The sequence below is a fragment of the Limnohabitans sp. 103DPR2 genome, assembly GCF_001412575.1.
Taxonomy (GTDB): Bacteria; Pseudomonadota; Gammaproteobacteria; order Burkholderiales; family Burkholderiaceae_C; genus Limnohabitans_A.
The window spans coordinates 510,095-567,765 of the sequence record NZ_CP011834.1 but is presented as its reverse complement, the minus strand read 5'-3'; the positions used below and the strand labels follow the sequence as shown (position 1 = coordinate 567,765).

Genomic DNA, 57,671 nt, shown 5'->3' with positions numbered 1-57,671 from the left:
TGCTCTATCAAAACATTCGCCAAGCGGGCGGCCAAACAGGTGCCACCACACAGGCACCGACCGGCTTGATGTTGGGTACGGGTGTGCGTGTGGTTGCCACTGAAAAGCAAAATGCGCAAGGCAACATGGTGAACACGCAAAACCCATTGGACGTGGCCATTACCGGCGAAGGTTTTTTCCAAATTTCACAGCCCGATGGCACCATTGCTTACACCCGCGACGGTAACTTCAAACTGTCCAACACGGGTCAAATTGTCACGGCCTCTGGCGCTTTGTTGCAGCCAGCCATCACCATTCCCAACACCGCCTCCACCGTGACCTTTGGTCGTGACGGTACGGTGTCGGTTGAATTGGCAGCTGGTGGTTCTCAAGTGATTGGCCAAATTCAATTGGCGCGCTTTGTGAATCCAAGTGGCTTGGAAGCCAAGGGTCAAAACTTGATGAAGGAAACCCCTGCATCAGGTGCACCTCAAGTATTGCAACCTGGCGTTACTGGCGCTGGTACTTTGATGCAAGGCACGCTAGAAGCGTCCAACGTGAACGTGGTGGAAGAAATGGTCAACATGATCGAAACCCAACGCGCTTACGAAATCAACTCCAAAGCCATCTCTGCTGTAGACGGCATGCTGAAGTTCATCAACAACAACCTCTAAGGTAAATCCTCATGAACTTGCTTGCAACTTCTGCTCAGTCTCTTTGCCACGCCTACGGCCGCCGCGCCGCTGTCTTGGGCAGTGTGTTGTTGGCTGGGGCCCTCACAGCTTGCACCAGTGTTATGCCACCTCAGGCCATGACGCATTCGCCTCAGTTCGAACCGGTTTATCCCGTTCAAAGCGCTCGCGAAACCATGGCAACTGGCGCCATTTATGTGGGCCGCCAAAGCGACAGCTGGTTTGGCAAAGGTCGTAACTTCCAAGTGGGTGATGTCATCACTGTTTTGTTGAACGAGTCCACCCAAGCAGCTCGCACCCAAAACGGCACCATCACACGTGACTCTTCCAATACCTTGGTGCCCACAGGTTTGCAAAACTATGGCGCAGGTTTGGGTGGCTTTATGAAGGGCATCAATCTGACAGGCGGCTCTGTGTCCAACAAAGGCACCGGCGCAGCAGATCAACAAGCCAGCTTAAGTGGCTCGGTGGCTGTGGCTGTGGTGGAAGTAATGCCCAACGGCAACTTGGTGTTGCGCGGCGAAAAACAATTGGCATTGACCGAAGGCTCTGAAGTGATTCAAGTGGCCGGCATCATCCGACCAGAAGACGTTGCGCCCAACAACACGGTTCAATCTCGTCGCTTGGCCAACGCACAAATTGCATACCGCGGCACAGGCGACTTGGCAAATGCCACTCGCGCTGGCTGGGGCACCAGTGCCCTGCTGAAACTCTGGCCTTTCTAAACACAGGCACTTTGAAACATTGAGCACCCTATGAAAAAAATTGCCCGCCTCTGGACTGCCCCATGGACTGCACTTGCATTGGTGCTATCGCTCAGTTGCACCAGCGCTTTTGCAGACCGCATCAAAGATCTGACCAGCGTGGCCGCCATGCGCTCTAACCAATTGATTGGTTACGGTTTGGTGGTGGGCTTGCAGGGCACGGGTGACGGCGCAGATGTGTCGTTCACCGCACAAAGCATGAAAACCTTGCTCAACCGTTTGGGTGTGAGCTTGGAAGGTCCTTTGTCCGACTTTGAAACCGCCACCAGCGGCGGCAAAGTTGACATTAAAAACGTGGCCGCTGTGATGGTGACTGCCGAGCTGCCAGGCTTTGCAAAGCCTGGTCAAAAAATTGATGTTAACGTGTCAGCCATCGGCAAAGCCAGCAACCTTCGCGGTGGCACCTTGCTGCTGAGCAGCTTGCGCGGCGTGGATGGCGAAATCTATGCTTTAGCCCAAGGCTCACTCACAGCCACCGGCATTGACGCCGCTGCTGCAGGCTCCAAGGTCACCATTGGCGTTCCCACTGCGGCGCGCATTCCTTCTGGTGCCACCGTAGAGCGCGTGGTTGACAACCCATTCGACAAAGCCGATCGCATTGTGTTGAACGTGCGCGAAAGCGACTTCACCACCACCAACGCCATTGTGAATGCCATCAACGGCCGCTTTGGCAACGATGTGGCACGCGCCTTGGACGGTGTGTCCATTACCTTGCAAGCGCCTCAAGATTTAACGCAACGCGTGGCCTTCATGAGCATGATTGAAAACATGGACGTGATGCCAGGCGAGCCCACAGCCCGCGTGGTGGTCAATGCCAAAACGGGCACGGTGGTCATCAGCCGCAATGTTCGCGTGACTGCAGCTGCAGTTACCCACGGCTCCATCTCTGTCTCGATCGCAGCCACCAATGAAGTGTCTCAACCTGGTGCCTTCAGTCAAGGTCAAACCGCTGCCGTACAAAACGCAGACGTGACCGTGACGGAAGCGAACAAACCCATGTTCTTGTTCCAACCCGGTGTGGACCTGCGACAAATTGTGGACGCTGTGAACCAAGTCGGCGCCTCGCCATCCTCGTTGATTGCCATTTTAGAAGCGCTCAAAAGTTCTGGCAGCTTGCGCGCCGAATTGATCGTGATTTAAAGCACATGCACACCGGCAATAGAACGACACCCACACTGGCACAAGATTTGCTGATCTAGATCATTCATTGACCTTTACAGCACTTCACAAAGCACATCATGGACGCCATCAGCACTCCCGCCCCCAACTCCTACCTCGACTTTGACGGTCTAGGTCAGTTGAAGGGACAGGCACGTACCGATGCCAAGAGTGCCATCAAGGAAACCGCGCAACAGTTTGAAGCCTTGTTTCTGCAGATGATGATGAAGTCCATGCGCGACTCCATTGAGAAGAGCGAGCTGTCTGAGTCGAGCACCATGGACACCTTCCAGGGCATGTTTGACAAAGAAGTCTCGGTGCAGCTGGCCAAAAAGAACAGCATGGGCCTGGCCGACATGCTGGTGAAGAACTTAGAACAACAGCAAGCCAACATTGCCACTACGGCCGATATTTTGAAACAGCGGCAAGATCCTGCCGCTTTCAATGCCGTTGCCAAAGGCATGGCCCTCAATCCCAAGTCCATGGGCATGTCCATGGACAAGCTGAGCGACAAACCTGGTGGTATCCCCTTGCCTAAAGCGCAATTTTTGCCTTTGAATTTGCCACCCAAACCCATTAACGGGGGTGGCACATGACCGACTTAGTCAGCGTCGCCTCCAATGCGGTCCAGTCGTACCAACGTGCGCTGGGCACCGTGTCCAACAACATTGCCAACGTTTCGACGGACGGCTACTCACGCCAAGAAGTGGTCATGGCGGCCAACCCTGTGGCCAAAGTGGGTACGGTGTATTTGGGTACGGGTGTCACGGTAGACACCGTCAAGCGGCAATACGACACCTTTGCAGAAGCCAACCTGCGCAACAGCAACAGTGAATTGAGCAGCCAAGAACCCATGGTGAACTATGCCAATCGTGTGATTGACATCATGGGCAGCAACTCGATGGGCCTCAGTGGCGCCCTCGACCAATTCTTCAATGCAGCCCGCGACCTCTCGTCCGACCCCGCCTCCACCGTGATGCGTGGCAGCTTCTTGCGCGACTCGTCTAACTTGGCCGCGCGCTTTGGCGAACTTTCTTCCCAGCTTGACCTGATTCAAAACGAAACGGACGAGGCTGTGAAAAGCTACGCCAATTCGATGAACACCATCTTCAAGCAATTGGCCGAGGTCAACACACAGTTGACCAAGCAAAAATCTGCCAGCTTGCAACCCGCCGACCTGCTCGATCAGCGCGATGTGCTGCTGAAAGATCTGTCTAGCTACGCCCACATCAACACCTTCTTTGCAGAAAACGGTTCTGTCACCGTGAGCCTTGGCCCCTCGCTGTCGCGCGATGTGGTGGTGGATGGTATCAAGTCTTACATGTTGGGCACCGACTTTAATTCGGCTGCCCCAGAAAAAGTCAGCCTGGTCCTAGACCCCTATGGCGCAGCCACACCCCTGACCGGTTTGAGCGGCGGCAAGTTGGCCGGCATCATGAGCTTCCGTGAACAAGTGTTAGGGAGCAGCCGAAGCTCACTTGACACATTGGCCAGCAACTTTGTGAAAGAAGTGAACGCTATTCACACCGCCGGCATTGATGCTTATGGCAACAAAGGCACGGCACTGTTCACCATCGACAAAGCAGGCGTTGGCGCTGCAGGCACCGTCAACGTCGCCTTTGATGATGCTTTGAAAGTTGCAGCAGCTGCACAATTTCGCGTCATTGAAGCGCCCAACAACACGGGCAGTGCGGATGCAGGCATTTTGTATGTGCCGCCCAACTATGCTGGCCCCAAGCAGATCAGCGACGTGTTGGTGAACAACCCCAGCGAAGCCGCCGGCGTGTTAACTCGCACCATTGCCAGCAAGCCTTTTACTGCGGTGGCCACCATTCCCAATGGCATGCAAAACGTTGCAGTGTTCATGGGTGAGGCCGATCTAGGTCAACAGCTTCAGGTCTTCACGCGCGATGGTCGACAAATCATTGGCGCAGCCATCGACAGCACCTTGCAAGGCCAGGTGATGACCACCGCCAATGGCTTTGAAGCCAATGCAGGTTACAGCAGTGCTTACCTGAATGTGAACGGCACCGAAAGCTACAAAGATTTGAGCGTGTTTTATGGCGCCCGTGCAGACTTGCGCAAGCAGATGCAATGGGACATGACCCAAACCGATCCAGAGAAGCATCCACCTTTGGCGAGTACCAACTTGCCAGCCTTGCTAGAAGGCGGTCGCATTCAAACGGGATTGACGCGCATCGACGGTGCACTGTTCAACATCAATGGTGTTGAATTAGGACCCTTGACAGCGGCTTCAGGCACCTTGCAAGCCTCCGACATGGCCACTTGGATTCAAGCCGCAGGCGCATCTGGCATTACGGCCACAGCCAACAACCAAGTGCGAGTGCCAGCCAGCCAACTGCGACTTGATTTGCCTTTGTCGCTCAAGAGTGGCAATGCTGCAGGCTTTACAGCCATTACCACTGTGCCCACTGGCATCACCAGTCCTGCAGCTTTGGTGGCCGCCATCAATGCGCAAAGCCTCAACACCCAAATCCGTGCTTATATGGCCGACAACGGTGAATTGGTACTGACCAACACCACAGGCAATGAAGGCAAAGACATTGTGATTGACAGTGCCGCCACACCCAATGCACTGGGCATGAAAGCAGGTGCCTATGGCGGCAGCGTGAGCATTTCACGCAGCTTGGTTGAGGGCGTTGACACCCCCATCGAGCTGGGCTTTGCCAAGGGTACACCCGCTGACCTGGGCAAACTGGGTTTTAGAACTGGCGCCTACATCAAAGGCTCGCCCAACGAAGATTTGCTGGTGTTTGTAACCGGCACAGGCGAATCCAGAATTGCCGCCACATACAGCGGCAAGCCTGTTGATCCTAAAGAAGCTTTGCGCAGCAAACCTCTGCAGGTTAAGTTTGAGACCAACACACAGTTTACGATCACAGACGAAAGCACTGGTACCGTGGTGGCCAGACGCACATTTGATCCCAACGTATTAGAGCCAGCCTTCTCGTACCAAGGTGTGCAAATTTCATTTTCCAGCCCACCCAAGGCTGGCGACGTTTTTACCATTGACGGCAACAAAGACGGCACTGGCAACAACGAAAACATGTTGCAGCTGATCGACTTGGAATCCAAACCAGCGATGGGTGGCGGCAAAACATTTGCAGCGTCGTACATCGACAACGTGAACGACTTGGGCAACATTGCCCGCCAAGCCACCATCTCGCAATCGGCCCTGAAAGTGGTGTACGACCAAGCTGTCACAGCGCGCGACCAAGTGTCGGGTGTGAGCCTGGACGAAGAAGCCGCCGACCTGGTGCGCTATCAACAAGCCTACCAAGCCGCCGCCAAAATTTTGCAAGTGGCCAGCCAGCTGTTTGACAGCGTGCTACAAGTTCGTTGAAGTGCGTGAAAGCTAAAACATCATGAAAATTTCAACCCACCTTTTGTTTGACCGCGGCTCATCGCAAATGAGCAACGTGCAATCACAGCTGACCCAATCGCAAGCGCAATTGGCGCAGGGCAAACAAATCATCAACGCCAGCGACGCGCCCAACCAGGCCGCCACCATTCAGCGTTTGAAATCTATTTTGAACAAACAAGACAGCTACCAAAGCTCCTTGAACACCATCAAAGCACGCTTGCAAGGCGAAGACAGCACCCTGCAAAGCGTGAGTGATTTGCTTGTACGTGCCAAAGAAATAGCAGTTCAAGGCGCCAACGACACCTTGAACGCAGGTGATCGCAAAGCTTTGGCCACAGAAATGCAGGCCCTGCGCGACCAAATACTGAGCTTGGCCAACACCAAAGACAGCAATGGCAATTATTTGTTTGCTGGCAGTCGTGTGAAGCAACCCGCTTTTGTTGAAACTCCCAACGGCAGCCCTGAATACCGAGGCGACCAAACTCGTATGAACGTCCGTGTGGGCGATCAGCGCAGCATTCCCGTGAACCGAACTGGCACCGATGCATTTGTGCCGGTAGCGCGTACCGATGCCGATGGCAAAACCAGCGGGATTGGCTTCTTTCAAGTGATGGACAACCTGATTACCGGATTGAACACGAGTAAAGGCCCCGATATTCGGAGAGGTGTGGGTGAGCTGGACGATTTGATGCAAGGTGTTAGTTTGGCACGTGCCAACATTGGCACCAACTTGAATGTAGTGGACCAACAAAGCTCGGTGATTGAAGACACCACCTTAAACTTGAAAACCACTTTATCGTCCATTGAAGACTTGGACTACGCCAGCGCTATTACCAAAATGAACCAACAGATGATGAGCTTGGAAGCGGCGCAAGCCAGCTTTGCCAAGGTGAGTCAGTTGAACTTGTTCAACTACATCAAATAAAAGTAGCGGCATAAACCATGGTAACGGCTACGACCTCTAGCACGACGGCTGCAACATCGGCAACAAGCAGTGGCACCCCCACTGGCAATGCTGCGGCCAAATCGGCCGCCGCAAAACTGGTCAGCTCTTTGGGCTCGGGCTCGGGGGTTGATGTCAACTCTTTGGCCAACAGTTTGGTAGAGGCAGAAAAAGCACCTCGCCAGGCAGAAATCAATACCAAAGTCACCAAAGCAGAAGGCAGTATTTCTGGTTATGCCGCCATCAAATTTGTGCTGGGCGATTTGCAAACTGCATTCAGCAACCTGAAGAACCAAAGTTCCTTCAACACCTTGGTGCCGCAAAATAGCCAACCTTCGGCCGTCAACGTGACTACCACAGCCACGGCCACAACAGGCAGTCACACCATTGCCGTCACGCAGCTGGCGCAACAACAAAGAAGCATCTCGGCAGACAACGTGCCGGGTTTTGCTACACCTCTGTCCCAGGTGAATGGAGGCGCAGCTTTCAGCCTGGTTCTAAAAAACAGCATTGATCCAACGCCTACCAAAGTTTTCAGCTTGGGCAACAATGCGCTGTCAACGTCCACCATCACCTTCAAAGCCATGAACAAAGGCGATACGGTAACGGTGAATGGTTTGACCCTGACTGCCAACAAGTCTTTGAGCGCATCTGAAGTGGGTGAGTTGTACGACCAACTGGACACTACCACTGTCGCCGCAGTGGCTGCAGGCGGTGTAACAGCAGCATCCATCAACAGCGATGCCTTGGCCACCTACGGCACATTTTCAGGAAAATTTGCTACGGGCTACTCTTCTGGTGTGAACAACAACGGGGTGCTGACCCTCACTTCCACAGCCAACAACGCAGCCGATATTGCAACACCCACCGGCTCGCAATTTGCCAACAACATTGCCATTGCGGCCGATGCAACCACGCCAGCAGGCATTGTGGCCGCCATCAATTCGGCCAATTTAGGCGTTACCGCTCAGCTGATCAACACAGGCAACATTGCCACGCCCTACCGCATCATGGTGACTGGCTCAACAGGCGCCAGCAATGCATTCTCTTTGACCAGCCTCAAAGCTGGCGTTGGCGGAGGCGAAGTGTCTGGCATCAGCTTTGGCAAAACACTGCAGACAGCCCAGGATGCAAGCTTCAATGTAGACGGCATGGCCATGACGTCTAGCAAAAATACGATCACAGACGCCATTGCTGGCACCACCTTGAATTTAACGGCAACCACCACCGCTGGTGTGCCGGCCAATTTGGTGTTCTCCAGAGACACATCCTCTGTGAGCAGTAAATTGGATGCATTGGTCACCGCCTACAACGATGCCAACACCATGCTGGGCGTGGTGTCCGATCCAAAGTCCACGGTAGACACCTACGGCGCCACTTTGGTGGGCAACTCCATTGTGAGCACAGTACGCAGCCAAATTCGGCAAATGATCACCAGCAATTCCACCACGCCCGCTGGTGGTTTAACGGCTTTAAGAGACATCGGCTTTAGCATTGACCAAAAGGGCGTTTTGTCGATCGACAAGACCAAACTCGACAGCGCATTGCAAACAAATTACGACAATGTGGTCACATTGGTCACTGGCAACCGAGAAAACCAAAGCAAATATTCCGTACTACCCTCTGGTACCGCGGGCGAAGCCGTCAAAAAACTGACTGCAATGCTGGACCCAACGGCGGCGTTGACCACCCAAAGTACCAACCTGACCACCAAAATCTCGGACTACAAAAAGCAACTGGCCGACTTGGACACCCGCATGACGGCCCTTTTGGCCCGATACAACAAACAATTTGCCAATATGGACTCGTTGGTGGGCCAATCGAAGAGCCTCCAAACCAGCCTGAAGAGCACCTTTGACGGCATGATGGCCACTTACACCAATCAATAATTAGCCCTCTTTCTCCTCTGGGAGAGCCTTTTTTTCAAAAAAACTTGAAATCCGTCCTCAAGTTTGGCTTAGGCCTGCCGATTCACCAACCACTGAACTTCTCTTGACACTTTCTAGGTGCAGGAGACCGGTGGTATTCGGCATGTTCAGCATGCTTATGAAGAAAAGGACGGACAACTATGGTTTCCGAAATCAGCAATATTGCTAGAGGGGGTGCAGGCGTTGCAGTAGCCATGCCCAGTGCCCCTGCGCCTGCAAGTTCACAAGCACCTGGCAGTTCGGCCATTCAACTTCCTGAAACACCCAAAGTTCAAGCCCCTAAACCAGTGGCCATTAAGTTTGATGCTTCAGAAGTAAGGCAGAACCTGCAAGAAGCTGTGAGCATGCTCAATCAACAAATGGCATCCACAAAGCGTGGTCTGGGTTTCCAGATTGACGAGGCCGTCGGCGGCCCCGTGGTCACTGTGCGCAGCGCAGAGACCGGTGAAGTGGTTCGGCAAATTCCCAATGAAGTGGTGGTGCGTGTTGCGCACAACATTGAGAAGGTCAAAGGCCTGTTACTGAATGCAAGAGCTTGATGTGATAACAAAAAGACTTTGCATTATTTCTATTAACACACTCAAGTAATTTCTACAGATACCGAATCAGCAAGTAACAAGATTTCAAATTGGATTTCTTGTAACTTCGTTTTAAACCCCTGAAGGAGAAAATCCATGTCAACATCTATTAACACAAACATCAGTGCATTGGCCGCTCAAAGTTCCTTGCGTAAAACTGGCTTGACCCAAGATACCGCAATGGAGCGCTTGTCTACCGGCATCCGCATCAACAACGCCAAAGACGACGCTGCTGGCCTGGCCATCAGCACACGTATGACTGCCAACATCCGCGGCATTTCCGCAGCTATTCGCAATGCGAACGATGGCATCTCATTAACGCAAACGGCTGAGGGCAGCTTGACTGCAATTGGTGACAATCTTCAACGCATTCGTGAACTAGCAGTTCAATCTGCAAATACTGGTAACAACAACTCCGATCGCGGTGCGCTCAATGCCGAAGCCCAACAACTGATTAAAGAAATTGATCGTGTCGCAAATAACTCAGCCTTTAACGGTATTAAATTGCTTGACGGCAGCTTTCAAAATCAATCTCTCCAAGTTGGCGCGGGTAATGATGCTAATGATCGCATTTCAATTTCAATTGGAAATGCTAAAGCAAGTGCACTTGGTGTTTCTTCCACAGCAACCGTATCAGGCTCAGCTATATCCACTCAACTTACAAATGGCTTAATGTCAATTAATGGCATCAACGTAGGCGCTGCACTTTCGGACGGAGTTTCTGACACACAATCGTCTATTAGTGGGATTGCAGTTGCAAATGCCATCAACGCAGTTAGTTCACAGACTAAAGTAACTGCAACGGTAGCTGCTACAAAATTAGCCGGCACTACTGTCGATGCTGCTGGTTATGCTACTGCAATTGTAGATGGTACTGTAAAGATTAATGGCGTATCAATTGGCGCACTCGATGCAGCAACATCGATCGCTTCACGCGGATCCCAAGTTGCAGGTGCAGTAAATGCAATTTCAGATCAAACTGGTGTTACAGCAACTTTTGATACGACTACTGGTGCTGTGGCACTGACTGCAAATGACGGAAGAAATATTTCCATTATTGGGTCTGCTGCAGTGGCTGCCAACGTAACAGGCCTTGGCGTAGCTACTGCGACTACTGTTTCTGTTACGCGATCTAAAGTTACCTTGTCTACTTCAGATACTGCGGGTATTACTGTTGGAGGGAAAGCGGCCGATGTATTGACGGCGGCAGGTTTGGCAACTGGCACCACTGCTGCTACAGTTTCAGTAGGTGGCGTTGCATCTCTTAACTTGAACACAGCAGCAAGCTCACAAATTGCACTTTCAGCTCTAGACACTGCCATCAATACAATCACTGACGCTCGTGCCTCTATGGGTGCATATCAAAATCGTTTGACTGCCTCTATTGCAAACCTCGAAACAACGTCAATGAACTTGCAAGCTTCACGTAGCCGCATCTTGGACACTGACTACGCTAAGGAAACAACCAACTTGGCCAAGTCACAGATCATTACCCAAGCTGCTACAGCGATGTTGGCTCAAGCTAACCAGTCAGCTCAGTCTGTCTTGGCTTTGCTCAAGTAAGCTAACCCCTAAAGGATCGCTTGGTTTAACTAACCAAGCCCCTCTAAAAGCCACTGGCATCACAGCCAGTGGCTTTTTTTTGCCACTTTTTCAGCCGAAACGGCAACGCACTGCCACTTCCCGTCAGGCTTTTGACGCAAAGTGGCAAAGAAAAGCTGGCACACCTCTTGCTCCATACCCTGCATTCGCATCAGCAGCGTTGATTTCATTCAATTTGCTGGTGTTCATTCACTACAGGAGCTAGACATGCACATTGAATTACAACAGGCCATGCAACACTTGGTCGCAGAACAATCTTTGAACCTCAAAGAAGTTTCACGCTTTACACCAGTGGATTTCCGCCTGGGCATTCAATACCTTGTTGCGCAAGACCAACCCGACTTGGCACAAGCCTTGGCAGAAGCTGGTTTGGCTTTGTATCCCTTAAGTGAAGACATTCTGGCAATTTCTGGCCTCTTGGCCATTACCCGTGAAGACTGGCCTCTTGCTGTAGAAATTTTGCAAGACTTGGTCTCTATTCAAAACAACCGTGTTCAGCCTATGACGTACCAAATGTTGGCACGTGCATTGGCATGCAATCTGGATGTGGCCGAAGCACACCAAGTGCTGGAGACGGCTCTCCAAAAGTGGCCCAACGATGCCACCTTGATTCAAGAACGCAATGCAATGGCCGCAGTTCAGGATGCCATGCCTGCATCCACCTTAACCAACTAATTTATTAGTAATTGAACTAACGGCAATCAAAGCGGCAACGTGTTGCCACACAGCAATTCATCGCAATACCTTGCCACTCGCCCCATTAGGAGATACTCATGACCGTCATTAACACCAACGTCAAAGCCTTGTACACACAAGCGGCGCTGAAAGTGTCCAATCGCGACAGCCAAGTTGCCATGCAACAGCTGTCCACCGGCAAACGCATCAATTCATCCAAGGATGATGCCGCCGGCTTGGCCATTGCAGCCCGGATGACTCAAAACATCCAAGGTTTGAAACAAGCGGTTCGCAATGCAGGTGATGCGATCTCCATGATTCAAACGGCTGAGGGCGCCACACAAGAAATTACAGTCATGCTGCAACGCATGTCTGAATTGGCGGTGCAAGCTTCTAACTCGACCTACTCAGATGAGCAGCGCGGTTACCTTGACCAAGAGTTCCAGCAACTCAAGCAAGAGATTGTGCGGATTTCCAATACGCATGAATGGAATGGATTTCCTATTTTGAATGGTAAGGCAGGTACACCTGTTGGCGCACCCAAAATTGAAACGTTGAGACGCGATGGTGTGACATCTACCAACATTGGCAAAGCGCTGAATGCAGGAGATCTTGAAATTCAAACAGCGAATGGTTCATTTGCTATACCTGCTTCTTTATCATCTAGCGACCCCAAGAGCAGCGCCTTGGCTTTTTCAAGTAACAAAGCAGGTAGTGCTATAGCGATTGCAGCAGCCATCAATTCGCAAATTGGCGTAACAGGTGTCAATGCAACTGTAAACGGCGCAGTCGTTTCTGCCAATAAAACTACCGTAGGTACGACGTCCATTCAAACTGACTTGTATGTCAATGGCGTTAAGGTTTCCTTGAGTTTGTCAGCGGGTCAAACTGAAAGCGAACGTCGTCAATATGTGATGGAAAGTATTAATGCTGGTACTGAAGTTCACGGTGTTTCTGCTGGTGACGGCGGTGGCGGTGGATTGACCTTGAAAACAATCGACGGACGTAACTTGTCCGTTTGGTATGACTCAACTTCTGTACAAGGTTCTGACTTTGGTTTGGGCATGAATACAGCGACACCGTCTAACCCTGTTGGTGTGACGGGCATTAGCGGCTCCGCAGCTGTGACAGCCGGTAGCTTTGAAACCTCAGCAATCACATTCAAGGATTTAACAGCAGGTCAAAAAGTGACGTTGAATGGACTTACATTCACGTCAACAGGCGCCACAACCGCGGCACAAGTGGCCGCCGCTTTCTCTTCATTAACATCGGGTATGACTGGCGTAGCAGCAACAGCATCACACCCCGTCAGTGCAGCGCTCGGCACCTATTCTGGTACTTTCTATGAAGGTTTTACAACAGGCACGACAACAACGGCAGCTTTAACTGCAACAGCAACTGGCAAAGGTAATGTCGGTAATATTGCCAGTTCCGGACCTGTCCTGACGATTTCTCAAGGTGGAACTACAGCTGAAACTGCCACCGTCACCTTCAATGATTTAGCAGCTGGCGAAAAAGTTTCGTTTGGCGGAATTGAATTCACCTCAACAGGTGTAACTACTGGCGCACAAATTGCCACGCTTTATTCTTCTTTGGCTGCCGGTGGGGTTCCCACATCTGCTTTGGGTACTTTTACTGGTACTCTGGCTGCAGGCTTCTCAACAGGCGCAGCGTTTGGCTCTTCAGTCACTGCAACATCTGCTACAACGGCAAACGTCGCAGACCTTACTGTATCTGCTTCATATGCACCTGCAGTCATTGTTAGCAATGGTGCAACTGTGGCTGCATCGACTGCTTACGGCACGGTCACATTGACTTCAAATAATCCATTCACCATTAAGCCTGGTGCCAATGCTTACGCTCAAGGATCAACACCTGCTGTTGATCCAACATACTCAAACTTTTCTGCATTGGGATTCGAAGCAAAAACAATTAATCCTAAAAACATTGGTCGCTTAAGCTTCCAAGTGGGTCCTGCAGAAAACCAGTTGATCAACATCGACATGGCAGACTTTGGCCCTAATGGCGACATCACTGGTCCTATTACCAGCGACAAAGCACCCACCAACATTCGCACTGTTCAATCGTCTAACGACGTGATCATGAATGTGAACAAATCCCTGGACCGCATTGCCGAAGTGCGCGCCACCATGGGTGCGGTGATGAATCGTTTGGAACACGTGATGGATAACTTGACCAATGTGGTCATGAACTCCGAAGCATCACGCAGCCAAATTGAAGACGCAGATTACGCACAGGCCTCTACCGAGTTGGCCCGTACGCAAATCATGCAGCAAGCTGCTACTGCGGTGTTGGCACAAGCCAATACATCGCAGCAGACCGTACTCAAGTTGTTGCAAGGCTAAGACCTTTCTTCCTACTAGCGGAGACGCTGGCGTCTGAAACCCTGAGTTTCATGCGCCGGCGGTTTCACGCCAACTTGCTCGCAGACCCAGTCTTGCGTGCTTTGGTGTGTGGATTGGCTTTGTCCATAACCCTGATTTACTGTCGGTAAATTGACGAAAAGCCTTGTTTTTATACGTCATAAGTATTCAATTTAACATGGCACGGCCATTGCTACTACTCATGCATTCCTATGCACATGAGGCACCAGAAAGCAATGAGCTCTTTACATACCGCGCAACAAGTTCTGTGGCTGGACCCCGTCCAGCCTCTCGACGCGCCTGAGCACGCCCAGTTAACCGACGCGGGTTTGGCAATCCGCTGCATTAACACGCTTGACGAACTTCAATCGGCTTTGAGCCATGGCCAAACATTGGCCTTGGTCATTCGGCACGACAACACCATGGACTTGCTCAAAAGCTGCCAGACGCTGATGTTGCGTGCTGGCATTTCTGTGCCCATGGTCTGCCGTGTTGATCGACGCAACCTAGAACTGGCCGTTCAAGCCATGCGCCAAGGTGCTGCCCATGTGTTGGCAACCGACGACTGGTCTGCAGGCTCTTGGCAAACTGCACATCAAGCCATTCAAGCTTTGCGTTTGTCTTCTTCTGCCGCTTCGATGGTTGCGCGCATGGCGCCGCCTACAGAAGTGGTTGCAGCGGCTACTCCCCAAAAGAGTGTGGTGTACGTCGACCCCGTTAGCCGTCATTTGTTGGCACTTGCCCAACGCGTGGCACAAGCCAATGTAACCGCCCTCATCGAAGGCCCTACGGGTGCCGGTAAAGAAATTTTGGCACGTGTGTTGCACGAGTCATCAAAACGTGCACGTGGCCCCTTCGTTGGTTTGAACTGCGCAGCCTTGCCAGAGCAACTGATTGACGACATGTTGTTCGGCCATGAAAAAGGCGCGTTCACTGGCGCACAAAAAGAATTCAAGGGTTTGTTTGAACAAGCCCAAGGCGGCACTTTGTTCTTGGACGAAATTGGCGAGATGCCTTTGCACTTGCAAGCCAAGCTGCTGCGCGTATTGCAAGAGCGTTTGTTGACACGTTTGGGTTCTGAACGCCAAGTGGCTTTGGATGTGCGTGTGATTGCCGCAACCAACAAAGACCTGCGCGTGGCCATTGCCGAGCGCCAGTTCCGCGAAGATTTGTATTTCCGCATCAGCACGTTCAAACTGCGCGTGCCGCCCCTGCGTGAACGCCGTGGCGACATCTTGCCATTGGTGGCCAGCTTGTTGTTACGCCACTCGCCCAATGCACAAGAGTTCACTTTGAGTGATGAAGCTCAAGCACAACTCTTGGCTTACCCATGGCCAGGCAATGTGCGCGAATTGGAAAACGTGGTGCAGCGCGCTGTGGTGTTGTGTTCTGACCAGCACATTGAAGCGCATCACTTGATGTTTGACGATGCGGCCGACATGCAATTGCATATGGCACAAGAGCTGGTGAATACACCAGTTGCTTCTACAGCCCCAACATTGACAGCACCTGCCACGCATGTGGCGAGCTTCAACATGCCCACCGAAGCATTGCGCTATCCCGACACCAGCGCAGCCGAAGACAACGCAGTCATTGCCTCAAATTTGCAAGAGGCAGTAAAGAGCAGCGAGCACCAAATGATTTTGGCGGCCATTCAAACCACCGAGAGCCGCATGGAAGCGGCTGCCAAGTTGGGCATCAGCCCACGCACCTTGCGCTACAAGTTGGCCAAGCTGAAGGCTGAAAACGGCTCAATGACTTGGGCCGCTTAAGGGGAACACACATGATCGACAAAATCAATTCACAAAGCAATATTCAATCGATGTTGCAAACCCTTCGCTCTTACCAGTCCCAAGCCGCTGGCGGCATGGACGAGGATGGCAACAAAGTGGGCGGCCTCAATGGATTGAGCGGTTCACAAGGTCCACAGGGCCCGGCTGGATTTGGCGACTTGATGCGTCAAACCGTTGACAAAGTGAACGAGAACCAAATGAACGCTTCCAAAATCGCGGCCTCTTACGAGCGCGGTGAAGGCGTGCCACTCACCGATGTGGTGTTGAGCATGCAGAAATCGTCCTTGAGTTTTGAAGCCACATTACAGGTGCGCAACAAAGTGCTGAAGGCATACGAAGACATTTTGAACATGCCGGTTTAAGCCGCATTGAACTGAACACAGATTTAGTTTTGTCAATTTAAAGATACGACAGAGAGATTCTCACCATGGCCACTACAGTAGCTCCCTTTCAGCCCGGACTAGCCTCCGCTGGTTCGAGCAACACCGCACTCACCACCACCGGTGGTGGCAACGCCAACGCGGGCGGTGCATTGGCAACGTTCACGCCTGGCATAGATGTTCAAAACAATCCAGGTTATAGCAATGGCGGCGGCGCTGCCTCTGGCCCTTTGGCGTCTGTGCAGCAAATGATGCAGCAACCTGGCGTCAAAAAAGCCATGCCCCTCATCTTGATGGGCTTGGCTGTTTTGTTGTTTGCCATTCTGTACGTGTGGATCAACATGCCCAGCTATCGCCCTCTCATGGTCAACATGAGCGAGGCCGATCAGCAAACGGCCATGGAAGCTTTGAAGGCCAGTGAGTTCAAGCCTGTGATGGACCCAGCTTCCGGTCAAATTACTGTGCCTTCCAACAAGTACCACGAAGCCCGAATTTTCTTGGCTTCTAAAGGCATTCCAAAAACTGGCAACTTGGGCATGGAGTCTTTGAAAGACCAATCGGCCATGACCACCAGCCAGTTCATGGAACAAGTGCGCTACACCTCGGCCATGGAGCAAGAGTTGGCACGCACCATCATGCAAATTGACACCATTCAACAAGCCCGTGTGCACTTGGCCATGCCCAAGCAATCGGTGTTTGTGCGTGACCGTACGCCCCCCAAAGCTTCTGTGGTGATCACGCCTTATGCAGGTCGTTCAGTGTCACCCAACCAGGTTCAGGCCTTGGTGCATTTGGTGGCGTCTAGTGTGCCCTTGATGACACCTGAAAACGTGGCTGTTGTTGACAACCAAGGTAAGCTGATCACTGATTCCAGTACAGCTGCTGCGCTGGGTTTGACCTCGGCACAAAGCACGCACAAACAAAAATTGGAAGATGTGTATCGCCAGCGCGTGATGCAAATCTTGGCGCCCATTGTGGGCGACAACAATGTTCGCTCACAAGTGAACATGGCCATGGACTTCACACAAACCGAAGTCACAACAGAAGACTTTGACACCCGTGAAAAGGGTCCCAAGACGCGATCTGAAGCACTCAGCGAAGACAAGAACTCCGCCATGGAAGCCTCTGGTGTACCTGGCACTTTGTCCAACACACCGCCACCCGCACCTTCAGCCACAACCAACTCTTCGGCTGCCACAACAGCTGGCGCAGGTGGCGGCTCGAACAGTACCACAGCGCGTAGCACACGTAACTACGAACTCGACCGTTCTGTTCGTCACGTTAAAAATGCCACAGGCATTGTGGAGCGCTTGAGTGTGGCCGTGCTGATCAACGAGCGCGCACCCACTGTGACGAAAAACGAAAAAGGTGAAGTCACCGACTCCAAGCCCAACCCCTACACTGAGGAAGAAATTACCCGCATGCAAGACCTGGTGCGCGGCGTGGTGGGATTTGACGAGAAACGTGGCGATGTGGTCACTGTGGTGCAAGCCAAATTTGAACCCGAAGCCGTTTACGACTTGAGCATTCCTTGGTACAAAGACGAGTCCATGCAAACCTACATCAAGAGTGGTTTGCTGGGTGTGGTGTTCTTGGCCTTCCTCATGATGGTGATCCGTCCTGCTATGCTGCGCATGTTGGGCTTGCTCAAAACGCCAGCCGAGTTGGAAGCCGAAGCTGCTGCTGCCGAAGCTGCTGCCGCTGCCGCGAAGGTTGCGCTGGGCGATGGCGAGTTGTCACCCGAAGACATGAACGCCATCCAGTTGGGCGAAGGCGAAACCTTGGAAGACATCAAGGCCAAGCTCAAGCCGAAGAAATCAAGCATCTCCATGGAGATGTTGGACACGGCCAACACGTACGACGACAAGGTGGCTTTGGTTCGCATGATTGTGGCGGAAGACACATCGCGTGTGGCCAGCGTGCTCAAGAAGATGATCAAAGTAGCCTAAGGAATTACCATGGCAGAAAAAGAAATTCAACTCTCGGCTGCAGAAGCCGAAGCCGCAGAAAAACTGCGCATCGAGATGTCCAACATCAGTGGTGCACAACGCGCTGCCGTCTTGATGTTGTTGCTCGGTGAACAACAAGCCTCCGAAATCATCAAGTTTTTGAATCCAACCGAAGTGCAAGCATTGGGCGGTGCCATGGTGGCCGTGTCCGATGTGTCGCAAGAAGCCGTGAACGAAATCTTGGACGACTTTGTGGCCACCATCAAGAAACAATCGAGCTTGGGCTTGGGCACCACCGACTATGTGGAAAAAGTTTTCAAGCGCGCCTTGGGCGACGACAAAGCCGCATCCGTTTTGGGCCGCATCATGCCGGGCCAAAGCACCAAGGGCTTGGAAATCTTGCAGTGGATGGACGCACGCGCCATTGCCGACATGATCAAAACCGAGCATCCACAAGTGACGGCCATTATCTTGTCCGTGCTAGACCACCAAGTGGCCGCCGATGTCTTGAACTTCTTGCCCGACGAAACCCGCCCTGAAATCATTCAGCGTGTGGCCAGCTTGGAAACCGTTCAGCCTTCTGCCATGCAAGAACTTGAGGCCATCATGAAGCTGCAGTTCTCCAACAACACCAGCTCGAAGTCTTCCAGCTTCGGTGGTATCAAAGCGGCTGCGCAGATCATGAACTCGACGAAGACTGCTTTGGAAGCCTCCATCATGAAGGGTCTGGAGAAGATCGACGCCGACTTGATGATGCGCATTCAAGACAACATGTTCACTTTCGAGAACCTGAGCGCTGTGGACAACAAAGGCATTCAGGTGCTGATGCGTGCGGTGGACAACAACCAGTTGATGATTGCCATGAAAGGCGCCAGCGAGGAAGTCAAAGCACGCTTCTTCGACAACATGTCCGAACGTGCCCGCGGCATGTTCAAAGACGAGATGGATGCCAAAGGCCTCATGCGCTTGTCCGATGTGGAAGAAGCGCAGAAACAAATCATGCGTTCTGCCCGTAAGTTGTCTGACTCTGGTGAGTTGGTCTTAGGCGGAGGCGACTTTGTATAACCCACTTCCACCCGGCAAGTTGGCCAACAGTGGTGCTGCCAGAGGCGCACCACAGTGGCAACCCTTGCAGCCACTCAAACCCATTGAGTTGCAAAACGCTGGCTTTGTGCAAGAGAATTACTTGCGCAAAAAAGCCAACACCTTTGCCTTGTGGACGGTTGAAGAACAACACGCGGCCAACAAACTGGCCGAGGAAGCATTAGCCGAAGAGGCTGGCGTGACTGATGTCACGGCTAAAGCTGACGACAATTCGACAGTGGCACAAGCTGCATCATCTGAAACACCGGCTTTGTCGGGTTTGGATGCAGAAGCCATTGAGAAGATCAAGCATGAAGCCTACGAGCGCGGCTTGGTTGATGGCCAACAAATGCAACGCGAAACAGATCTGGCCAATGCAGAAAAAGAACAAGCCGAAAGCTTGTCGTCATTGGCTGAAAAAGCCAATCAAATCTTGGTCAACATTGAGCAAGGCGTCATCGCTCTGCAAGAAAACCCTGCTGCCTGGAACGAACCGCTCAAGCGCTTGGCTTTGCATTTGGCAGAGCAACTGACCCTGACCGAACTCAGCATTTCTTCAGCCGGCATTCAAAACATGATTGACCGCTGCATTGAAACCCTGGATGTGCAAACTGCCTCCAGCGTGGTGGTTGAGCTGAATCCCAATGACATGGCTTTGCTACAAAACCACAAAGCTGTGCCTGGTGAAAAAATGCCCACATGGCGAATGGTGGCCGACACCCATTTGCTGCCTGGCAGTGTGCGTGTGCGTGCTGACGATGCGGTGGTGAGCGACCTCATTGAACATCGCCTCGAAACATTGGCGCGTGCTTTATTGGAAGACACCAAACCCTGGCAAGCCCAAACTGCTTTCCAGCCTGAACGTTTGTCTGCACGTCGCGGCAAAGCTGAAACAGTTGAAGACGCGCTCCCGCGTGAAGCCAGCCCAGAGCCTTTGAATTTATCGGCTTTGGACTTGCCAGATCTAGAGTTAAGCGACGATCAACCTGCACAAGACGACCCTGCAGAGGATGCCTCTCATGAGTAACTTTGCAGCCGAAGTGGCACGCTCGATGTCTTTAGCGCGCGCCTCTAGCCCTGAGCGCTGCGGCACCTTGGTCCGCTTGGTGGGCCTGCGCATGGAAGCGCGCGGCATCATGGCCCCTGTGGGTTCTAGCTGCGAAGTGATTGGCCAAGACGGCCACAAAATTGAAGCCGAAGTGGTGGGCTTCAACGACAAGACTTTGTACCTGATGCCGCTCACAGAACCTGTGGGCATTGGCCCTGGTGCCTCTGTGCGCATTGCGAACGACTTGGGCACTGCATGCTTGGGTCCTGAACTGCTGGGCCGTGTGATCGATGGTCGCGGTGAACCTTTAGACGGCAAACCCAAGCCTGCTTGCAAAGCACGTTTGAGTTTGCTGGGCTTGCCCATCAACCCGATGGAGCGCGGCCCCATCGACAGCGTACTGGACGTGGGCGTCAAAGCCATCAATGGTTTATTGACCTTGGGCCGCGGACAACGCGTTGGCTTGGTGGCCGGCTCTGGTGTTGGCAAGAGCGTGCTCTTGGGCATGATGACCCGCTTTACCAAAGCCGATGTGGTGGTGATTGGTTTGGTGGGCGAACGTGGCCGCGAGGTGCAAGCCTTCATTCAAGAATCTTTGGGCGAAGAAGGCCTGGCCAAATCGGTGGTCGTTGCGGCCCCTGCCAACGTGTCGCCTGTGCTGCGCTTGAAAGCTGCTCACATGACGCATGTGATTGCCGAATACTTTCGTGACCAAGGCTTGAACGTCTTGATGTTGGTCGACAGCTTAACGCGCGTGGCCCATGCCCAGCGCGAAATTGGCTTGGCCATTGGCGAGCCGCCTACTGCCAAAGGCTACCCTCCTTCTGTATTTGCTTTGTTGCCCAATTTGATTGAGCGTGCCGGCGTAGGCCGTCATGGTCATGGTTCGATTACGGCCATTTACACCGTACTGGCCGAAGGCGATGACGCCAACGACCCCATCGTCGACATTGCCCGCGCCTCTTTGGACGGCCAAGTGATGTTGTCCCGCAAATTGGCCGATGCTGCGCATTACCCCGCCATCGATTTGAACGGCTCTATTTCTCGAGTGATGCAAAGCTTGCTGTCACCCGAGGATTTGAAAATGGCCAACAAGTTCAGACGCCTCTGGTCTTTGTACCAACAAAACATGGATTTGATTCAAGTGGGCGCCTACGAGATGGGCAGCAACCCCACCTTGGACGAAGCCATTCGATTGCGCGAATCGATGGAGCAGTACTTGCGTCAAGACATGCACGAAGGCAAAGACGAAGCCAGCACTCGTGAAGACATTCGCAACATGATGGCGGTACCCGCATGAACGACACCGTGGTTGCCCGCCCCTGCTGGACCGTCTTGACCAAAAAGGCCGAAGACAAAATTGCACTGATTCAAAATGAGTTGGTTCAAGCGCGTTCGCGCTTGGAAAGTTTACGGACCAGTGAGCAACGTGTCCAAAAAATGTACGACGAATACCGTGAAGGTCTTATACGTGGCGATGCCCAAAGTTTGGGAATGCGCGAAACCATGAACCAGCGCCAATTCATGTCGCAATTGCTGACGCTGATGCAACGCATTAAAACCGACATCATGTACACTGAAAACGCCATCATTGGTATCAAGGAGCGCTTGATGCTGGCCGAACGCGAACGCATCAAAATGCAAACCTTGGCCGATCAAAACGCCCAAGCTGTGCAGCGCGAAGAAAACAAAAAAGACCAACGCCGCATGGACGCTTTGGGTGTGATGCAATTTAACCTCAAACCACAAGCATGAACCTCACTGGCGGCTTCACTTGGCATTGGTTGGCGTGGCGCTCGCAAGCGCGCTGGGCCCCCACGTCACACGCCATTGAAAACTGGTTGATGCAGCAAGCCCAAGCTTTCAAACCAGAAGCTGTTGCCGGCCAACCCAGTTTGCTCTTGATTGGCGCCAGCGCCGGCTGGATGATGTCGAGCCGCTGGTTAGGTCAGTTTGCACGCGTTGATACATTTGACATTGACCCCTTTGCGGGCACGCTGTTCAAGTGGCGCCATGGTGCGGCACTGAAAGAACAAGGCACCGAATTGCATTGCCACACCCAAGATGCCATGCAGAATTTGCCCGCCTTGTTGTCAAAGCATCCGAAGGCCTGTGTATTTTTTGACAACGTGCTGGGGCAATTGCGCTTTCAACACCCCGCCAACGATTGGCAAGTGGTTGAGAAAAAACTGCAGCAACTCAAAGTGACTTTGAAAGGTCGTGAGTGGGGCAGCGTGCACGACCGCATGTCGGGTCCTACGCTTGAAACCATCGCCGAGGGTTCAGCGCTGCCTGTACGTCACCCCGATTGGCATGACCAACATTGGCTTACTCAGTTGAACGCGCAAAGCCCTTGGCTGGACCATTTAACGCACAGCGTTTTTCCGACGGGTGTGTCGGTGCAAGATTTTGCGTGGAACTTTTCGCCGCGCTACAGACATTGGCTTCAAGCCGCATGGGTGCGACCATGAAAGCCATGCAGCATTTATTTACCGCAAACGAAGCGGAACAAATTGACCAAGGGTGTGTCGGGTGGAATGGTTTGCCATTCGCGCATCACACCTTGCGAATCGATGATTTCGCCGGTGAGCATAGGACCACTGTGCATAGAGAATTGCAAAATGTGCACCATCTCTTTGCGGCAGTCCATTTCCATGTGCGTGCGCGTAGAAACATAAAAAGCACCGCGCTGCGCTTTTTGGGGACTCCTGTAGTCGAACAAACTCCAGAAGGACCTGATGGGGCCTGTGCGTTTGATGGTGGCATCGTCCACGTAAATGATGCCCGAGTCGGTGGTGGTGACCTTTTGCCATTCGGCATGCGCAGCATGCGGTGCCAACATGACCAGCGCGGTGGCTGCAGTGGCCACGGCTTGTTTCAAAAAGTTCGCAAATCTGCTGTGGCAGGCTTGTGCAGTCGGGGTGATTTGAATGAAAGTCATACGCCCTACTATAAAGTAGTGCTTCGTTCTTGAAAAGAGTATCACCATGTTCCATCGTCTTCTGATCAAGTCCACTGTGTTCATGTCTGCCATCTTGCTGTCTGCATGTGGCGGCGGTGGCAGCACTAATGTGGCCGCGGCAGACCCGCCCGCACCGCCCATCACCACACCTCTCACAGTGCCTGGCGCCTATGTGGCCAGCCTGAATGGCAAAGATTGGGTGGGCATTTTGTTGCGCACCACAGGCGGCTCTGGCGCCGTTACCAATTTTTACAGCCTGCATTACAACGCCACCGATCCAGATCTTTACAGCGGTTCGGGTTTGATTACAGGCACCACCAGTGCCCTGCTCACCCGCGTGTTTTACTACCCCAATATTTCGGGCGCCGTAAGAACCGGTACGGGCACCATCAGCAATTTGGGCAATGGCACCATCCGCGCTGCACTGAGTTTTCCTGCCACGGGCATCGAACAAGGCAAGGATGTGACGGTGGCTGCCAGCCAACCCAGCACTTACCAATACAACTTACCCGCCAACTTGAGCAGCATTCAAGGTGCGTGGCAAGGTCGTTGGTCTTATGGCCTTGGCTTTGTAGACAACTTCAACTTGAACATTTCGGGCCAAGGCGAGGTCACCACCTCGTTGGCATTTCAGCAAGATTGCTTGTTGACTCAAAGTTTATTGACCCCCAACTTTGACGGCACCAACTTGTTCACCTTCACCTTGACCATCCCCAATGCCACGCAATGCTCACTCAAAAGCCAAACCTTGAACGGTGCAGCCTTTGTGACCAACAGCCCTGTGGCTGGCAAAACCCAGCGCCTGTACATCGTAGGCGTGACCACCGACGGCCGAGGCATCAGCTTCAAAGCCGACCGATAAATTCAAGTTTTCAAGCCTAGTGCCGAATCTGCCTAAGCACGGAAATTAAATTCTGGAAAAGACCATGTTCAAAATCATTGCCATCATTTTGCTAGCCATCTCGACTGCGGGTGCGGGCTACTTTGGCTGGACGCAGAAGAAGTCCGTCGCGGCGGTCTCTGCCCAAGTTGAGGAGCTGACCCAAAAAGTGGAAGAGGCCGACAAAAAAGCCGAAGCCTCTGAGGAAGAACTGGCTGCCAGCAAAGAAATGCTGCCGCCTTTGATGACCAAAGCGCAAGAGTTGGAAGCCGTCAAAGCCGCCTTCTCTACAGGCACCGTGCTCAAAGACCTTGAGGCCGCATACGCCAAAGAGAAAAAAGGCTTGTCCCCCGAACGTCAGTTGGGATTGGCCGGTGTGCGTTTGCTCACCAATGGCACCAAAGATCCCGCCACCGTCGAGGCCTTCCAAAAAGCCTTGGAAATGACCGACTGGAAAGCACAGCAAAAAGTGATTTGCGCTGCGCAAAACGCATTGGCAGCTGCTGGCGAAAAAGTCAAAGTGATGTCGGAGTGTGCGCCTGAAGCACCTGCTGGCAAAGCTGATGCACATGGCGCATCTGCCGCCAAAGATGCTCACGCAGCCCCAGCGGCCAAAGACGCGCATGGCAAAGACGATAAAAAAGGCGACAAAAAAGACGCCCACGGCCCAGCTGATACACACGCCGTCCACTGGGATTACGAAGGTGCGATGGGCCCAGAAAACTGGGGCAAAGAATTCCCAACTTGCGGCAAAGGCAAGTCACAAGCTCCTTTGAACATCAAGGGTCCGTTTGAAAAAGTTCGCTTCAGCGTTGCACCTGATTACAAGCAAGGTCAATTGAAGATCGTGAACAACGGCCACACCATTCAAGTGAATGTGCCTGCCGGCTCCAAAATTCGCATCGATGGCAAGCCCTATGACTTGTTGCAGTTCCACTTCCATCGCCCCAGCGAAGAACACATTGATGGCAAACCTTCTGCCATGGTGGTTCACTTTGTGCATAAAAACACAGAAGGCGAATTGGCGGTGCTGGCTGTGATGTTGCGCGAAGGCAATGAAAACCCAGGCATCAAAACTTTGTGGACGCATGCCCCCAAAAAAGAAGGTCCCGAAGTGGTGCCAGATGGCGTGATGTTCAACCCCGCCAATTTGTTGCCCAAAGAAATGGACTTCTTCCACTACGACGGTTCTTTGACAACACCGCCATGTACCGAAAAAGTGAAGTTCTTTATTTTGAAGACGCAAGTCAACATTGCCAAAGAGCAAGTGAGCGACTTCCCCTTCAAGATGAATGCGCGCCCTGTGCAACCCGCCAACGGCCGCCCCATCTACACCAACTGATTTCGTTTGAGAGTGCCATTAAGGCGTAACTCTAAGGAGTTACGCCTTTTTTTTGATCTGCGTTCGCCACAACAAAAACACGGCAATGCTCAAGTTCAAAGCATTCCAAAGTACGCCGTTGATAAATGCCGCGTGATACGAGCCGGTTAAGTCAAACACCTTGCCCGACATCCACCCGCCTAGCGCCATGCCAATCATGGTGGCCATGATGACGGCCCCCACCAACACGCCCACCTTTTGCGCAGGAAAATACTCGCGCACGATGATGGCGTAAGAAGGCACGATGCCGCCTTGAAACAAACCAAACAAGGCAGAAATCACATACAGCGACACCATGCCATCAAATGGCAAGAACATCAGCAGCGCCACGCCTTGCAGCACCGAGCCCAACACCAAAGTGCGCAGCCCGCCAATGCGATCGCAAATGACACCTGAGACCAAGCGGCTCACAATGCCACAGGCCAACATCAGCGACAACATTTCGGAGCCACGCGCCGCACCAAAGCCGAGGTCGGTGCAATACGCCACGATGTGAACCTGCGGCATGGCCATGGCCACACAACAAGCCACACCTGCAACACACAACAAGGCATGCGCTGTGTTGATCGACAAGCCAAACGGTTTTTCTGAAGCCAACTGCTGCACACTGCCAGGTGCGGAGGTGGCCATGAGAGGCGGGCGTTGCCGCATGAAAAAAGACAAGGCCAACATGCCCAAGCCGCACACCACCCCAATCCACACATAGGTTTCGCGCCAGCCCAAAGCTTCCACACCTTGTTGCGCCAAGGCTGGCCAAATGCTCCCGGCTACATAGTTGCCACTGGCACACACCGCCACTGCAATGCCGCGCCGCTTGTCCCACCACATGGAGGTATCGGCCAACAATGGGGCAAAAGTCGACGAGCTGCCGAACACCCCCATCAGCACACCATGCGCTAAAGCAAACAGCCAAATGTTGGGCGACAAACCGGCCAACACAAAACCACTGCCCACCCCCACAGCGCCAATCCAAAGCGCCACATGCACACCCCACTTGTCGGCCAACTTGCCCATGGCCAAACCGCCTGCACCAAAGCCCAACATCATCAAGGTGTAGGGCAAAGACGCATCGGCGCGCGAAATGCCAAACTCTTTTTGGACTTCAGGCAGTACCACCGACACCACGTACATGCTGCTACCCCCCAGGGTCATGAGCAGCAAAGTGATGAAGAGGCGGCGGGCGGCGTAGGACGAATCGATCAGATCCGCATGGGCTGGATGGGTTGAAATGATATTCACCGTCTGACCTTATCACCACCCGCCTGTGGGGGTGCCCCCTAATTTCCCCTAAAAAGCCTCATTTTCTGATGCTATAATCCCGCTTCTGTGAGGCCCGGTAGCTCAGTTGGTAGAGCAGCGGATTGAAAATCCGCGTGTCGATGGTTCGATTCCGTCCCAGGCCACCAATCCAAACCCCAGCAATAGAAATGTTGCTGGGGTTTTCTGTTTTCTGACGGTTTGTTCAAGCGCGTGGTGCAACTGCACGCAGCCACATTTTTTCAACTTGATCACTCATGTTGACTGGCGTCAGTTCTACTTGTGGATGTTCATTTGCGTAGACGCGAAACAATTCATCTGCAAAAGCTTGTCCAATTTCATTCACACTTTTAAAGTCAAGAATAACTTTCTTAAATCGATCAAATCTAGCAATCAATCTTTTTGCTTGTGAACGAGAAATAAGTTGCTCATCTCCTAAACGCGCCAACTTCATGGGGACGATAGTTTTGGAAAAGTCAAAGTCCTCGGGTGCATTCATAAACTGATTAAAGACATCGCTTGTAGTGCGCTTGCTGTCCAAGCCGATACGCATGAACACCACAGTCCCATTTACAAAGGGTCTAAGCTCTTCCATCAGAAAGTCATGTTTTTCATCATGACTAAACTGCAGACCATTTGCCTCAATTTCAAAATTGTCAAACATTCGCGACGTAAAAAAGACGCCCTCGCCGCTGTGCTTACTTGGATCAGTCGTGAACTTTCCTTTTGAAAGTTCGAAAAGTGCTTGTCGCTTATCTGCCAAATTCAATGCAGTTGAAATTTTTTCAAAAATCCCAATGCCATCGTCAGCTACCACCATCGTGATTGATTGTTCTGTTTGAGAAGCTGCAACAAATACCGACGATCCAGAAGAATGGTCGATTGCATTGTTGACCATTTCCGTAAAACCATGTGCAGCGATGTTGGTGACGTTAGCTTTCAGATTGAAGTAGGGTCTGAAATCGCGTGTCCAAATCACATCCTCTTCAAGATCTTTCAGCGCATAAAGTTGTGAAACGCGTCGTTTGTAGCCAGGACTAAAAATAGGTCGCGTAGCGGATCCACTTCTAGCGATCCAACCTTCTCGCTCCAACTGAAGTACGTATCGCGCCGCGGCCGCACGTGTAATGTTCTCGGTTTCTGAGTAAAACTTCGTTAGATCCTTGGGGTGAGCGAGCACATCACGGGTGACATTTTGGGTGAGGTGATTGAATCTCGAGGGCTTTGCCATAGCGTTCACCTGATACTTAAAATAATCTACTGTATATTTAAATTCCTTGGCTGTATACTTAAATCAAATAATGGGCAAGCTCAAATGCCAAACAGATTGTTCCTAGCGCCCACCAAAGGCGTTAGCGCTAGGCATGAGGATCATTCAAATGCTCGACTGATTGAACCTAAACCACAACCAAAACGCGACCCGATATCAAGGTTCCCAATTGCGCGGCTTTGGCCACCACATTTTGGAACGCTGTCGACATGGCATTCTCATCCAACTCTTTGCCGAGCACCTGCAAAGAGTCCATGTAGTAATTGATGGCCAGCCTGTCCATTTCCGGCGCAAAAACAGGAACAACAGCAGTCATACCCGTACCTGCACTGAATGCGGCCTTGGCATCAGGCAGCATGGCAATGGCGGCTTGCAAATTGGCCCGTGAAATTTGATATTGACGTTGAACCAAAACGGGCTGCGCTGTAGGCTCACCAAACACTGTTCTGTAAACATACGGGCCCGATATTGACTGAACATTACCGCCCTCTAATTGCGCGCGCGCAGAATTGACGCCTGCCGAAGCTGCCAAAGTTTGAAAGCCATTAATGCCCTCTTGGAAGTTTTCAAATCGAACAAACATTTCAAGGTTGCCAGCGTCCTCGCCCATGATGACTTTGAACAATCTGGTTTTGGTTCCTGCATGAGTGGCTTGTTCCGCTAGGCTTTTGGCTTGCGCCAAGGCCGCTTCGGCTTTGCCTTGGGCTGGGACGATGATTCTGCGTGAGATGACGGTCATGACAAGTTCCTTTGCTTGGTGAAAATAATCAATGAGCGCAATGTTGAAGACGCGAAACATATTTCTACGCCTTTCTATTTTTGATGGGATTAAGGTTTTTACTTATCTAGCCAGCTTTTAGCAGCCGAATTGAACTAAAGAACTAGGTCATTGAATGACAATGCACATGCTTGCGCCAATGCCGTCATACTCCATCATCAAGACAAACAGTTTTTCAAATGAGATCACCTACAAGCATCGTCGACGTCGACCGTCTCGACAGTTGGACCCGTTACAAACCCGGTATGTGCGACTCGTGCGCCGCCAACTGTTGCACCATGCCCGTTGAAGTCAAAATGGCCGACCTCATTCGTTTGGAATTGGTGGACCCGTTTGAAGCCGAGCACGAAGAGCCCAAGCAAATTGCCAAGCGCCTCATGAAGGCAGGCTTCATTGATCACTTCAATTTCAAGAACAGCATCTTCACCTTGGCGCGTCGCAGCAGTGGCGATTGCCAGTTTTTAGATGCCAAAGAGCGGCATTGCACCGTCTACGCCAAGCGACCCACCACGTGCCGTACGCACCCACAGGTGGGCCCTAAACCGGGCTTTTGTCCTTATGGCGCTTTGGCGCAAAGCCGCGCCAAATGAGCATCAAGGTTTAGATTTATTCGGCACTGCTTGTGCCAATGCAGAAGGCACCGCCTTGATGCTCACATCGCTCGACAAGCCCAGACGTGTGATGGTGTTTTTGGCGCGGTCTTTGGATTTAAAAGGTCCCGTTACAACTGCAAAGCGCGCTTCGTCCTTGCCATCGGCAAACAGGGGCACGATGCGCGCATTGGCCAACCACTCTTTGCCCTTGATGGCCGCTTGTGCTTCTCTGAGGCTGGCAAAGCTTTGATGCTCTAAAACAAAACCGTCTTCAGGCAGACCTTTTAGCCACGCGCGACCCTGAACTGCGGCCTCGGGTAATTCTGTGATCACCTTGTCAGCCAAAGTTTCTTTGACTGGTGACGCAGGCACGGGTTCGGCAGCTGCAGCTGCCTTGGCGACTTCAGGCGCACCTGTAGCACTCGGCGCACCCGGCACTGGCATGGGGTTGTTGGCCTCATCCTTGGCAATCACTTGCTCGACTTTTTCAGGCGAGCCGGGTGGAAGTTCAGCAGGCTTGGGCGCTTCGGCCTGCATGCCCATCAACTGCTGGCCCTGCTCCCATACTTTGGTGGCCACTTCGGGGTTCAACCACGCGGCCACACCCACAGACAAGACCAGCATGGCCATCACAATCAGGGTCCACAAAAGCGCATGACCAGATTTTTTCTTTGGAGGCTTGGAAGCATTGGCCGGTTTTTGCATCTTGGCCGCCTGTGCAGCAGCAGCCGATTCTGTGGCGCGCACCGAAGGCACATCGGTTTTGACGGCACGTTTGGCCAAACGATTGAAGAACTGGACAGCCGCTTCTTCATTGCCTTGTTTGCGCGCCTGCTGAATGGTGGCCAACTTTTGCTCAGCCGTTGGCATTTCCAAGGCCCAAGATACAAACTGTTTGTTTTGGCGTATCAAAGATTCGCTGGGCGCAGTTTCTGAAGCAAACATCAAAACAGCACTCACGCCCGAACCCGGAAACTGCTGAATCAAACGACCTAGCAATTCAACTTCATGAACGCTCAATGCGCTGGCATCGTGAACCACCCAGACTTTGTCGGGCACCATGCCGCTACGCGCTTTGGTGGCCACAGTAAGGGACATGTCGCTTAGCAGTTGGTTAAAGCGCTGCAGCATGGCCTCGGTATCGGCCGGCATGAACACTTCAATTTGACTGGTGGTTAGCTCATTTTTAAGGCGCCGTAAAAACGATGCGCCGTAGTAGTCCAACAGCTCGTTGGACTGGCTGTGAATGACAACACTTTTACCCTCTTTGGACAGGGCTGTGAGGCAGCTGTCCATTTGCAATCGGTCTGCTGTCCTGAAGAAAAATTCAGGATTTGAAACATTGCTTTGCTCACCCATATCAGTCATTTCACAGAGGCATCCGTTGTTGTCATGTCGATCAAGGCCCAATGATAAGCACTTCGCCAAGCCATGGCTGAATTTTCTGGCCCTGCGCCCCGCATTCGCTGGCCAAAATGGCCTTCCTGCAACAAAACCAGCCTACATTCCACGGAACAACTGCGACGCGCTTCGGCTGACGGCCAGTCTGTCGGCGCGCCCTTTGATCAGCACCTCTTGGCGACCACGCTCATCTCGCTGAACGCCTGAAATGGCATTCACATTGACCAAGGTACTGCGGTGAATTTGCCAAAAAACCTTGGGGTCGAGTTCGTCCACCAGCTCTTTGATGGGCTTGCGAATCAAAAATTCTTGTTTCAAGGTTTGCACGCGCGTGTACTTGTCGTCGCTGACACAGAACAGCACATCCGCCACGGCCACCATTTGAATGCTTTGCCCAACCGAGGCCTGTAACCAAGACAAGTACTGCGCAGGTTGACCTTTGAGTTGCGCCGACAACACATGCAGCAATTGCTGTACAGAGGCGCCGCCACCAGAATTCGCAACGCTAGAAGCTGTGGCCACGCTGTCGGAGCCTTCACCGGCCCTTTGCATCAAGCGCTTTTGCAAACGTTCAGCAGTGACGCGCAAGCGCTCAGGTTCGGCGGGTTTGAGCACATAGTCCACCGCGCCTTGCTCAAACGCATCCAAGGCGTACTGATCGTAGGCGGTGATAAAGACCATCTCGGGCAACAAGGCATCGTCACCCAAATCGAGTTGTGCAATTTCTTTGGCGGCTTCCACACCCGTCAAGCCAGGCATGCGAATGTCTAAAAAAATCACATCGGGCTGGTGTACGCGTACCGCCTCGATGGCCTCTAAGCCATTCTTTGCCTCGGCAACGATCTCCAAGCTGGGCCAAACCTGCGCCAGCCGCGTACGCAGTTGGTCACGCATCAAGCGTTCATCGTCGGCGATGACTGCGCGGGCTAGGGTGTGGCCTTGTGAATTCATGATCAGGCAGTGACAGTTTGCGCGTCAAGGGGAACCACGCGATAAGGCACTGTTAATTTGGCCAAGGTACCGGAACCCTCGTAGGGTTCCATGGCGCGAATGCTGAAACTGGCTTGATCACCGAAGAGCAAGGCCAAGCGATCGCGAATGTTTTTCAAACCAAAGCCATGGCCCGTTTGCGAGGACAAACCAGCCGACTCCGCAGGGTAATAACCCACACCTGTATCGCGCACTGTCACCTCCAATTGGCCATGGTTCACTTCTGCGCGCAAGGTCAATTGACCACCTTCGGCTTTGGGCTCTAGGCCATGCTTGAACGCATTCTCAACCAAACTGAGCACCATCATGTGCGGCAACTCGGCAGAATGAAGTCCTTCTGGAATGTCCCACTCAATTTGCAAGCGGTCTTCCATGCGCATTTTTTGAATGTCCAGGTAAGGCCGGATGACGGCCAACTCTTGACCCATGTTGCGCAGCTTGGCTGTGCTGGTTTCTCGCATAGAGGGCAAGGTGGCACGCAGCAAAGCGATCAAGCTCTTTTGCATCAAGCTGGCGCGCGGCGGATCGGTTTCAATCAAATGGTCAATAGACGCCAAGGTGTTGAACAAAAAGTGCGGCTCCACTTGGGCTTGCATAGCGGCCAAGCGCGCTTCAATCAGTTGGCGTTTGAGTTGCTCAGCCTCGGCCAAGTATGTGGCAGCACTGGCCTTTTCTTCCGCCTGAATTTGCTGCTTGTAACTGGCTTTGATGACGATGGAAGACAGGATCACCAAAATGGCCGTTTGAGGCAAGAAGTCTTCCTTTTGTGCGGGCAGCCAAGATTGGATCATTCCTGCGGCCATGATGAGCACAAACGCCATAGCAAAAAAGAGCTTCCAGCTGATGCTGACAAGCCATCTCGCATAGGCATGGAATGCGTCCAAGGCTGGCTGCCACTTGGAAGTGAAGGAAGGGTCTGTCGTTGAGTTTGAAGAAGTCATAAGGCCTCGCTGTTTGGAATGGGCCTAATGTAGAAACATCAAAGTTTCAGTGCACGCGGTTTGCGACCAAACGTCAAAACCGGGTGATGAACTGCACAAATTCAGAGTCGAACTGACGCCAGCTTCAATTGCCAGCGCGCTTGCTCTTGGTCAGGTCAACACCCAACTGCTTGAGTTTGCGGTACAGGTGGGTGCGCTCCAGGCCCGTTTTATCGGCCACGCGGGTCATGGAGCCACCCTCGTTGGCCAAGTGAAACTCGAAGTAGGCTTTTTCAAATGCATCGCGTGCATCACGCAATGGCAGATCGAGCTCAAAGGTTTGCGACACTTGCAAAGCATTGTCTTGCGGTGCGGCAAGATGACCTGCCGTGCTTGCGGCCGAACCCTGTGGGGCTTGCGAAGCTTGGTATGCCGCTGCGGCTTGGCGCACTTGCTCGCGTGCCAAACCTTGCTCGACGGTTTTCAACAGCTTTTGCAGTGTGATGGGTTTTTCTAAGAAGGCTTGCGCGCCAATGCGAATGGCATCCACGGCGGTGTCGATGGTGGCATGCCCACTCATCATGATGACCGGCATGTTCAAGAGACCATTGGTGGACCACTCTTTGAGCAAGGTGACGCCGTCGGTGTCGGGCATCCAAATGTCGAGCAAGACCAAATCGGGGCGCATGCGATTGCGCACGTCGCGGGCTTGCGCGGCGTTCTCGGCCAGCTCGACGTTGTGTCCTTCGTCGTTCAGAATTTCCGAGAGCAAATCGCGAATGCCAAGCTCGTCATCCACCACCAAAATGTTTGCCATGTTGCTTTTCGTTGTCTCAGGTTTGCGCTAATTTCTCGACACTGAATGATAACGACACTTGGGCGCCTTTGACCACCCCTTCTTCAACTCGATTGGCAATGTCCAAACGGGCCCCATGTTCGTCGGCAATCTTCTTCACTACCGCCAGCCCCAAGCCGGTGCCTTTGGCCTTGGTGGTGACGTAAGGTTCGAAGGCGCGCTGCAAAATATTGGGCGAAAAACCGGGGCCTTCATCGAGAACCGTCAGTTTGACCCGCTTGCGCGCCGGGCTCCAGCGCGTCACCAACATGACGTGGGATTGCGGCTCACTGGCATCTTGTGCGTTTTGCAGCAGGTTGTGCACCACCTGGCGCAATTGCTGGGCATCGCCCTCAATCAGCGGCAAAGTGGGGTCCAAGTCGGTGAATATTTGGGCACGCGTGGCGGTCTCTGAAGGCTCTTGGGCATAGAGCCCCATCACGTCCATGATGAGGTTGTTCAAATCCAGTGGCTTGAGATCGGCCGAGGGCAAGCGGGCGTAATCTCGGAATTCATTGACCAGGCGCTTCATGGCCGCCACTTGTTCCACAATGGTTTTGACCGATTTGGACAGCACCGTTTGGTCGGCCTCTTCCAGCTTGCCATCCAATTTGCGCTCTAGCCTTTCAGCCGACAACTGAATGGGGGTGAGCGGGTTCTTGATTTCATGCGCCAACCTGCGCGCCACTTCGCCCCAAGCTTGCGAGCGCTGCGCCGAGACAATTTCAGAAATGTCATCAAACACCAGTAAGCGCATGCCGTCCGGCAAGATGGCACCACGCGCCACCAAAGTGACCGAAGTGGCCTCGAGGCCTTGACCCGAAGCATGAATTTCGAATGACTTTTGCCAGTGGTCAAGCTCGTGGCGGTCTTTGTCCGCGCTCAACAGTTCAAACTGTTCTTGCACGCCAATGGCAAAGCTTTGCAAATTGGGCAAGCTGAGCAAGGCCGTTTTTTCGTGGGCGGCCAAAGGCACTTTCAAAACGCGTGTGGCACCAGGGTTGGACGACTGGATGATGCCGCGCGCATTGAGCACAATGACGCCCGCCGTCAGGTTGTCCAAAATGGTTTGCAAGTTGCCACGCGCAGCATCCAGCTGCATCAGGCTTCGTTCCACCGCACTGCGCGCGTCGGACAACTGCTGGGTCATCTCGGCAAACGATCGCGTCAAACCACCCAGCTCGTCTTTGCCCTGCAAGGTGTATTTGGGTGACAAGTCGCCCTTGGCCACCTGCCGCATACCGTGCGCCAGCAACAACAAAGGACGGGCCAATTGATTGCCCAACAGCATGGCCAACAGCACGGAGGCCAGCACCGCCATGATGAGGCTCAAGGTGAGTGTGCCGATGTACATGCGGCGCAAGCCGTCTCTGGCCATGGCACGCTCTTGGTATTCACGGTTGGCCAACTGCACGTCCAAGGCATTGGCCACCAAGGTGGCGGGCAGTTCTTGCGAAATCTGCAAGACCCATGGGTCTTCGCGCAGGCTGAGGCTGTTTTGGGGCACCAAGGTCAGCACTTTAATGCGGCCTGTCGGCGCGCCTGCTGTTTCGTCCAAGCCCTCCACAATTTCCACACTCAGTTTGTTGCGCACTTGTTTGAACTGGGCGGCTGTGGGTCGTTCGGGACGAATAGAAAATCGAGACTGGCCAGCCGTGGCAATGAGGCGCCCATCGGAAGACCACAACACTGCATCGTTGGCGTCCATTTGCGCACGCACGCGATCTAGCATCAAGGCGGCGCTGGCCTCTTGAACATCGACCAATTGCTGCGCGGCCACACGTGACTGTTTGGCCAGATCACCGGTGAGGGTGTCCAAGGTGGCGCGTCCCAAGTTCAAGCCCGCCACCAAGGCGCCTTCGACCTTGACGTCAAACCAGCTTTCAATGGAGCGCGACACGAACTGATAAGAGACCACATAAATCAGGACCCCGGGCACCACACCGACCAGCGCAAAAATGGCGGCCAACTTGACCAGCAAACGCGAGCCAAATTGCCCTTGACGCACCCGAATCACCAAGCGGGTTAAGCCCCACAGCAGGCCCAACAACAGCAAGCCTGCCACCACGGTATTGACCAAGTACAGGCGCTCGTAATTTTGATCGTACAGGGCGCGGTTGCTGGTCGCTTGGGTCAGCAAGACCAGCAAGCCTAGGCCAATGGCAAGCAAAACCACCACGCCCAAGCCAACCAACCAGCGCACCGTTTTAGACGGTTGGGCGCCAGTGGCAATCAAATCTTGTGGGTTCCGACTCATGGGAGCAATTGTCGCCGACGAAGCACATCAGCGACCGAGGTCAGCGGTGATGCGCAGTGTCTTTTGCGTGTTCAAGTTCCATTCGGCTTGGCTACCTGCCGTCATCTGGAAGGGTCTTGGCAATTGAGACACATCCAAACGGAATTTAAAAATGAGGGTGTATTTGTTGTCGGCATCAAAGTCGGCCAAATCGGCCAATTTCCAATTCACGGTGCGCCGAATGGCCGCCAGGGCCTCGGGCAGAGTTTCGAAGGTTTGCGACAAACTGCTGGTCAAACCCACTGCACCAATGGGATCGCGCGAGACATTCAAACGCCATAAACGTGTAAGGGGTTGGTAGGCCAAACGGTAGTGGCGACTGACGGCGCCCACTTTTTTGTCATACCAGTACCAACGGTCGCGCGTCAGCTCGGCCTCGGTCACGAAATAAATGGGCATGCCTTTTTGCAGCGCATCTTCAACCGTGTTGCTGAGGTCGATGCGTAAACTGCTTTGCAATAACAAGGCGCCGTCGGCGCGCTCCAGTCTGAGCTCGGTGATTTCCACGGCTGAATTGGCCGAGGTTTGCGCTGTGGCGGGCATGCAAGCCATGGCCATCAGCCATGTCAGGACGCACAGCGCACGAAGCCAAAAGCCTGTGCGCCCCCTGCCATTCAACTCACATTGAACGCTTTTCCAACAGTGCGTAATAAAAACCGTCATGTTCACCCATGCCATTGTCGCGGAGACTGGCATCAGAAGTGACATTTGAGGGTGTTAAATGCCCAGGAGAGGGCAAGATCAGGGCATCAGTGTTGTGTTGAACAAACGTTTGGATTTGCGTTTCGCCTTCGGCCTTGAAAACAGAGCAGGTGCAATACAACAAGCGGCCCCCAGGCCTGACCAGGGGCCAAAGGGCTTTGAGCAACTTGGCCTGGATGGCGGCCAATTGCGCCACATCGCTCTCACGGCGCAACCAACGCACATCGGGATGGCGACGGCCAATGCCCGAGGCCGTGCAAGGCGCGTCGAGCAAAATGCCATCAAAGCTTTGACCGTCCCACCACTTGGAAGGATCGGCGGCATCGGCGGCCACAATTTGGGCGTGCACTTGCAAGCGGTCGACATTTTGTTGAATGCGCTCGCAGCGCTGTGGGTCTACGTCCAAGGCGAGCACATTGGCGCTTGGTTCGCACTCGAGCAGGTGGCCGGTCTTGCCGCCCGGCGCTGCACAAGCGTCTAGCAAACGCAGTTGAGGGCCAGCTGCTTTCAAACCTTTCAGCAACAAAGGCGCCGCCCATTGCGCTGCGGCATCTTGCACCGACACATGGCCTTGAGAAAAACCAGGCAGCACATGAACAGGCACCGCCTTGTCCAATTGAACACCCGAGGGCTGTCCTTCAGCGGTGATGACCTTGCCCTCAATGCCTTGTGCCTGCAATGCCTCCAAATAGTGGGCCACTGTGTGATGCTGAGAATTCACACGCAAGGTCATGGGCGCTGCCACTTGCGCAGCTTCCAAAATGGTGGCCCAACGATCGGGATGATCGTGTTGCAAGCGCTTCACCCACCAAGCCGGATGATTCCATTGCGCAGTGACATCGTCTTCAGTGGCTGCAAGCAAAGCATCGCGCTCACGCAAGAACCGGCGTAAGCAAGCATTCACAAACGGCGCCTGTGCACGCATGTCTTTGTGGCGCCGCGCAGCCTCCACAGCTTGATTCACCAAGGTGTGCACAGCGTAGGGCGCCAAGTCGTCGCGCCAAGACAAAGCCAATGCCGTGCACAGCAAAGCATCGGCGGTTGCGGGCGGCGCTTTGCGCGCCAATTGTTTGCGAATCGCTACTGCGCGGCCCCACCAGCGCATGGCCTGAAACGACAAAGCTTGTACACCGGGTCGCAGGTCTTTGGGCACTTGCTCGATGGCCGCGGTCATGGAGCGGCCATGGTGAACCGCCTGCGCAACGGAAGCCGTTGCTTGAAGCAATTGCCACAAGGGCGCTTGCAAATTCGATGCGGCTTGCGAGGTGTCCATGCAATCAGGCCAGCAAGTCGGCGTTGTCCAACATTTGGGCCGGTAAGAAATTCACTTGCTTGGCCAACAAGCTGGCGGGAAACTGGTTCACGGCTTCGTTGTATTGAAAGACGGCTTGGTTGTAGGCGTCCATCAGGGGCCAAGCCTGCGCTTTGAGTCGGTCAAATTTATAAGGCAGCGGATCGATGAACCAAGTGGCCTCGCCACTTTGCCCTGCACGCACTTCGGCTTTGGCCCAAGCGGCCAAGGCCAGTCGGTCTTCATTGACTTTTTGCATGGCACTGGCCGACAAAGGCTGTGTGCGGGCCAAGTCCAAGCTGTCGGACAATTCTTCCAAAATTTTGAGCAAATTCAAATCACGTTCATTCTTCAACAAGGCCTCGGGCAAGGCCGCCTCTTCCATTTCACTCAGCATGTCGCGCATGGACGCCGGCAAATTACCCTGCATCCACACCAAAACGCGCAACAACTGCGCATCGACGGCCGCAAACTGTTTGGCCACGCTGGCGCGCAACACCACCAAACGGTTGTAGGCACCCACCGCCCAAAAAAACAGAACGGCCAGGACTGAGCTGAAGATCAGAAGTGACATGGTCTCGTCATTGTGAAGCAAAACTTCTTCAAAAAAAACGCCTCTGGCCGTTGGACGGTTCAGAGGCGTTTTTCAAAGCATCCGGCCGAAGCCGGCGCTTGATCAGGAGTTGGAATCGGCAGCGTTGGCTGCGTCTTCGGTCAACTGTTGCGCTTCGGCCAATTCAACGGCTTCGGCTTCTGTGATGGCGCGGCGTTCTGCCTCGTCCATCGCGTCTTTGGCGGCACGGGCTTTGTGATAAGCCAAGCCTGTACCGGCAGGGATCAAACGACCCACAATGACGTTCTCTTTCAAACCACGCAATTCGTCGCGCTTGCCCATGATGGCAGCTTCGGTGAGCACGCGGGTGGTTTCCTGGAAGGAAGCCGCAGAAATGAAGGAGTCGGTCGACAAAGAAGCCTTGGTGATACCAAGCAACAAGTTGCTGAAGGTTGCAGGGATTTTGCCTTCGGCGCGCAATGCGTCGTTGGTGTTCAAAATCTCTGAACGCTCCACTTGTTCGCCAGCAATGTAAGTGGAGTCACCGACATTCTCAACCACCACACGGCGCAGCATCTGACGCACGATCACTTCAATGTGCTTGTCATTGATCTTCACGCCTTGCAAGCGGTAAACGTCTTGCACTTCGTCAACGATGTAGCGCGCCAACTCTTCCATGCCGAGCAAGCGCAAGATGTCTTGTGGATCGGCGGGGCCGTCCACAATGCTCTCGCCTTTGTTAACAACTTGGCCTTCGTGGACCATGATGTTTTTCTCTTTGGGAATGAGTTCGTCCCACACTTTGCCGTCTGGATCGGTGATCTGCAAACGAACCTTGCCTTTGGTCTCTTTACCAAACGACACGGTACCGGTCATCTCGGCCAACATGCCCTTGTCTTTGGGGCTGCGCGCTTCGAACAGTTCGGCCACACGTGGCAAACCGCCGGTAATGTCTCGGGTCTTCTGACCTTCCACAGGGATACGTGCCAAGACTTCGCCTGGGCCCACATCTTGACCGTCGCGCACTTGGATCAAAGAGCCGATTTGGAAACCGATGGTCACAGAGTGATCGGTACCCGGAATCTTCACTTCTTTGCCAGAGGCGTCGATCAATTTCACTTGAGGACGAACCACTTTGGTCGAACCACGACGCTTAGGATCGATCACCACCAAGGTGGACAAACCGGTCACTTCATCGACCTGCTTGGCAACCGTCATACCTTCTTCGACATTCTCGAATTTGATCTGACCTGCAAACTCAGTGATGATGGGTCGTGTCAACGGATCCCAGTTGGCAAGAATAGCGCCGGCCTTGATGGCTTGGTCAATCTTGACAGTGAGGATGGCGCCGTAAGGCACTTTGTGACGCTCACGCTCACGGCCATGTTCGTCGTGAATGATGATTTCGCCAGAACGAGAAATGACAACCAACTCACCTTTGGTGTTGGTGACATAACGCATGGCGGCATTGAAACCAATCAAACCATTTGATTTGGCTTCGACGCTCGATGCAATGGAGGCACGCGAGGCCGCACCACCAATGTGGAAGGTACGCATGGTCAACTGTGTACCTGGCTCGCCGATGGACTGCGCAGCAATCACACCCACAGCTTCGCCGTTGTTGATCAAACCACCGCGGCCCAAGTCGCGGCCGTAGCACTTGGCGCACAAGCCAAAGCGTGTGGCGCAGGTCAAGGCTGTGCGAACTTTCACTTCGTCCACACCTTCCGCTTCGAAGATCTCGATCATGTCTTCGTCGAGCAAGGTGCCGGCAGTGGCGACCACAGCGCGAGACTCAGGGTGCAACACGTCGTCGGCCAAAGTGCGACCCAAAACGCGATCGCGCAAGGATTCAATCACTTCACCGCCTTCAACGATGGCGCGCATTTGTGAGCCGTCGGTGGTGCCGCAATCGAGTTCAGTCACAACCAAGTCTTGTGTCACGTCAACCAAGCGACGTGTCAAGTAACCGGAGTTGGCTGTCTTCAACGCAGTATCGGCCAAGCCTTTACGTGCACCGTGTGTTGAGATGAAGTACTGCAACACGTTGAGGCCTTCACGGAAGTTGGCCGTAATAGGCGTCTCAATGATCGAGCCGTCAGGCTTGGCCATCAAACCGCGCATACCGGCCAGCTGACGAATCTGAGCCGCAGAACCGCGGGCGCCAGAGTCGGCCATCATGTAAATGGAGTTGAACGATTCTTGCTCAACTTCTTTACCGTGACGGTCAGTGGTTTTCTCTTTGCGGAGTTGGTCCATCATCACCTTGGACACAGCGTCACCCGCTTTGCCCCAGATGTCAACGACCTTGTTGTAACGCTCGCCAGAAGTCACCAGACCCGATACATATTGCTGTTCGATGTCTTTGACTTCTTTCTCGGCTTCACCAATGATGGCGCCCTTCTCTGGCGGCACCAACATGTCGTCGATGCCGATAGAGATGCCTGAACGTGTGGCCAAACGGAAACCATTTTGCAGCAACTTGTCGGCAAACACCACGGTGTCTTTCAAACCGCACTTGCGGAAAGACGTGTTGATGAGCTTGGAAATTTCTTTCTTCTTGAGTGCTTTGTTGATGTTCTCGAAAGCCAAGCCCTTGGGCAAGATTTCGGACAACAAGGCACGGCCCACGGTGGTGTACACCATGTTGGTCGAAGGCGTGAACTCTTTGGTTTCTTTGTTTTGAATCCAATCGGTAATGCGCACGCTGATCTTGGTTGTCAATTCAACCACTTTGGCGTCCAAAGCAGATTGAACTTCTGCGATGTCGGCAAAGATCATGCCTTCGCCTTTGGCGTTGATGCGTTCGCGGGTTGTGTAGTACAAGCCCAGCACCACGTCTTGTGACGGCACGATGGAAGGTTCACCATTGGCTGGGAACAGCACGTTGTTAGAAGCGAGCATCAGTGTGCGTGCTTCCATTTGTGCTTCCACAGACAAAGGCACGTGAACGGCCATTTGGTCACCGTCGAAGTCGGCGTTGAAGGCCGCGCAAACGAGTGGGTGCAACTGAATGGCTTTGCCTTCAATCAGCAAGGGCTCAAATGCTTGAATGCCCAAACGGTGCAATGTAGGCGCACGGTTCAACATCACGGGGTGCTCTTTGATCACCTCTTCCAAGATGTCCCACACCACGGGTGTACCGGCTTCCACTTCTTTCTTTGCAGCCTTGATGGTGGTCGCGATGCCCATGGCTTCGAGACGCGCAAAGATGAAAGGCTTGAACAACTCGATGGCCATCAACTTGGGCAAACCGCACTGGTGCAGCTTGAGCGTTGGGCCCACGGTAATCACAGAACGACCAGAGTAGTCGACGCGCTTACCCAACAAGTTTTGACGGAAACGACCGCTCTTACCTTTGATCATGTCGGCCAAAGATTTGAGGGCACGCTTGTTAGCGCCAGTCATGGCTTTACCGCGGCGACCGTTGTCGAGCAATGAGTCAACCGCTTCTTGCAACATGCGCTTTTCGTTGCGTGCAATGATCTCGGGTGCTTTCAACTCGAGCAAGCGGCGCAGACGGCTGTTGCGGTTAATGACGCGGCGGTACAGATCGTTGAGGTCGGAAGTGGCAAAACGGCCACCATCCAGTGGCACCAAAGGACGCAGGTCCGGTGGCAACACGGGCAAGACTTCGAGCACCATCCACTCAGGCTTGATGCCTGATTTCTTGAAGGCTTCGAGCACTTTCAAACGCTTGGCGTTTTTCTTGACCTTGACTTCAGAGCCAGTGAGGTCACCGCGCAGGCGTTCAATTTCGGCTTCGATTTCGATGCTGTTGAGCAAGTCCTTGATGCCTTCCGCGCCCATCTTGGCTTGGAATTCATCGCCGTACTCTTGCACTTTGGCATCGTAGTCGTCTTCGGACATGATGCTGTACTTCTTCAAAGGTGTCATGCCGGGATCGGTCACCACATAGGCTTCAAAGTACAACACGCGTTCGATGTCACGCAGGGTCATGTCCAATACCAAGCCCAAACGGCTAGGCAAAGATTTCAAGAACCAGATGTGTGCACAAGGTGCTGCCAAGTCAATGTGACCCATGCGTTCGCGACGCACTTTGGTCTGTGTGACTTCAACGCCGCACTTCTCGCAGATCACGCCGCGGTGCTTCAAGCGCTTGTATTTACCGCACAAGCATTCGTAGTCTTTGATAGGGCCAAAGATCTTGGCGCAGAACAAACCATCACGCTCAGGCTTGAACGTGCGGTAGTTGATGGTTTCAGGCTTTTTAACTTCGCCGAAAGACCAAGAACGGATTTTTTCGGGTGAAGCCAAGCCAATGCGGATGGCATCAAAATGCTCGTCCGGTGTGAACTGCTTGAACAGGTCCAGAAGTGATTTCATGAGACTCTTCCTTTTATTAATCTAGCAGGGGTTCAAGAACGCTCGAGTTCAATGTCGAGACCCAAGGAACGAATTTCCTTGACCAAGACGTTGAAGGATTCGGGCATGCCGGCACTGATGGTGTGTTCGCCTTTGACGATGCTTTCGTACACTTTGGTACGACCTTGCACGTCGTCGGACTTGACCGTGAGCATCTCTTGCAACACATAGGAGGCACCGTAAGCTTCCAAAGCCCACACCTCCATCTCGCCGAAACGCTGGCCACCAAACTGGGCCTTGCCGCCCAAAGGCTGCTGCGTGACCAGTGAGTAAGGACCTGTGGAACGGGCGTGCATTTTGTCGTCGACCAAGTGGTGCAACTTCAAGAAGTGCATGTAGCCGATGGTGGTGGGACGCTCGAAAGCTTCACCGGTACGGCCATCAAACAAATGAGCTTGTGTGCGCGTTGCAGTCAAACCTTTGCGTGCAGCCAAGTCATCGGGATAAGCCAACTTCAACATGGCGCGAATTTCTTCTTCCGCAGCACCGTCGAACACGGGCGTTGCGAATGGCAAACCACCTTTGAGGTTTTCCGCCATGGCCAAGACGTCTTGGTCAGACAACTGAGACAAGTCTTCTTTACGGCCAATGCCGTTGTAGAGTTCTTCGAACAGCTTGCGGAACTCGGCCACGCGGGCTTCTGCTTGCAACATGTCACCAATGCGGTGGCCAATGCCTTTGGCAGCCCAGCCCAAGTGAACTTCGAGCACCTGACCCACGTTCATACGTGAAGGAACGCCCAAGGGGTTCAACACGATGTCGGCAGGGGTGCCGTCGGCCATGTAAGGCATGTCTTCAACGGGAACGATCTTGGAGACCACACCCTTGTTACCGTGACGGCCGGCCATCTTGTCACCAGGCTGCAAGCGACGCTTGACTGCCAAGTAGACCTTGACCATTTTGAGCACGCCTGCTGGCAACTCGTCGCCTTGCGTGAGCTTCTTGCGCTTCTCTTCGAAGGCCAAGTCAAAGCTGTGACGTGTTTGCTCAAGTGAGTTCTTGATGGACTCGAGTTGACCGGCGATGTCTTCGTCTGCAGGACGAATGTCGAACCAGTGGAACTTCTCGATGGACTCGAGGTAAGCCTTGTCGAGCTTGGTGCCTTTGGCCAGCTTTTGTGGACCACCGTTGGCAACTTTGCCGATCAAGAGTTTTTCGATACGGTCAAAGGCGTCGGCTTCAACGATGCGCAACTGATCGTTCAAATCCAAGCGGAAGCGCTTGAGTTCGTCGTCAATAATTTGTTGCGCACGCTTGTCGCGCACGATGCCTTCGCGTGTGAACACTTGAACGTCGATCACGGTACCTTGAGAACCTTGATCCACGCGCAATGAGGTGTCTTTCACGTCGCTGGCTTTTTCACCGAAGATAGCACGGAGCAGCTTCTCTTCTGGTGTGAGTGTGGTTTCACCTTTAGGTGTGACCTTGCCCACCAACACATCGCCAGGTTGCACTTCTGCACCCACGTAGATGATGCCGGACTCGTCCAAGCGGCCCAATTGCTGCTCTGACAAGTTAGGAATATCGCGTGTGATTTCTTCGGCACCCAACTTGGTATCGCGTGCCATCACCACCAACTCTTCGATGTGAATCGAGGTGTAGCGGTCTTCAGACACCACGCGCTCGGAGATCAAGATCGAGTCTTCGAAGTTGTAACCGTTCCAAGGCATGAAAGCGATCAGCATGTTTTGACCGATGGCGATTTCGCCCAGGTCAGTCGATGCGCCGTCGGCAATCACGTCACCCTTGGCCAACTTGTCACCACGCTTCACAATGGCGCGTTGGTGAATGTTGGTGTTCTGGTTAGAACGTTGGTATTTGATGAGGTTGTAAATGTCCACGCCCACTTCACCCGCTTGGGTTTCGTTGTCGTTGACACGAATCACGATGCGGGTGGCATCGACATAGTCGACCACACCACCGCGAGTGGCGGTGACCACGGTGCCAGAGTCAACCGCAGCAACGCGCTCGATACCGGTACCGACCAATGGCTTCTCAGGACGCAACACGGGCACGGCTTGACGTGACATGTTGGCACCCATCAACGCGCGGTTGGCGTCATCGTGCTCAAGGAACGGCACCAAAGAGGCCGCCACAGACACGATCTGTGCAGGTGACACGTCCATGTATTGAATGCGATCAACACCGCACAAAATGGATTCACCTTTTTCACGGGCAGACACCAGACCGTCGGTCAAGCGACCTTCTTTGTCCAAAGTGGCATTGGCCTGGGCAATGACGTACTTGCCTTCTTCAATGGCGGACAAGTAATCGATGTCCATGGTGACTTTGCCATCCACCACGCGGCGGTAAGGTGTCTCAATGAAACCGTACTCGTTCAAACGCGCATACAAGGCGAGTGAGTTGATCAAACCAATGTTCGGACCTTCAGGCGTTTCAATAGGGCACACACGACCGTAGTGGGTCACGTGCACGTCACGCACTTCAAAGCCTGCACGTTCACGTGTCAAACCACCTGGGCCAAGGGCAGACACACGACGCTTGTGCGTGATCTCTGCCAAAGGATTGGTTTGGTCCATGAACTGTGACAACTGGGATGCACCAAAGAACTCTTTGAGTGCTGCAGAAATTGGCTTGGAGTTGATCAGATCGTGAGGCATCAGAGGCTCTTGCTCTGCTTGACCCAAACGCTCTTTCACAGCTTTTTCGATACGTGCCAAACCGGTACGGTATTGGTTCTCGGCCAACTCGCCCACGCAACGTACGCGGCGATTGCCCAAGTGATCGATGTCATCGACTTCGCCGCGGCCATTGCGCAAGTCAACCAAGATCTTGACCACGGCCAAGATGTCTTCGTTGGTCAGCACCATCGGACCGGTGGACTCGTCGCGGCCCACACGGGCGTTGAACTTCATGCGGCCCACGCGTGACAAATCGTACGTGTCGGGGTTGTAGAACAAGCGCTGGAACAAAGCCTGCACTGCGTCTTCTGTGGGTGGCTCACCAGGGCGCATCATGCGGTAGATGGCCACACGTGCTGCGAATTCGTCAACGGTTTCGTCCACACGCAATGTTTGCGAAATGTACGCGCCTTGGTCGAGTTCGTTGGTGTAGATACACTGAATTTCTTGCACGCCAGCAGAGCGCAATTTTTTGAGCAATGCTTCTGTGAGTTCTTCGTTGGCCTTGGCAATGATTTCGCCAGTGTCGGTGTCGACAATGTTGCGAGCCACCACGCGGCCAATCAGGAAGTCTTCTGGCACGCTGATGTGCGTGGTGCCAGACTGTTCGAGTTCACGTGTGTGACGAACGGTAATGCGCTTGTCTTTGGCGACAACCACTTTGCCAGACTTGTCGGTGATGTCGAAACGGGCCACTTCGCCGCGCAGACGCTCGGACACAAATTCCATTTGTGCGCCACTGTCCATCAAGCGGAAGTTGTCGTTCACAAAGAAGTTGGCCAGAATTGATTCTGGGTTCAAGCCAATGGCTTTGAGCAAAATGGTGACGGGCATCTTGCGACGACGGTCAACACGGAAGTACAGCAAGTCTTTGGGATCGAATTCGTAGTCGAGCCAAGAACCGCGGTAAGGAATGATGCGCGCACTGAACAACAATTTGCCAGAGCTGTGTGTCTTGCCCTTGTCGTGTTCGAAGAACACGCCAGGCGAACGGTGCAACTGAGACACGATCACGCGCTCTGTACCGTTGATGATGAACGAGCCTTTGTCTGTCATCAGGGGCACTTCGCCCATGTAGACTTCTTGCTCTTTCACTTCTTTCACAACTTTGGATTGTGATGTAGAAGAGTCACGATCGTAGATGATCAACTGAACGCGAGCGCGCACAGCGGATGCAAAGGTGAGGCCACGTGTTTGGCATTCGCGCACATCAAAGGCCGGCTTGGCCAAGTTGTACTCGAGAAACTTCATCTCGACAAAACCGTTGTGTGACACGATGGGGAAAGCTGATTCAAATGCAGCTTGCAGGCCTTCGTGGGCACGTTTGTTGGGGGCTACGCCTGCTTGCAAAAATGACGTGTAGGCGTCTTTTTGCATTTGCAGCAAGTAGGGAACTTCGAGCACGCTTTCGCGGCTTCCAAAACTTTTGCGAATGCGTTTGCGTTCGGTAAATGAATAGGCCATGAGATCTCCGGGTCTTGATCTTTCGGCGACTGTGTACCTTTTTTGAACAACGCGTTGTTCACAAGGCGGGCTTGGCCGCTGGCCTCTACCAGCGTTGGCGGACGGCTGCGCATTGCACGCAGCCCGAACCAAGGCGTCTCTGCAGTCGGGTCAGAGAACACTCAAAAAATGACGTTGAAGCTATTTTTTGGCTGTGCTCTGTAAGCACCAAAGGCTGGAGGCCCTTGTGGGACGCTCCAGCCTTGGACAAAAATCGAATTACTTGAGTTCGACTTTGGCGCCGGCTTCTTCCAGCTTTTTCTTAGCAGCTTCAGCGTCAGCTTTAGAAGCGCCTTCTTTAACAGCCTTAGGTGCGCCGTCAACCATGTCTTTGGCTTCTTTCAAGCCCAAGCCAGTGATTTCGCGAACAGCTTTAATGACGGACACTTTGTTAGCGCCTGCTTCAACCAACATCACGTTGAATTCTGATTGCTCTTCAGCAGCAGCGGCACCGCCACCGCCACCACCAGCAGCAGGTGCTGCCATGGCTGCGGCGCTCACGCCAAATTTCTCTTCGATGGCTTTCACCAAGTCGTTGAGTTCCAAGACCGTCATGCTGTCGAGAGCGGTCAAAAATGCGTCTTTATCAAATGACATTTTTATTTCCTAAACAATTTATTTAAAAAAGGACTGCGCGATTACGCGGCAGCCGTTTCGCCTTTTTTGGCCGCCAATGCACCCAACACCACTGCGGTACGGGAAATTGGTGACTTCATCAAGCCGCACAACTGAGCCAACAACACATCTTTGGATGGGATGTTTGACAGTTGCTTAACGCCGTTGGCATCCAAAACTTTGCCTGAGATGGCACCACCGCGAATGACCAACTTGTCGTTGGTTTTCGCGAAGTCAGCGACTACTTTTGCAGCAGCCACAGCATCTACAGAGAAGCCATAGATCAGCGGACCGGTCATCTGATCAGAGACAACTTCAAACGATGTTCCGGCAACAGCACGGCGGGCCAAGGTGTTTTTCAACACACTCAGGCTCACACCTTTGCTACGTGCATCAGAACGCAGTTTGGTCATGTCAGTGACCGTGATGCCGCGGTATTCCGCAATCACCAGCGTTTGAGCTTTAGCGGCGAGGCTGGTCACTTCTGAAATGACCGCTTCTTTCTCACTGCGATTAAGACTCAAGGTCTACTCCTTTTGAATGAGCTTTTGAGCAATGTTGCTCTAGAGCTCGCCTAATTTCAGCGATCAACTGTTCAGGATTTTGTCCATCTGCAGCGGGATCGCCATCTGCGTTGGCTTTCACGATTAAGTGCATTGCTGCACGCCAACGGTCTTGGATGGCCTGAACCTGGTCCGAAGATTTGGGTTCAGCCCACCACACTGAGCGTCGTGCCAAGTTGCCCTGGCACGCCACTCGGTTTTTTCACGATCAAGCCGCGATGGATTGTGTGTCGACGCGAACGCCCACACCCATGGTGGAAGACACAGCGACTTTGCGCAGGTAAACACCTTTGCTGGTTGCTGGTTTTGATTTGTTCAATGCATCGATCAATGCAGCCAAGTTGCCTTGCAACTTTTCAACGTCGAATGAACGCAAGCCAATCGCGCCGTGCACGATACCGGCTTTGTCAACACGGAACTGAACTTGACCGGCTTTTGCATTTTTAACGGCAGTGGCCACGTCAGCAGTCACGGTGCCAACTTTGGGGTTAGGCATCAGACCACGGGGGCCCAAGATTTGGCCCAAAGTACCCACGATGCGCATTGCGTCGGGAGCAGCGATCACCACGTCGAAAGGCATGTCACCGGCTTTGACTTGTGCAGCCAAATCGTCCATGCCCACCACGTCTGCACCAGCAGCTTTGGCTTCTTCAGCTTTAGCGCCTTGGGCGAACACGGCCACGCGTTTTGTTTTACCAGTGCCGTTAGGCAAGACCACGGCGCCACGCACCACTTGGTCAGATTTCTTGGCATCGATACCGAGTTGCACGGCCACGTCGATGGACTCATCGAACTTGGCAGTTGCGCACTCTTTCACCAAAGCCAATGCATCGGCCACAGCGTACAACTTGTTGGCGTCAACTTTGCCAACCAGTGCTTTTTGTTTCTTAGTCAACTTGGACATTTATACGCCCTCCACATTCACGCCCATGGAGCGTGCAGAACCCGCGATGATGCGGACAGCAGCGTCCAAATCAGCAGCGTTCAAGTCTTTCATTTTTGTCTTTGCAATTTCTTCGAGCTGAGCGCGAGAAATCTTGCCAACTTTGTCAGCGTGTGGACGGGCAGAACCCTTGTCCAACTTGATGGCTTTCTTGATCAAGGTGGTCGCTGGTGGCGTCTTGATGATGAACGTGAAGCTCTTGTCGGCAAAAGCAGTGATCACCACTGGCAAAGGCAGACCTGGCTCAACACCTTGGGTCTGGGCGTTGAACGCCTTGCAGAATTCCATGATGTTCAAACCACGTTGACCCAAAGCTGGGCCGATAGGGGGTGATGGATTGGCCTTGCCAGCTGGAACTTGCAGCTTAACGAAGCCGACGATTTTTTTCGCCATGTTGAACTCCTAGTGGGTGCAAACGCTTGATGGTTTAGGTCAAGCTCCCCAAATTAACGACTCTTCTTTTTTAAAACTTCACTTGCTGAGTCGGGTAGCTCGTGAAGAGTTTTAATACCTCTGATTAGTTGGGGTCAGAGCAAATTTACTTCGTAAATCTTGATCTGACCCGCAATCTTTTTAGGTAAGTCTCTAAACCCCTTAGGGGGTTTGGGACTTAACTTAAGTTTTTTCGACTTGGCCGAACTCTAGTTCGACCGGTGTCGCACGTCCAAAGATCGTGACAGACACACGCATTTTGTTTTTCTCGTAATTCACTTCTTCCACCGTGCCGTTGAAGTCCGTGAACGGGCCTTCTTTCACGCGCACATATTCGCCCACTTCAAACTCCACCTTGTGGCGGGGCTTGTCGGTGCCTTCTTGCATTTGATTGACGATCTTGCGAACGTCATCTTCTGAAATAGGGGCAGGACGGTTTTTGGCACCACCCACAAAGCCAGTGACTTTGTTGGTGTGTTTGACCAAGTGCCATGTCTCATCGTCCATGACCATCTCGACCAGCACGTAGCCAGGGAAAAACTTGCGCTCGGTGGTGCGCTTTTGGCCATTCTTCATCTCAACCACTTCTTCAGTGGGAACCAGAATGCGGCCAAATTTGCTTTGCATCTCGGCGCGTTGAATGCGCTCAATGATGTTGCGCTCAACAGCCTTCTCCATGCCTGAATAGGCATGAACCACATACCACTTCAAGTCTGGATTGGTGGATTCGCCCGCTTTAGGCGCGTTATCAACAGCGTCAGTCATTATTTTTTCCACCCCAAGATCAGATCGTAAAAAACCCACTCGAGTGTTTTGTCCGTCAGCCACAAGAACAGCGCCATGACCACCACAAACACAAAAACGTAAGCAGTGATTTGCATGGCTTCCTTGCGCTCGGGCCACACGACTTTCTTAACTTCGCGCACAGCATCTTGGCCGAACGACACGAATTGTTTGCCGGTTTCTGAGAGCAAGAACACCACAACAGCGACAGCCAAACCAGCAATCAAGGCACCCCACTGGGCCAAAGCGCCTTGCTTGGAGAGCACATAGAAAGCAGCCAAAGATGCCACGGCCAACACAATGGCCAAGCCAAGCTTGAGCTTGTCAGCGGTGGAACCTACGGTTTGAACTTCAGAAGTTGCCATGTTGGCTTACAGACCTTTTTAGGCTCTTTCGAGCCCTACAAAATTACCTTGTCTTTTAGACGCCGAAGCCCGCCAGGTGATGGCGGGCTTGTTTTGCTCACCCTTATCAGGTGGCAGGGGCAGTAGGAATCGAACCTACAACCTTCGGTTTTGGAGACCGACGCTCTGCCAATTGAGCTATACCCCTTCAGCGCATGAAAGACGCAAATTAAGCGATGATTTTGGCAACAACGCCAGCGCCCACAGTGCGGCCGCCTTCGCGGATCGCAAAACGCAGACCTTCTTCCATGGCGATCGGGTTGATCAACTTCACAGTGATCGACACGTTGTCACCAGGCATCACCATCTCTTTGCCTTCTGGCAATTCGATCGCGCCTGTCACGTCAGTCGTACGGAAGTAGAACTGAGGACGGTAGTTGTTGAAGAATGGCGTGTGACGGCCACCTTCGTCTTTAGACAAGACATAGATCTCGCCTGTGAAGTGTGTGTGGGGCTTGATAGAGCCGGGCTTGCACAGCACTTGGCCGCGCTGCACGTCTTCGCGCTTGGTGCCGCGGAGCAAAATACCCACGTTGTCACCAGCTTGACCTTGGTCCAGCAACTTGCGGAACATCTCAACGCCTGTACATGTGGTTTTTTGCGTGTCAGCAATACCAACGATCTCGATCTCTTCACCAACCTTGATGATGCCGCGCTCGATACGGCCTGTCACCACTGTGCCGCGACCCGAGATGGAGAACACGTCTTCCACTGGCATCAAGAAAGAGCCGTCCACTGCGCGGTCAGGCGTAGGGATGTAGGAGTCCAAAGCTGCTGCCAACTTCATGATGGCTTCTTCGCCCAAAGGACCCTTGTCGCCTTCCAAAGCCAGCTTGGCTGAGCCTTGAATGATCGGTGTGTCGTCGCCGGGGAAGTCGTACTTGGACAACAACTCGCGAACTTCCATTTCCACCAACTCGAGCAACTCGGCGTCGTCCACCATGTCGCACTTGTTCAAGAAAACGATGATGTAAGGCACGCCCACTTGGCGAGCCAACAAGATGTGCTCACGTGTCTGGGGCATGGGGCCGTCAGCAGCAGAGCACACCAAAATAGCGCCGTCCATCTGAGCCGCACCCGTGATCATGTTCTTCACATAGTCAGCGTGGCCTGGGCAGTCAACGTGTGCGTAGTGACGGTTTTCTGTCTCGTACTCAACGTGCGCTGTGTTAATCGTAATGCCGCGAGCCTTCTCTTCAGGCGCTGCGTCAATTTGGTCGTACGCTTTAGCAGCGCCGCCGAACTTGGCTGCCAACACGGTGGTGATCGCAGCTGTCAATGTTGTTTTGCCGTGGTCAACGTGACCAATGGTGCCAACGTTCACGTGCGGTTTTGTCCGCTCAAATTTCTCTTTTGCCATTTCTCGACTCCGAAAAAAAACGTTAAAAACTAAAACTCAAAAAGTGCTCAAAATTTGCACAAAAAACTGGTGCCCTTGGCGGGAATCGGACCCGCGATCTCCCCCTTACCAAGGGGGTGCTCTACCACTGAGCCACAAGGGCGATCATGACTCAGTACAACAAGGCACTTTGTCCGCACTAAACTGCACCACCTTGCTAAAACTGGAGCGGGAGACGGGAATCGAACCCGCGTCATTAGCTTGGAAGGCTAGGGTTCTACCATTGAACTACTCCCGCATTTGACTGCAGCAGAGTCAGGCACATCATCCGGGCAATTCAAGTCAATTGAATGACAGTCACCCCGATGCGTTTTCTGATTCCAAACGCTCTTTGTTCTTAACAAGGTAATTTTGCTGGTGGAGGAGACTGGATTCGAACCAGTGTAGGCGTAAGCCAACAGATTTACAGTCTGCCCCCTTTAGCCACTCGGGCACCCCTCCTCAGCGAATCTGGGATTATGCCACTTTTTTCTCAGCCTCAGCAAGCCTCAAGAAGGAAATTACCAAAGTATTGCTTTTTTATTTTGGGCCAACAACCACCGGTTCACTTGGCCGAAGTGGCCGCACCCCATGAATGGCAAGGGGGGTCTGAGGGCCGACAAGGGTGACGGATGGTTGGCCTTTAAAACCAAATGGCGCTTCGCCACATCACCCGCTTCAATCAAGGCCGCCTTGCCTTGGGCATGGCCACCCCAGAGCAAAAAAGCCCGGGGTTGTGCATCCATGGCAAGGGCTTCAATGATTTTGTCAGTAAGCACTTCCCAACCCCAACGACTATGACTGGCAGGTTGTGAGTCCTCAACGGTCAGGGCGGTGTTCAAGAGCAGAACACCCTGCGATGCCCATCGCACCAAGCTGCCTGCATGGGCGCCCTGCGGCATGTCAGCCCCCGTGTCACGCTGAACCTCTTTGAAAATATTGCGCAAACTGGGTGGGATTTTTTGCCCTTCGCCCACCGAGAAGGCCAAGCCTTCGGCCTGTCCTGGGCCATGGTAGGGGTCTTGCCCCAAGATCACCACGCGAACTTGCTCAAAGGGCGTCAGCTCAAGTGCCTTGTAGGGTGTGCGAGGATAAATCACCTTGTGGGCGGCCAACTGGTCGACCAGTTTTTGGGACAAAGCGTGTCCTGTCTCGCTTTGCCAATGCATCTGCAGAAGCTGAGACCAAACAGACGACAAGCCTGTCAGGCTGGGCGGCCAATCGCTGCTGCGCAGTTGATTCCAATGAATGTCATAACCCGCGCCCTCATCACCTTCACGGGCCAACTCACCAAACAAGGTGGTTTGCTTGCCAATTGAACTCATGGTGCGAAAAGACCCGCCCGCGAATGGCAGGAAGTCTTAATGAAACAAGTCAGCCAAAGCCTGGCCGGGATCGGTTGCACGCATGAAAGCCTCGCCAACCAAAAAGGCGTGCACATGTGCGTCGCGCATTTTTTGCACATCGGCGCTCGACAAGATGCCGCTCTCGGTCACCAAAATACGATCGGCAGGTACATCCTTCATCATGCCCAAGGTGGTGTCCAAAGACACTTCGAAGCTTCGCAGGTTGCGGTTGTTGATGCCCACCAAAGGCGTTTTCAATTTGAGCGCACGCGTTAACTCTTGTGCATCATGCACTTCCACCAACACCGCCATGTCCAAGCTGCGCGCCACCGCCTCCATGTCTTTCATTTGCGCATCGTCCAAACACGCTGCAATGAGCAAGATGCAATCTGCCCCCATCACGCGTGCTTCATAAACTTGATATGGGTCGACCATGAAGTCTTTGCGCAGCACGGGCAAATCACAACTGGCACGCGCTTGCTTCAAGTAGTCTGCGCTGCCTTGGAAAAACTGCGCGTCGGTTAAGACGGACAAACAAGCCGCGCCATGCTCTGCATAGCTTTGTGCAATGTCAGCGGGCATGAAGTCAGCGCGCAACACGCCTTTTGAGGGGCTGGCCTTTTTGATCTCTGCAATGACAGCAGCTTGGCCGTTGTCAATCTTGTGACGAATGGCGCCAACAAAGTCGCGTGTGAGCACGCGACTTTCCGCGTCGGCACGCACGGCAGCCAAAGGTTTTTTGCGCAATGACAGTTCAATTTCTTCGTGCTTGACCGCGACGATTTTTTTCAGAATATCGCTCATGCAGAAGCTCCTGCTTTTTGGGTGAAGGCCACAAACTGTTGCAGCTTGTTTTTGGCAGCACCTGATTCAATCGCTTGACGCGCCAACACAATGCCCTCTTTGATGCTGCTTGACACATTGGCCGCGTACAGCGCAGCACCCGCATTCAAAATCACAATGTCGCGCGCAGCGCCTGCTTCGTTGTTCAACACAGCGCGCAGCACCGCTTGCGAAGCTTCGGGTGTTTCAACACGCAAAGCGCGGTTGCTGACCATGGCCATGCCAAAGTCTTCTGGATGAATTTCGTATTCTGTGATGTGGCCATCTTTGAGTTCGCCCACCAAGGTGGCGGCACCCAAGCTGACTTCGTCCATGCCATCGCGGCCATAAACGACCAGTGCATGTTCGGCGCCCAGTCGTTGCAAGGCGCGAATTTGAATGCCCACCAAGTCGGGGTGGAACACACCCATCAAAATGTTGGGTGCGCTGGCGGGATTGGTGAGGGGACCTAAGATGTTGAAAATCGTTCGAACACCCAGCTCTTTGCGAACAGGCGCCACATTTTTCATGGCGGGATGGTGATTGGGTGCAAACATGAAGCCAATGCCCACTTCTTGCACGCACTGCGCAATTTTCTCGGGCGACAAATTGATGTTGGCCCCCAAACTCTCGAGCACATCGGCACTGCCCGATTTGCTGCTGACACTGCGGCCGCCATGCTTGGCGGTTTTGGCGCCAGCAGCTGCCGCCACAAACATCGCACAGGTTGAAATGTTGAAGGTGTGTGAGCCATCGCCGCCAGTGCCCACAATGTCCACCAAATGACGCGTATCTGGCACCACCACCTTGGTCGAAAACTCGCGCATCACTTGCGCGGCTGCGGTGATCTCACCAATAGTTTCTTTTTTGACACGCAAACCTGTGATCAATGCAGCCGTCATCACGGGCGAGAGTTCGCCGTTCATGATCATGCGCATGATCTTCAGCATTTCATCGTGGAAAATTTCACGGTGCTCAATGGTTCTTTGCAGTGCTTCGTGCGGCGTAATGGGCATGGCAGTCTCTGGATTTGAATTCATGAAATGTTGGGATGTTGTGCTTGCTAGCTTGCTTGAATTCAAGCGTTGAAAAATTGCCGAACAGCGGAAATGGTGCGATCAATTCCTGCACGGTCAACATCCAAGTGCGTGACAAAACGCATGCGGTAGAAGCCCGTCATGTCGATGCCTGCTTGCTTTAAATGGGTTTGCAAAGCCGCGCCTTGGGCTTTGGCCTCGCCCACCAAATCAACAAACAAAATATTGGTTTGGGGTGTTTCAACTTGCAGGCCTGGAATGCCGCTCAAGCCTTGCGCCAAATCTTGCATCAATTGGTGGTCTTCAGCCAAGCGCAGTACATGGTGATCCAAGGCATAAGATGCAGCGGCCGCCATGAAGCCCGCTTGACGCAAGCCACCACCTGCCATTTTGCGCAGGCGATGTGCTCTGGCAATGAACGCTTTGGAGCCACACAAAGCAGAGCCCATGGGTGCGCCCAAACCTTTGCTGAAGCAAACCGACACACTGTCAAAACATTGGGCAATGCGTTTGGCTTCGTCGTAGGGTGACGTGCCCAGTGCTGCGGCTTGGGCCACTGCTGCATTGAACAGACGTGCGCCGTCCAAGTGACGTGCCAAACCTTTTTGCATGGCCAATGCGCTGGCCTCGCTCAGATAGCTTTGAGGCAAGACCTTGCCACCCCATGTATTTTCTAAAGCCAACAACTTGGTTTTGGCAAAGTGCGCATCGTCTGGTTTGATGGCCGCTTCAATGTCAGCCAATGCCAAACTGCCGTCGGCTTGTTGCGTCAGTGGTTGGGGTTGCACACTGCCAAACACTGCAGCGCCGCCACCTTCCCAGCGATAGCAATGGGCCATTTGACCCACAATGTATTCTTCTCCTCGCTGGCAATGCGACAGCACCCCACACAAATTACTTTGTGTACCCGTGGGCATGAACAACGCAGCCTCAAAACCAAGCAGCTTGGCAATTTTTTCTTGCAGTGCATTCACGCTAGGGTCATCTGCAAAAACATCATCACCCACCAAAGCTTGCGCCATGGCTTCCCGCATACCGGGTGTGGGCCGTGTGACGGTGTCACTGCGCAAATCAATGCGCGGCATAGCGGATGCAGTGCTCATGTCAGGAAGCCTCCAAGAAATTTTTCAGCATGGCGTGACCATGTTCTGTCAGGATGGACTCGGGGTGAAACTGCACACCCTCTACATTCAAATGCTTGTGGCGCACGCCCATGATTTCACCATCATCGGTCCACGCCGTGATTTCTAAATCTGCGGGGCACGATGCGCGCTCAATGGCCAAAGAGTGATAACGGTTGACCGTGAATTTTTCTGGCAAGTTTTTGAACACGCCACTTTGTTTGGTTTGAATGACACTGGTTTTGCCGTGCATCAATTCTTGTGCGCGAACAATTTTGCCGCCAAAGGCTGCGCCAATGCTTTGATGGCCCAAGCACACGCCCAAGATGGGCAGCTTGCCCGCAAAGTGCTGAATGGCCGCAACTGAAATGCCCGCTTCCGCAGGCGAACAAGGGCCGGGCGATATCACCAAACGGTCTGGCGCTTTGGCGGCAATGCCTTCCAACGTAATTTCGTCATTTCGAAAGACTTCAACCTCGGCGCCCAACTCGCCAAAATACTGCACGATGTTGAATGTGAAAGAGTCGTAGTTGTCGACCATCAGCAATTTAATTTTGGCCATGTCGATTACTCCAAACCTTCTTCCACCAACTCACTGGCACGCAACAAGGCGCGTGCTTTGTGTTCGGTTTCTTTCCATTCCAACTCGGGCACTGAATCGGCCACCACACCGGCCGCAGCCTGCACGTACAAGGTTTGATCTTTGATGACTGCTGTGCGAATGGCAATGGCCACATCCATGTCGCCCGCATAGCTGAGGTAGCCGCACGCACCGCCATACAGTCCGCGCTTGGTGGGCTCGAGGCGATCTATCAATTCCATCGCATGCACTTTGGGTGCCCCCGTGAGTGTGCCTGCAGGAAACGTGGCTTTGAGCACATCCATGTTGGTCATGCCATCCTTCAAGATGCCTTCGACGTTGCTCACGATGTGCATCACATGGCTGTAGCGCTCTACCGCGAAGACTTCGGTCACTTTGACCGAGCCAATTTTGGCAATGCGACCAATGTCGTTGCGGGCCAAGTCAATCAGCATCACGTGCTCGGCACGCTCTTTGGGATCGTTCACCAACTCGTGTTCGGCGGCTTTGTCTTTTTCAGGTGTGGCGCCCCGTGGACGCGTACCGGCCAAGGGACGAATGGTGACTTTGACACCCTCTTCGGTTTGCTCTTGGCGCACCAAAATTTCGGGGCTGGCACCGACCACATGGAAGTCGCCAAAGTTGTAGAAGTACATGTAAGGGCTG

General features: G+C 53.1%; 50 protein-coding genes and 5 tRNA genes (2 of these 55 running past the window's edge). 23 read left to right on the top strand and 32 right to left on the bottom strand.

Going from position 1 to position 57,671, the window contains the following annotated elements; all coding sequences use genetic code 11:
- From flgG to L103DPR2_RS02670, 9 genes are all read left to right on the top strand, one after another.
- Positions 1 to 653: the 3' portion of a flagellar basal-body rod protein FlgG gene (gene flgG, locus L103DPR2_RS02710; RefSeq protein ID WP_197274898.1), read on the top strand. 130 nt of this gene lie to the left of the window's left edge; 653 of the gene's 783 nt are visible here — the last part of the coding sequence; its start codon lies off the left edge, out of view; it ends in the stop codon at positions 651 to 653.
- An 11-nt stretch (positions 654 to 664) separates the two neighbouring features.
- On the top strand, positions 665 to 1,396 hold the full coding sequence (locus tag L103DPR2_RS02705) for a flagellar basal body L-ring protein FlgH (protein ID WP_082466688.1): 732 nt from the start codon (positions 665 to 667) through the stop codon (positions 1,394 to 1,396).
- A gap of 30 nt (positions 1,397 to 1,426) precedes the next feature.
- A complete protein-coding gene (locus tag L103DPR2_RS02700; protein ID WP_055359636.1) occupies positions 1,427 to 2,575 on the top strand; it encodes a flagellar basal body P-ring protein FlgI in 1,149 nt (382 codons plus the stop codon).
- A 98-nt stretch (positions 2,576 to 2,673) separates the two neighbouring features.
- Positions 2,674 to 3,189: a rod-binding protein gene (locus L103DPR2_RS02695; RefSeq protein WP_055359635.1), complete on the top strand. Its 516-nt coding sequence runs from the start codon at positions 2,674 to 2,676 to the stop codon at positions 3,187 to 3,189.
- Positions 3,186 to 5,957: a flagellar hook-associated protein FlgK gene (flgK, locus tag L103DPR2_RS02690; RefSeq protein WP_055359634.1), complete on the top strand. Its 2,772-nt coding sequence runs from the start codon at positions 3,186 to 3,188 to the stop codon at positions 5,955 to 5,957. Before L103DPR2_RS02695 ends, flgK begins: the two co-directional genes overlap by 4 nt.
- Before the next feature lie 22 nt (positions 5,958 to 5,979).
- A complete protein-coding gene (gene flgL / locus L103DPR2_RS02685; RefSeq protein ID WP_055359633.1) occupies positions 5,980 to 6,903 on the top strand; it encodes a flagellar hook-associated protein FlgL in 924 nt (307 codons plus the stop codon).
- 17 nt (positions 6,904 to 6,920) lie between these two features.
- Positions 6,921 to 8,810, top strand: coding sequence for a flagellar filament capping protein FliD (fliD, locus tag L103DPR2_RS02680; RefSeq protein ID WP_082466687.1), 1,890 nt, complete (start codon positions 6,921 to 6,923; stop codon positions 8,808 to 8,810).
- 179 nt (positions 8,811 to 8,989) lie between these two features.
- Complete coding sequence (locus L103DPR2_RS02675) at positions 8,990 to 9,388, top strand: flagellar protein FlaG (RefSeq protein ID WP_082466686.1); 399 nt, start codon at positions 8,990 to 8,992, stop codon at positions 9,386 to 9,388.
- 135 nt (positions 9,389 to 9,523) lie between these two features.
- Complete coding sequence (locus L103DPR2_RS02670; protein ID WP_055359630.1) at positions 9,524 to 10,990, top strand: flagellin N-terminal helical domain-containing protein; 1,467 nt, start codon at positions 9,524 to 9,526, stop codon at positions 10,988 to 10,990.
- Positions 10,991 to 11,049: 59 nt separating this feature from the next.
- On the opposite strand, the gene L103DPR2_RS14280 is transcribed toward L103DPR2_RS02670, so the two are convergent.
- A complete protein-coding gene (locus L103DPR2_RS14280; protein WP_156339844.1) occupies positions 11,050 to 11,199 on the bottom strand; it encodes a hypothetical protein in 150 nt (49 codons plus the stop codon).
- 37 nt (positions 11,200 to 11,236) lie between these two features.
- Between L103DPR2_RS14280 and L103DPR2_RS02665 the strand changes: the two genes are divergently transcribed.
- The 10 genes from L103DPR2_RS02665 to L103DPR2_RS02620 all read left to right on the top strand — a co-directional run bounded on the left by L103DPR2_RS02665 (position 11,237) and on the right by L103DPR2_RS02620 (position 22,812).
- Positions 11,237 to 11,704, top strand: coding sequence for a tetratricopeptide repeat protein (locus L103DPR2_RS02665; RefSeq protein WP_055359629.1), 468 nt, complete (start codon positions 11,237 to 11,239; stop codon positions 11,702 to 11,704).
- Positions 11,705 to 11,802: 98 nt separating this feature from the next.
- The gene (locus L103DPR2_RS02660) at positions 11,803 to 14,070 is read left to right on the top strand and encodes a flagellin N-terminal helical domain-containing protein (protein ID WP_055359628.1); all 2,268 of its coding nucleotides are present in this window, start codon (positions 11,803 to 11,805) and stop codon (positions 14,068 to 14,070) included.
- A gap of 254 nt (positions 14,071 to 14,324) precedes the next feature.
- The gene (locus L103DPR2_RS02655; RefSeq protein WP_055359627.1) at positions 14,325 to 15,860 is read left to right on the top strand and encodes a sigma-54 interaction domain-containing protein; all 1,536 of its coding nucleotides are present in this window, start codon (positions 14,325 to 14,327) and stop codon (positions 15,858 to 15,860) included.
- Between the two features lie 11 nt (positions 15,861 to 15,871).
- Positions 15,872 to 16,243 (top strand): flagellar hook-basal body complex protein FliE, encoded by a 372-nt coding sequence (gene fliE, locus L103DPR2_RS02650; RefSeq protein ID WP_055359626.1) that lies wholly within the window; start codon positions 15,872 to 15,874, stop codon positions 16,241 to 16,243.
- 65 nt (positions 16,244 to 16,308) lie between these two features.
- Complete coding sequence (gene fliF, locus L103DPR2_RS02645; RefSeq protein WP_055359625.1) at positions 16,309 to 18,210, top strand: flagellar basal-body MS-ring/collar protein FliF; 1,902 nt, start codon at positions 16,309 to 16,311, stop codon at positions 18,208 to 18,210.
- A 9-nt stretch (positions 18,211 to 18,219) separates the two neighbouring features.
- Positions 18,220 to 19,275 (top strand): flagellar motor switch protein FliG, encoded by a 1,056-nt coding sequence (gene fliG, locus L103DPR2_RS02640; protein WP_055359624.1) that lies wholly within the window; start codon positions 18,220 to 18,222, stop codon positions 19,273 to 19,275.
- Positions 19,268 to 20,320 (top strand): FliH/SctL family protein, encoded by a 1,053-nt coding sequence (locus L103DPR2_RS02635; protein WP_156339843.1) that lies wholly within the window; start codon positions 19,268 to 19,270, stop codon positions 20,318 to 20,320. The genes fliG and L103DPR2_RS02635 overlap by 8 nt, the downstream gene beginning before the upstream one ends.
- The gene (locus L103DPR2_RS02630; protein ID WP_055359622.1) at positions 20,304 to 21,641 is read left to right on the top strand and encodes a FliI/YscN family ATPase; all 1,338 of its coding nucleotides are present in this window, start codon (positions 20,304 to 20,306) and stop codon (positions 21,639 to 21,641) included. Before L103DPR2_RS02635 ends, L103DPR2_RS02630 begins: the two co-directional genes overlap by 17 nt.
- On the top strand, positions 21,638 to 22,096 hold the full coding sequence (locus tag L103DPR2_RS02625; protein ID WP_055359621.1) for a flagellar export protein FliJ: 459 nt from the start codon (positions 21,638 to 21,640) through the stop codon (positions 22,094 to 22,096). Before L103DPR2_RS02630 ends, L103DPR2_RS02625 begins: the two co-directional genes overlap by 4 nt.
- Positions 22,093 to 22,812 (top strand): hypothetical protein, encoded by a 720-nt coding sequence (locus L103DPR2_RS02620; protein ID WP_082466684.1) that lies wholly within the window; start codon positions 22,093 to 22,095, stop codon positions 22,810 to 22,812. Before L103DPR2_RS02625 ends, L103DPR2_RS02620 begins: the two co-directional genes overlap by 4 nt.
- Before the next feature lie 14 nt (positions 22,813 to 22,826).
- On the opposite strand, the gene L103DPR2_RS02615 is transcribed toward L103DPR2_RS02620, so the two are convergent.
- Positions 22,827 to 23,282: a surface-adhesin E family protein gene (locus tag L103DPR2_RS02615; RefSeq protein ID WP_055359620.1), complete on the bottom strand. Its 456-nt coding sequence runs from the start codon at positions 23,280 to 23,282 to the stop codon at positions 22,827 to 22,829.
- A gap of 46 nt (positions 23,283 to 23,328) precedes the next feature.
- Here L103DPR2_RS02615 and L103DPR2_RS02610 point away from each other — a divergent pair, with 46 nt between their 5' ends.
- Entirely contained in the window at positions 23,329 to 24,165 is an 837-nt protein-coding gene (locus L103DPR2_RS02610) for a hypothetical protein (RefSeq protein WP_055359619.1), read from the top strand.
- Between the two features lie 64 nt (positions 24,166 to 24,229).
- Positions 24,230 to 25,525 (top strand): carbonic anhydrase, encoded by a 1,296-nt coding sequence (locus L103DPR2_RS02605; protein ID WP_055359618.1) that lies wholly within the window; start codon positions 24,230 to 24,232, stop codon positions 25,523 to 25,525.
- Between the two features lie 39 nt (positions 25,526 to 25,564).
- Here the strand turns inward: L103DPR2_RS02605 and L103DPR2_RS02600 are convergent, their stop codons facing one another.
- Positions 25,565 to 26,794 (bottom strand): MFS transporter, encoded by a 1,230-nt coding sequence (locus tag L103DPR2_RS02600; protein ID WP_055361799.1) that lies wholly within the window; start codon positions 26,792 to 26,794, stop codon positions 25,565 to 25,567.
- 100 nt (positions 26,795 to 26,894) lie between these two features.
- On the opposite strand from L103DPR2_RS02600, the gene L103DPR2_RS02595 reads away from it, so the two are divergent.
- Positions 26,895 to 26,970, top strand: a tRNA-Phe gene (locus tag L103DPR2_RS02595).
- A gap of 56 nt (positions 26,971 to 27,026) precedes the next feature.
- On the opposite strand, the gene L103DPR2_RS02590 is transcribed toward L103DPR2_RS02595, so the two are convergent.
- Both L103DPR2_RS02590 and L103DPR2_RS02585 read right to left on the bottom strand, forming a co-directional pair.
- Entirely contained in the window at positions 27,027 to 28,052 is a 1,026-nt protein-coding gene (locus L103DPR2_RS02590) for an STAS-like domain-containing protein (RefSeq protein WP_055359617.1), read from the bottom strand.
- 166 nt (positions 28,053 to 28,218) lie between these two features.
- The gene (locus tag L103DPR2_RS02585; RefSeq protein WP_156339842.1) at positions 28,219 to 28,830 is read right to left on the bottom strand and encodes a hypothetical protein; all 612 of its coding nucleotides are present in this window, start codon (positions 28,828 to 28,830) and stop codon (positions 28,219 to 28,221) included.
- A 218-nt stretch (positions 28,831 to 29,048) separates the two neighbouring features.
- On the opposite strand from L103DPR2_RS02585, the gene L103DPR2_RS02580 reads away from it, so the two are divergent.
- Positions 29,049 to 29,459 (top strand): YkgJ family cysteine cluster protein, encoded by a 411-nt coding sequence (locus L103DPR2_RS02580; RefSeq protein ID WP_055359615.1) that lies wholly within the window; start codon positions 29,049 to 29,051, stop codon positions 29,457 to 29,459.
- A 3-nt stretch (positions 29,460 to 29,462) separates the two neighbouring features.
- Here L103DPR2_RS02580 and L103DPR2_RS02575 read toward each other — a convergent pair whose 3' ends face one another.
- The 27 genes from L103DPR2_RS02575 to trpE all read right to left on the bottom strand — a co-directional run.
- Positions 29,463 to 30,830 (bottom strand): hypothetical protein, encoded by a 1,368-nt coding sequence (locus L103DPR2_RS02575; RefSeq protein ID WP_055359614.1) that lies wholly within the window; start codon positions 30,828 to 30,830, stop codon positions 29,463 to 29,465.
- 132 nt (positions 30,831 to 30,962) lie between these two features.
- Entirely contained in the window at positions 30,963 to 31,814 is an 852-nt protein-coding gene (locus tag L103DPR2_RS02570; RefSeq protein ID WP_055359613.1) for a LytR/AlgR family response regulator transcription factor, read from the bottom strand.
- A gap of 2 nt (positions 31,815 to 31,816) precedes the next feature.
- Positions 31,817 to 32,794, bottom strand: coding sequence for a sensor histidine kinase (locus tag L103DPR2_RS02565; RefSeq protein ID WP_055359612.1), 978 nt, complete (start codon positions 32,792 to 32,794; stop codon positions 31,817 to 31,819).
- Between the two features lie 124 nt (positions 32,795 to 32,918).
- The gene (locus L103DPR2_RS02560; RefSeq protein WP_055359611.1) at positions 32,919 to 33,590 is read right to left on the bottom strand and encodes a response regulator; all 672 of its coding nucleotides are present in this window, start codon (positions 33,588 to 33,590) and stop codon (positions 32,919 to 32,921) included.
- Between the two features lie 16 nt (positions 33,591 to 33,606).
- Complete coding sequence (locus L103DPR2_RS02555) at positions 33,607 to 35,865, bottom strand: sensor histidine kinase (protein ID WP_055359610.1); 2,259 nt, start codon at positions 35,863 to 35,865, stop codon at positions 33,607 to 33,609.
- Between the two features lie 27 nt (positions 35,866 to 35,892).
- Positions 35,893 to 36,567, bottom strand: a complete 675-nt coding sequence (locus tag L103DPR2_RS02550) for a DUF4390 domain-containing protein (protein WP_231717664.1) — start codon at positions 36,565 to 36,567, stop codon at positions 35,893 to 35,895.
- On the bottom strand, positions 36,524 to 37,879 hold the full coding sequence (rsmB, locus tag L103DPR2_RS02545) for a 16S rRNA (cytosine(967)-C(5))-methyltransferase RsmB (protein WP_055359609.1): 1,356 nt from the start codon (positions 37,877 to 37,879) through the stop codon (positions 36,524 to 36,526). The genes L103DPR2_RS02550 and rsmB overlap by 44 nt, the downstream gene beginning before the upstream one ends.
- 4 nt (positions 37,880 to 37,883) lie before the next feature.
- Complete coding sequence (locus tag L103DPR2_RS02540) at positions 37,884 to 38,471, bottom strand: hypothetical protein (protein WP_055359608.1); 588 nt, start codon at positions 38,469 to 38,471, stop codon at positions 37,884 to 37,886.
- A gap of 102 nt (positions 38,472 to 38,573) precedes the next feature.
- Entirely contained in the window at positions 38,574 to 42,797 is a 4,224-nt protein-coding gene (gene rpoC, locus L103DPR2_RS02535; protein WP_055359607.1) for a DNA-directed RNA polymerase subunit beta', read from the bottom strand.
- 32 nt (positions 42,798 to 42,829) lie between these two features.
- The gene (rpoB, locus tag L103DPR2_RS02530; RefSeq protein WP_055359606.1) at positions 42,830 to 46,942 is read right to left on the bottom strand and encodes a DNA-directed RNA polymerase subunit beta; all 4,113 of its coding nucleotides are present in this window, start codon (positions 46,940 to 46,942) and stop codon (positions 42,830 to 42,832) included.
- A gap of 258 nt (positions 46,943 to 47,200) precedes the next feature.
- The gene (rplL, locus tag L103DPR2_RS02525) at positions 47,201 to 47,578 is read right to left on the bottom strand and encodes a 50S ribosomal protein L7/L12 (protein ID WP_055359605.1); all 378 of its coding nucleotides are present in this window, start codon (positions 47,576 to 47,578) and stop codon (positions 47,201 to 47,203) included.
- Between the two features lie 41 nt (positions 47,579 to 47,619).
- On the bottom strand, positions 47,620 to 48,120 hold the full coding sequence (gene rplJ / locus L103DPR2_RS02520; RefSeq protein ID WP_055359604.1) for a 50S ribosomal protein L10: 501 nt from the start codon (positions 48,118 to 48,120) through the stop codon (positions 47,620 to 47,622).
- Between the two features lie 247 nt (positions 48,121 to 48,367).
- Positions 48,368 to 49,063, bottom strand: coding sequence for a 50S ribosomal protein L1 (rplA, locus tag L103DPR2_RS02515; RefSeq protein WP_055359603.1), 696 nt, complete (start codon positions 49,061 to 49,063; stop codon positions 48,368 to 48,370).
- A complete protein-coding gene (rplK, locus tag L103DPR2_RS02510; protein ID WP_055359602.1) occupies positions 49,064 to 49,495 on the bottom strand; it encodes a 50S ribosomal protein L11 in 432 nt (143 codons plus the stop codon). It abuts the gene before it with no gap.
- Between the two features lie 222 nt (positions 49,496 to 49,717).
- Positions 49,718 to 50,299 carry a transcription termination/antitermination protein NusG gene (gene nusG / locus L103DPR2_RS02505; protein ID WP_055359601.1) on the bottom strand — a complete coding sequence of 194 codons (582 nt, stop codon included), beginning with the start codon at positions 50,297 to 50,299 and terminating at the stop codon, positions 49,718 to 49,720.
- A complete protein-coding gene (gene secE / locus L103DPR2_RS02500) occupies positions 50,299 to 50,682 on the bottom strand; it encodes a preprotein translocase subunit SecE (protein ID WP_055359600.1) in 384 nt (127 codons plus the stop codon). The genes nusG and secE overlap by 1 nt, the downstream gene beginning before the upstream one ends.
- 111 nt (positions 50,683 to 50,793) lie before the next feature.
- Positions 50,794 to 50,869: transfer RNA gene (locus L103DPR2_RS02495), tRNA-Trp, on the bottom strand.
- 21 nt (positions 50,870 to 50,890) lie between these two features.
- Positions 50,891 to 52,081: an elongation factor Tu gene (gene tuf / locus L103DPR2_RS02490; protein ID WP_055359481.1), complete on the bottom strand. Its 1,191-nt coding sequence runs from the start codon at positions 52,079 to 52,081 to the stop codon at positions 50,891 to 50,893.
- Positions 52,082 to 52,148: 67 nt separating this feature from the next.
- A tRNA-Thr gene (locus tag L103DPR2_RS02485) sits at positions 52,149 to 52,223 on the bottom strand.
- 61 nt (positions 52,224 to 52,284) lie between these two features.
- Positions 52,285 to 52,358 (bottom strand) — tRNA-Gly (locus L103DPR2_RS02480).
- A 117-nt stretch (positions 52,359 to 52,475) separates the two neighbouring features.
- Positions 52,476 to 52,561, bottom strand: a tRNA-Tyr gene (locus tag L103DPR2_RS02475).
- A gap of 59 nt (positions 52,562 to 52,620) precedes the next feature.
- On the bottom strand, positions 52,621 to 53,424 hold the full coding sequence (locus L103DPR2_RS02470; RefSeq protein ID WP_082466682.1) for a uracil-DNA glycosylase: 804 nt from the start codon (positions 53,422 to 53,424) through the stop codon (positions 52,621 to 52,623).
- 36 nt (positions 53,425 to 53,460) lie between these two features.
- Positions 53,461 to 54,249, bottom strand: coding sequence for an indole-3-glycerol phosphate synthase TrpC (gene trpC / locus L103DPR2_RS02465; RefSeq protein ID WP_055359599.1), 789 nt, complete (start codon positions 54,247 to 54,249; stop codon positions 53,461 to 53,463).
- Positions 54,246 to 55,283, bottom strand: a complete 1,038-nt coding sequence (gene trpD, locus L103DPR2_RS02460; RefSeq protein WP_055359598.1) for an anthranilate phosphoribosyltransferase — start codon at positions 55,281 to 55,283, stop codon at positions 54,246 to 54,248. The genes trpC and trpD overlap by 4 nt, the downstream gene beginning before the upstream one ends.
- A 62-nt stretch (positions 55,284 to 55,345) precedes the next feature.
- A complete protein-coding gene (gene ltaE, locus L103DPR2_RS02455; RefSeq protein ID WP_055359597.1) occupies positions 55,346 to 56,407 on the bottom strand; it encodes a low-specificity L-threonine aldolase in 1,062 nt (353 codons plus the stop codon).
- A 1-nt stretch (position 56,408) separates the two neighbouring features.
- Positions 56,409 to 56,987 (bottom strand): aminodeoxychorismate/anthranilate synthase component II, encoded by a 579-nt coding sequence (locus tag L103DPR2_RS02450; protein WP_055359596.1) that lies wholly within the window; start codon positions 56,985 to 56,987, stop codon positions 56,409 to 56,411.
- Between the two features lie 5 nt (positions 56,988 to 56,992).
- On the bottom strand, positions 56,993 to 57,671 hold the 3' portion of the coding sequence (trpE, locus tag L103DPR2_RS02445) for an anthranilate synthase component I (RefSeq protein WP_055359595.1). 821 nt of this gene lie beyond the right edge of the window; the window shows 679 of its 1,500 coding nt (coding positions 822-1,500); its start codon lies off the right edge, out of view; its stop codon occupies positions 56,993 to 56,995.

Coding starts and splice junctions, on each gene's coding strand:
- L103DPR2_RS02705 (WP_082466688.1), top strand. CDS start 665: ATGAACTTGCTTGCAACTTCTGCTCAGTCTCTTTGCCACGCCTACGGC.
- L103DPR2_RS02700 (WP_055359636.1), top strand. CDS start 1,427: ATGAAAAAAATTGCCCGCCTCTGGACTGCCCCATGGACTGCACTTGCA.
- L103DPR2_RS02695 (WP_055359635.1), top strand. CDS start 2,674: ATGGACGCCATCAGCACTCCCGCCCCCAACTCCTACCTCGACTTTGAC.
- flgK (WP_055359634.1), top strand. CDS start 3,186: ATGACCGACTTAGTCAGCGTCGCCTCCAATGCGGTCCAGTCGTACCAA.
- flgL (WP_055359633.1), top strand. CDS start 5,980: ATGAAAATTTCAACCCACCTTTTGTTTGACCGCGGCTCATCGCAAATG.
- fliD (WP_082466687.1), top strand. CDS start 6,921: ATGGTAACGGCTACGACCTCTAGCACGACGGCTGCAACATCGGCAACA.
- L103DPR2_RS02675 (WP_082466686.1), top strand. CDS start 8,990: ATGGTTTCCGAAATCAGCAATATTGCTAGAGGGGGTGCAGGCGTTGCA.
- L103DPR2_RS02670 (WP_055359630.1), top strand. CDS start 9,524: ATGTCAACATCTATTAACACAAACATCAGTGCATTGGCCGCTCAAAGT.
- L103DPR2_RS14280 (WP_156339844.1), bottom strand. CDS start 11,199: ATGAAATCAACGCTGCTGATGCGAATGCAGGGTATGGAGCAAGAGGTG.
- L103DPR2_RS02665 (WP_055359629.1), top strand. CDS start 11,237: ATGCACATTGAATTACAACAGGCCATGCAACACTTGGTCGCAGAACAA.
- L103DPR2_RS02660 (WP_055359628.1), top strand. CDS start 11,803: ATGACCGTCATTAACACCAACGTCAAAGCCTTGTACACACAAGCGGCG.
- L103DPR2_RS02655 (WP_055359627.1), top strand. CDS start 14,325: ATGAGCTCTTTACATACCGCGCAACAAGTTCTGTGGCTGGACCCCGTC.
- fliE (WP_055359626.1), top strand. CDS start 15,872: ATGATCGACAAAATCAATTCACAAAGCAATATTCAATCGATGTTGCAA.
- fliF (WP_055359625.1), top strand. CDS start 16,309: ATGGCCACTACAGTAGCTCCCTTTCAGCCCGGACTAGCCTCCGCTGGT.
- fliG (WP_055359624.1), top strand. CDS start 18,220: ATGGCAGAAAAAGAAATTCAACTCTCGGCTGCAGAAGCCGAAGCCGCA.
- L103DPR2_RS02630 (WP_055359622.1), top strand. CDS start 20,304: ATGCCTCTCATGAGTAACTTTGCAGCCGAAGTGGCACGCTCGATGTCT.
- L103DPR2_RS02625 (WP_055359621.1), top strand. CDS start 21,638: ATGAACGACACCGTGGTTGCCCGCCCCTGCTGGACCGTCTTGACCAAA.
- L103DPR2_RS02620 (WP_082466684.1), top strand. CDS start 22,093: ATGAACCTCACTGGCGGCTTCACTTGGCATTGGTTGGCGTGGCGCTCG.
- L103DPR2_RS02615 (WP_055359620.1), bottom strand. CDS start 23,282: ATGACTTTCATTCAAATCACCCCGACTGCACAAGCCTGCCACAGCAGA.
- L103DPR2_RS02610 (WP_055359619.1), top strand. CDS start 23,329: ATGTTCCATCGTCTTCTGATCAAGTCCACTGTGTTCATGTCTGCCATC.
- L103DPR2_RS02605 (WP_055359618.1), top strand. CDS start 24,230: ATGTTCAAAATCATTGCCATCATTTTGCTAGCCATCTCGACTGCGGGT.
- L103DPR2_RS02590 (WP_055359617.1), bottom strand. CDS start 28,052: ATGGCAAAGCCCTCGAGATTCAATCACCTCACCCAAAATGTCACCCGT.
- L103DPR2_RS02585 (WP_156339842.1), bottom strand. CDS start 28,830: ATGACCGTCATCTCACGCAGAATCATCGTCCCAGCCCAAGGCAAAGCC.
- L103DPR2_RS02580 (WP_055359615.1), top strand. CDS start 29,049: ATGAGATCACCTACAAGCATCGTCGACGTCGACCGTCTCGACAGTTGG.
- L103DPR2_RS02575 (WP_055359614.1), bottom strand. CDS start 30,830: ATGACTGATATGGGTGAGCAAAGCAATGTTTCAAATCCTGAATTTTTC.
- L103DPR2_RS02570 (WP_055359613.1), bottom strand. CDS start 31,814: ATGAATTCACAAGGCCACACCCTAGCCCGCGCAGTCATCGCCGACGAT.
- L103DPR2_RS02565 (WP_055359612.1), bottom strand. CDS start 32,794: ATGACTTCTTCAAACTCAACGACAGACCCTTCCTTCACTTCCAAGTGG.
- L103DPR2_RS02560 (WP_055359611.1), bottom strand. CDS start 33,590: ATGGCAAACATTTTGGTGGTGGATGACGAGCTTGGCATTCGCGATTTG.
- L103DPR2_RS02555 (WP_055359610.1), bottom strand. CDS start 35,865: ATGAGTCGGAACCCACAAGATTTGATTGCCACTGGCGCCCAACCGTCT.
- L103DPR2_RS02550 (WP_231717664.1), bottom strand. CDS start 36,567: ATGACGGTTTTTATTACGCACTGTTGGAAAAGCGTTCAATGTGAGTTG.
- rsmB (WP_055359609.1), bottom strand. CDS start 37,879: ATGGACACCTCGCAAGCCGCATCGAATTTGCAAGCGCCCTTGTGGCAA.
- L103DPR2_RS02540 (WP_055359608.1), bottom strand. CDS start 38,471: ATGTCACTTCTGATCTTCAGCTCAGTCCTGGCCGTTCTGTTTTTTTGG.
- rpoC (WP_055359607.1), bottom strand. CDS start 42,797: ATGAAATCACTTCTGGACCTGTTCAAGCAGTTCACACCGGACGAGCAT.
- rpoB (WP_055359606.1), bottom strand. CDS start 46,942: ATGGCCTATTCATTTACCGAACGCAAACGCATTCGCAAAAGTTTTGGA.
- rplL (WP_055359605.1), bottom strand. CDS start 47,578: ATGTCATTTGATAAAGACGCATTTTTGACCGCTCTCGACAGCATGACG.
- rplA (WP_055359603.1), bottom strand. CDS start 49,063: ATGTCCAAGTTGACTAAGAAACAAAAAGCACTGGTTGGCAAAGTTGAC.
- rplK (WP_055359602.1), bottom strand. CDS start 49,495: ATGGCGAAAAAAATCGTCGGCTTCGTTAAGCTGCAAGTTCCAGCTGGC.
- nusG (WP_055359601.1), bottom strand. CDS start 50,299: ATGACTGACGCTGTTGATAACGCGCCTAAAGCGGGCGAATCCACCAAT.
- secE (WP_055359600.1), bottom strand. CDS start 50,682: ATGGCAACTTCTGAAGTTCAAACCGTAGGTTCCACCGCTGACAAGCTC.
- tuf (WP_055359481.1), bottom strand. CDS start 52,081: ATGGCAAAAGAGAAATTTGAGCGGACAAAACCGCACGTGAACGTTGGC.
- L103DPR2_RS02470 (WP_082466682.1), bottom strand. CDS start 53,424: ATGAGTTCAATTGGCAAGCAAACCACCTTGTTTGGTGAGTTGGCCCGT.
- trpC (WP_055359599.1), bottom strand. CDS start 54,249: ATGAGCGATATTCTGAAAAAAATCGTCGCGGTCAAGCACGAAGAAATT.
- trpD (WP_055359598.1), bottom strand. CDS start 55,283: ATGCCCATTACGCCGCACGAAGCACTGCAAAGAACCATTGAGCACCGT.
- ltaE (WP_055359597.1), bottom strand. CDS start 56,407: ATGAGCACTGCATCCGCTATGCCGCGCATTGATTTGCGCAGTGACACC.
- L103DPR2_RS02450 (WP_055359596.1), bottom strand. CDS start 56,987: ATGGCCAAAATTAAATTGCTGATGGTCGACAACTACGACTCTTTCACA.